This is a genomic window from Moraxella catarrhalis, assembly GCF_001632285.1.
Taxonomy (GTDB): Bacteria; Pseudomonadota; Gammaproteobacteria; order Pseudomonadales; family Moraxellaceae; genus Moraxella; species Moraxella catarrhalis.
The window spans coordinates 1-57,671 of the sequence record NZ_LWAH01000001.1 but is presented as its reverse complement, the minus strand read 5'-3'; the positions used below and the strand labels follow the sequence as shown (position 1 = coordinate 57,671).

Below are 57,671 nucleotides of genomic sequence, written 5' to 3'. Positions count from 1 at the left end.
CATCCACACCCATCGCACAAGCGGTACGCAAGCAGGCACCTAGATTATGAGCATCTGTAATCTGATCGAGTACCAAAAACAGCACATCATCTTGCATAAGCAAATTATCCAGAATCGTCTCATCTGCCATCGGTGCGGTGCGTGCCAGAGCAACCACGCCTTGATGTTGCTGACTGCCACAAAGCTCGGTCAATCGCTCACGGTGAGCATTTTGGATACTGATACCAAAATGCTTGGCAGACTGAACAATCAGCTGATGCTCTGAACTCATCTGCCCATCGTCACGCAACTGAATAAATAAACCAAGCACCTCTTCAGGACGGCGTTTAATCAACATACTAACAGCATGAATGCCATAAAAGTACGGATTTTTGGGCTTGGCTGGCTTGGCTTGGTGATGTGGTTTGTTCAGTTTTTCTTTAGAAGAAGATTTAAAGCTTTGATTATTTGTTTTTTGACTGCGTTTTTTCATGATATTATCTTTGAGTGATTAAAATTGATCATCATACCAGTAGGCTTAGCATGGCTTAGTTTATTTTAGAGTCAGAAATTTTGGTGAATTACTTGGTAAATTTCAGTAGGCTCAAGCGTCACAAGCTCATCAACCATCACATCAGGCTCATAAGCATGGATGATATTCTTAAGCCGCTCACCCAGTGCCAAATAGTGATACTGTCTATGATGCGGCAACCTCCGCCATGCTTGATAGGCCATTTCGCTACTAATAATGACAAAGACATCAGCTTTTTCGTTGATTATTTTTAAATTTTTCTGAAAATTATCCATCAAATCCATGGGAATAAATCGCTCATACCAACGAATGACATCAATCTGAACGCCTCGTGCTTTTAATGTCTCATGTAACAGCTTACGCCCACCAGCACCCCGCCAAATCAAAACCCGACTGCCTGATATCAGCGACCGAATCTCAGTCATTGCCAGCATACCCTCGTTATTAGTAACCCTAGGTAAAACAACAGGCAGCCCACGATCAGTCAATACTTTGGCAGTTGCCAAACCAACAGCAACAATGGGTGCATTAGGCAACTTGGATTGCCAATGATGGCCACCATGCAACTTATCTAAATATTCAAGTGCTCGCCGTGCTGACTCAACGCTGGTCACCACAAGCACATCATAGTCATGATCAAGCCATGCACGCATCATCGATGCTTTGGTCTCTGTCATGGGCAGCGTCTGGATGTCTAACAGCGGCAGATCAATGACTGGCATACCCGTCATTTGACGAATGGCTTGCCCACGGTGCTTGGGTCGGGTGTTAATGAGTAAAGTTGACATCATGAATTAAGGGCATTTTGATAAACTTGTTTTAAAATATCATCCGCACCTTGCATGAGTAACTCATGTGCGACATCTATCCCAAGTTGTTCGGCTGCTTGTTCATCCAGTTGGATTTCACCCATAAGCTTGTGTGACTGTTGTGCTTTTAATAAGGTCTTACCGTCCACTGAGCCGACTCGTCCACGCAGAGTCAACATACCATCTTCAATCACAGCAAAGCCTGCAATCGGTACTTGGCAACCGCCTTCAAGGGCACGATTCATAGCACGCTCAGCCAACACACACAGGCGTGTCTTGGGGTGATTAAGTGGAGATAACAACAGCTTAATTGCTTCATCATCGCTGCGGCACTCGATGGCAAGTGCCCCTTGACCCACCGCAGGTAAAGACAGTTCATCATCAAGCTCATGACGAATCCGCTTATGTAAACCCAACCGCTCAAGACCACTTGTCGCCAAGATAATGGCGTCATATTCTCCTGCATCAAGCTTACCCAACCGAGTGCCGACATTGCCACGCAAACTTTTGATGTCCAAATCAGGTCGTGCCTGACGCAGCTGACACTCACGGCGTAGACTGGATGTGCCAAGAATTGCCCCTGTCGGCAAATCATCCAAATGCTCAAAATGATTAGACACAAAAGCATCTGTCGGTGCATGACGCTCACAATAAGCCCCAAGCATCAGCCCCTCAGGTAGTACCATCGGTACATCTTTGAGTGAATGCACTGCAATATCAGCACGCTTATCATACAAAGCCTGTTCAAGCTCCTTGACAAACAGCCCCTTACCACCAATTTTGGCAAGTGGTGTATCCAAAATCTTATCACCTTTTGTCACCATCTCAAGCAGCTCAACTGACAAAGATGGGTAAAGCTGTTCAAGTTTTGCTTTGATAAAATTCGCCTGCCACAGTGCCAATGGGCTTTGGCGTGTGGCAATGGTTAGGGTGCGTATGGTCATATGTGATCCAAATTTTTGATAAATTTAATCTATTATAAGAAATTTGGCGATCAAATACCAACATCTACCATGGATTTGTTCATCATCTTTATACCAATTATTATTAATTAGTTATTTTTATTAATTATGTTATAAAATTTAGATAAAGTACCATCATATACCGCCTAAAATTATGCTATACTTTGGAGACATTTTATCATTTAAAGTCATACAAGGAATTAGCATGAGCGAACAAACTTCAAGCATGTGGGGCGGTCGTTTTTCAGAGGCGACGGACAGTTTTGTCGCAGAATTTACCGCATCGGTCAATTTTGATAAGCGGATGGCACGCCAAGATATTCAAGGCTCTATCGCCCACGCCACCATGCTGGGTATGTGTGGCATCATCACCCAAGATGAATCTTGTCAAATCATTAACGGTCTTACCCAAATTCAAGCCGAGATTGATGACGGTAAGTTTCAGTGGTTGGTAGTGCTTGAGGATGTGCATATGAATATCGAAAGCCGCTTGACGACACTTATCGGTGATGTCGGTAAAAAATTGCACACTGGTCGCAGCCGCAATGACCAAGTTGCTACAGACATTCGCCTATGGCTGCGTGATGAGACGGATAATATTCTGGTGCTGCTTGCCAAACTACAAAGTGGACTTTTGGATTTGGCAGCCAACCACACTAAGACCATCATGCCCGGCTTTACCCATCTTCAGACCGCTCAGCCTGTCAGCTTTGGGCATCATGTCATGGCATGGTTTGAAATGCTTGTGCGTGACAGCGAACGCTTTGTAGATACACGCCACCGAATTAATCAAATGCCGCTAGGTTCGGCTGCTTTGGCAGGTACTACCTATCCAATTGATCGCACCATCACCGCACGCCTGCTCGGCTTTGAGGGCATTTGCCAAAACTCACTAGATGCGGTGTCTGACCGTGATTTTGCCATTGAATTTACTGCCAATGCGTCTATCTTAATGATGCATTTATCACGCATGAGCGAAGAGCTGATCTTGTGGATGAGTGCACAGTTTGGCTTTATTCATATTCCTGATCGATTTTGCACAGGTTCATCCATCATGCCCCAAAAGAAAAACCCTGATGTACCAGAATTGGTGCGTGGCAAGGCAGCGCGTGTCTTTGGGCAGCTCACCACTTTGCTGACACTCATGAAAAATCAGCCACTGGCTTATAACAAAGATAACCAAGAGGATAAAGAGCCACTGTTTGACTGCGTGGACACCTTAACTGGTAGCCTGCTTGCCTTTGCTGATATGTTGCCAAATATCATCCCAAATGTGGACAATATGCGTGCAGCGACCATGAAAGGATATGCCACAGCAACTGATCTAGCAGACTATTTGGTCAAAAAAGGCTTACCATTTCGTGATGCACATGAGGTGGTGGGTAAAGCGGTTGGGCTTGGTGTCTCAAAAGGCGTGGATCTTAGTGAGCTTTCATTAGATGAACTTCAAAGTTTTAGCCCACTGATAGAATGTGATGTCTTTGATTGCCTAACTTTAGAAGGTTCACTAACTGCACGCAATCACATTGGCGGTACTGCACCAAATCAAGTATTATCAGCAATTAAACGGGGTCATGAACGAATTATCAATCCCAAAACCGCCTAAACCAATCCACGGTCTACGAATGATAAATGACAAGAATTTATTAATATCAATAAATTTGATCAAATATCATTTACAACATATTTGGACAAATTAAGTATCCTGCCTTATCCTTTAAAAATAAGCCGCTAAAATGCCCAAAAACATAACTCAGTCATGTTTTTGGGCATTTTACTAGGATAATTTAATGGTCGGCCAAAAACCCACCACTTTGGCGTGCCCAAAGCGATGCATACACGCCATTTTTGGCAATCAGCTCATCATGACTGCCCATTTCTACGATATGACCCCGATCCATCACCACAAGCTTATCCATCGAGGCGATCGTTGATAACCGATGGGCGATGGCGATGACAGTTTTGCCTGCCATCATATCATCAAGGCTTTGGGTGATGGCATGTTCAACTTCACTATCTAACGCACTGGTCGCTTCATCAAGCAATAAAATTGGTGCATTTTTAAGCATCACACGAGCGATAGCGATACGCTGGCGTTGACCACCTGATAGTTTGACACCACGCTCGCCAACCTGTGTATCAAGCCCTGTATTGCCAAATTTATCTTTTAAAGTCTGGATAAAATCCCATGCGTGAGCTGCTTTAGCAGCTGCGATAATCTCATCATCGGTGGCATCAGGACGACCATAAGCGATATTTTCACGCACTGTACGATGTAGTAGCGAAGTATCTTGGGTAACCATGCCGATATTTTGACGCAAAGATTCTTGGGTGATGGTCTTAATATCTTGCTGGTCAATGTAAATTTGACCGCCATCAATATCATAAAATCGCAAAAGCAAATTAACCAGCGTGGACTTACCTGCCCCTGAGCGACCTACCAATCCGACTTTTTCGCCTGCCTTGATGGATAAACTAAAATCATCAAGCAATGGTTGGCTTTGGTCTTTTTTACCATAGTTAAATGAAACTTGCTTAAAATCAATCTGTCCTTGTTTCACATGAAACACTTGGGCATTAGGGTCATCTACCACATGATGTGGCGTGGTCAAAGTCTTCATACCGTCTTGAACCGTGCCTAGATATTCAAATAATCCCGCCGTCTCCCAAAGTACCCAATGGGTCAGACCCTGCAAACGAATAGCAAGTGCCCCTGAAACCGCAACTGCACCTGCGCCCACCACGCCAGACATCCACAAATACACGCTCATCGCAACCGATCCTGAGACCGTCAAGACAGCAATCACAGAAACCAAAATTTCAAGCAGTGAGACAAGTCGCATCTGGTCATGCACTGTGCCCAAAAAATGTTTCATGGCTTCTTTGGCATAGCCAGATTCTCGGTGTGAATGGCTAAATAGCTTCACTGTGTTGATATTAGCATAAGCATCGGTAATTCGACCTGTCATCAAAGCACGAGCATCCGCCTGTATCCGACTGGTACGCTGAAGGCGTGGCAATACAAATACCAATAAAGCCGAAACCGCTAAAATCCAAAATACAAATGGCACTGTCAGTAGTGGGTGAATCCCAGTCAAAACAGCCCCTGCTCCCACCAAAAATGTGAGAATAAAGACAAACACACCAATCAGCGTCATGACCACATCACGCACCGCTAAAGCAGTTTGCATCACCTTGGCTGACACACGGCCAGAGAATTCATCTTGATAAAATTGCATCGACTGGCCCAGCATTTGCTGATGAAAAATCCAGCGTAAACGCATTGGCACTACCCCTTGTAGTACCTGATGGTGAATGGTTGTCTCAAACAAAAGCACCAGCGGAATGAATGCACTGATTGCCAGCATGATCAATAGATCTGATTTTTTTTGTGCCCAAAATTCACTGGGAGAATACACACTAAGCCAGTCAACAATTTGCCCAATCCACGCATACACATATGCCCAATAGATGCCTGAAATTGCTGTTAATACTGTAAATAACAAAAGCCAACCACGATATCCCAAAGTACAGGCATAAATAAATGAAGCCAGCGAATGGGTATGAGTGGGCAGGCTAATATCAGGAAAAGACTCTAAACGTTTTTCAAAATATGAAAAGAACGACATAAGTTACCAATTTTATGAATACAATTATCCATTATAACAGAATTTAATGGCTTGCCGAACATCCATCCAACAAGCCATCTTGAAAAATATCCCAAAATATAAATTAAGTAAAATCATACTTCGTGATACAGCTTACTGCCTTCTTCTTTATATTTTTCTTTCATTTGTTGTAGTCCTCTTTCCACATCCAATCCCTTGGCATAGTCACGGACATTTTGGGTAATCTTCATGGAGCAAAATTTAGGGCCACACATAGAACAAAAATGTGCCGATTTATGGGCTTCTTTAGGCATGGTCTCATCATGCATAGAGCGAGCCGTATCTGGATCAAGCGATAAGTTAAACTGATCCTCCCAGCGAAACTCAAAGCGAGCCTTAGACAGGGCATTGTCACGCACTTGGGCGCCAGGGTGTCCTTTTGCCAAATCAGCAGCGTGGGCGGCGATTTTGTAAGTAATGATACCATCTTTAACATCTTTTTTATTAGGCAGACCCAAATGCTCTTTTGGCGTAACATAGCACAGCATTGCTGTACCATACCAACCAATCATCGCCGCCCCTATCGCACTGGTGATGTGGTCATAGCCAGGTGCGATATCAGTTGTTAGAGGTCCCAGCGTATAAAATGGCGCTTCTTTACACACATCCAATTGCAAATCCATGTTTTGTTTAATCATATGCATGGGTACATGCCCAGGCCCTTCAATCATGACCTGAACATCATGCGCCCATGCTCTTTGGGTAAGCTCGCCCAGTGTGTGCAGCTCACCAAATTGTGCTTCATCATTAGCATCTTGGATACAGCCAGGTCTTAGCCCATCACCCAAACTAAATGACACATCATAAGCTTTCATAATCTCACAAATCTCATCAAAATGTGTGTATAAAAAGTTTTCTTGATGGTGAGCTAAGCACCATTGTGCCATGATAGAGCCGCCACGGCTGACAATGCCTGTCAAACGATTGGCAGTCAGAGGTACATAACGAAGTAGCACGCCTGCATGAATGGTAAAATAATCCACGCCCTGTTCAGCTTGCTCGATGAGTGTGTCTTTAAAAATCTCCCAAGTTAAATCTTCTGCTACGCCACCGACTTTTTCTAACGCCTGATAAATCGGCACTGTGCCAATCGGCACAGGTGAATTACGGATAATCCATTCTCGTGTCTCGTGGATATTTTTACCCGTCGACAAGTCCATGATGGTATCTGCCCCCCAGCGGGTCGCCCATGTCATCTTAGCAACCTCTTCTTCGATGCTAGAACCTAAAGCAGAATTGCCAATATTGGCATTGATTTTTACCAAAAAATTACGCCCAATAATCATTGGCTCACATTCTGGATGGTTAATATTGGCAGGGATAATCGCACGCCCTGCAGCAACCTCAGAGCGGACAAATTCTGGGGTAATCTGTATTAAATTATTTGCCCCAAAGTTTTGTCCTTGGTGCTGACGCATATCAATGCCTTCACGCTGACGCTGATTTTCACGAATGGCGATGTATTCCATTTCAGGGGTAATGATACCTTGCTTGGCATAGTGCATTTGAGTGATATTTTTACCCAATTTAGCTCGGCGTGGTTTTGATATATGGGCAAAACGAATGTTTTGGGTGCGAATATCTTTAAGACGCTCACGCCCAAATTGGGAGGTTAATCCACTAAGCTCTTCACTATCATCACGCTCAAGAATCCAGTTTTGACGTACATGAGGCAGACCTTTATTTAGGTCAATTTGTACATTAGGGTCGGTATAAACACCTGAGGTATCATAAACCAAAATTGGCTCATTTTTCTCAAGGCCACCTTGGGCAAGCCCTGTTGGTGTATCTGTTAAGCTAATTTCACGAAATGGTACGGCAATATCAGGGCGAGACCCTTGGATATACACCTTTTTAGAAGCAGGCAAGACTCGGGTTAAATCTTTGGCATCTTCATCATGTTGGGCAATGATTTGGTTTAAAGCTGGGTTGGTCGGTTGGCTCATGGCATGTCCTTAAATTGGCTTTATCAATCAAGCCATTTAAAGAACTTGTCAATGAAACGGGCTAATTTCATGACACATCTTTAATTCACTTGATTCCTACACAGGTCTTAACCTTCAGGTTCAACGGTATTTGTTTATAACTTTATGATAATACATTCAATAATATCACAGTAAAACAATCTCAACAGCTGCTTGGCTGTACTCCGTCAAGTTACAAAGATTAGTATAGCATAATTTTAAGAGGATAAATATTTTTAATGATATGCGTTTTTGGCTTGTCAGTCATCGCATCTGCCTGTTATCATATACGCATAATTATTTTTGTCTCTTAGGAATATCGCATGAAAGTTTTGGTTTTGGGTGGCGGCGTCATCGGCACCACAACGGCGTATTATCTTGCCAAAAAAGGCGTTCAAGTGACCGTCATTGAGCGTCAACACACGGTTGCCCAGGAGACAAGTTTTGGTAATGCTGGGCAAATCTCACCAGGCTACTCAACACCATGGGCTGCCCCTCAAATTCCCACAAAAGCGATTAAATGGCTATTTCAAAAACATGCGCCATTAGCGATTCGCCCTGATGGGTCAAGCTTTCAAATGTCGTGGCTGACCCAAATGCTCAAAAACTGTACCCATAAACGCTATACCATCAATAAATCACGCATGATGCGGGTGGCTGAGTACAGCCGAGACTGTTTTCGTCAGTTGCGTCTTGATACTGGTATTGATTATGAACATCGCACCCAAGGCACACTTCAGCTATTTCGCACCCAAGCACAGCTTGATCAGGTCGGCAAAGACATTGAAGTATTAAAAGAATGCGGCGTGGATTATGAGCTACTAGATAAAAACAGTCTCAGCCAAGCTGAACCTGCTTTGGCTCATGCGGCCGCACAGCTGACGGGCGGTCTAAGATTGCCGCACGACGAAACTGGCGACTGTAATTTATTCACCAAAGCACTGGCTGAGATCTGCAAAGATATGGGCGTTGAATTTCGTTTTAATACCACAATTGACAAAATCACTCATAATAACCAAACCATTACTGGCGTCATCGCTGACGGTGAGCTCATCACTGCAGACAGTTATGTGCTTGCATTGGGCAGTTATTCACGGGCGATGGCAAAGTCGCTGGGGCTTGATTTACCCGTATATCCAGTTAAAGGATATTCATTGACTGTGCCTATTATTGATGAAAGCCGTGCACCCATTTCCACCGTCATTGATGAAACCTATAAAATTGCCATCACACGATTTAATCAACGCATTCGTGTGGGCGGTATGGCGGAGTTAAGTGGCTTTGATTTGAATTTACGACAAAAACGCCGTGAGACACTTGAGATGGTTACCAAAAGCTTGTTTGATGGCGGAGATTTAAAAAACGCAACCTTTTGGACGGGTCTTCGACCCATGACACCAGACGGTACGCCCATCATTGGCCAAACTGATCTAAAAAATTTGTATCTCAATACTGGGCATGGTACCTTAGGTTGGACCATGTCTTGTGGTTCAGGCAGCCTAATCAGTGATATCATTACCCATCAGACACCCAGCATCAGCCTTGATGGCCTATCATTAACCCGTTATCAATCAGCATAAGGAAAATTATGAGTATCATCCAAAAATTTGACAGCAATGACACCTTAAGCGAAGTGGCGGTTCATGGCAGTGTGGTTTATTTGGCAGGTCAAGTACCTGACGATGATAGCCTTGACATCGCTGGGCAGTCACGCCAAGTCTTTGCTAATATCGATAAGGCATTGGCTTTGGCAGGCACCGACAAAAATCACTTGCTATCTGCTCAAGTGTTCATCAAAAATTTGGAGGATTTTGAAGGCTTTAATAACGCTTGGAAAGAATGGATGGCAGGCTCAACGCCGCCAGTACGCGCAACCATCCAAGCCAACTTGGTCAATCCAAACTGGCTCGTTGAGATCATGGTAACAGCCGCCCAATCATAACCCAAACAAGACCGCAGCCGATGAGCTGCGGTATTTTTTAATTGTGATACAACCGCCTAACCACTTCACCAATCGTTTTGATGCCTTGGTCAAGTGTGTGATCGTCTTGGGCAATCGACAAGCGGATACACTCTTTGGCGTGTGGATAATCCGCCGTCTGCATTCCCACAAAAAAATGCTCACTTGGGATAATCAGCGTGCCTTGTTGCTTTAAAATCTGATACAGCTTGGTCGTAGAAATCGGTAAGCCCTCAAACCACACCCACAGAAAAATCGCGCCTTCAGGCTGATGGATATAAACAGGATAATCTGCAAATTCTTCTTGGAGGCGACGGATAGCAAATATTGACTGTTTTTTATAAAATGGGGAGATGAGCTCATCAGACAGGCAAATAATCTCATCATTTTCAAATAATGGTGTGGCAATCGCCGCCCCAAAGCGTACCGGCGATAGATTCACAATGGCGTTCATGTTACTGACAGCCTTAGTAACCTTTGGATGCGCAATGATGATACCCGTGCGCACGCCTAGCAGACCGATCTTTGATAGGCCAAAGCATAAGATGGCCTCATCATCCCACTCAAGGGTTGTGCTGGTGTGGATAATATTTGGAAACGGCGCACCGTAGGCATTATCAATAATTAAAGGTATGCCGTGCATTTTGGCAAGCTGTTTTAGGTGTGCCATCTCACCGTCTGTCAGTACATTGCCCGTTGGATTGGTTGGGCGTGAACAGCAAATTGCACCAATTTTATTATTATTTAATTCTTCTAAATTTTCAAGAGCATCAAAATCCACTTTATATTTAAAAAATCCTTCACGACCTTCATGTGTGGTTTTTTCGATGATTGGGGGCAGCGACACAAAATAAGAACCCTCAACTTGTACATCAGCATAGCCGACATATTCAGGCGACAAAGGCAGTAAAATGGATTTATGACTGCCATCACAAAATTGCCTGCAAACAAATTAAATAAATAAAAGAATGCGTTTTGAGAGCCATTCGTCAGCACAATATGATCAGCGGTCAATCCCCAACCATAGTGACGATTAAAAAATTCAACAAGCACCTTGATAAATTTACTATCACCTTGCGGCGAAGCGTAATTACTCATACTTTCTATTGCCGTACCGTTGGTAGCGATTTGTTGATACGCTGCATGATATGCTGCTGATACTTCTGGAATATTCGCAGGATTGCCACCACCAAGCATATTGATCGGTGTATCGCTATTTAAGGCATTACCCAAATCATCCATCAGTTGCAAGATGGGGCTATTTTGAATAAATTTTTCGCCAAATTTTGAAAATTACATCTCAAACCTTGTTATTTATTTTTGTTTCATGTGAAACATTATTCAATATATTTGACCTTCAAGGGTGGAAAGCCATTAAATTCAACCGATGAATAAGAGTTGGTATAGGCACCTGTCGTCAGCCAGTATAACTTATCGCCAATTTCAAGATTTTGAGGCAATTTATAGGCTGCATCTTCATACATAATATCTGTACTATCGCAGGTTGGGCCTGCCAAAATTACCGTACCTTTTTCAGTGGCGGTTTCCATTTTTGGCGTATAGACGGGATATTTGATCGCCTCACCCAAAGTTTCGATCAAGCCTTGGAATAAGCCTACATCTGTATACACCCATCGGGTCAAATCAGTGCGTGATTTACGACTGATCAAGACAACTTCTGAGACCAAAACGCCACTGTCGCCCACCATAGAGCGCCCTGGCTCTAAGATAATCTCAGGCATCTCATCTTCATCAAAATCTTCGGACAAATAGCGGTGAATCTCTTCGGCATAGACTGAAATTGGGTTGACTTCACTGATGTAATTGGTTGGAAAACCACCGCCCAAATTGATCATCTGAAGCTTAATCCCTTCTTCATATTTCATCCAGTCAAACATATATTTAACCTTAGCAAGCGCATCATCCCACGCTGCCACATCTTTTTGCTGACTGCCCACATGAAATGAGATCCCATAAGGGACAAGGCCCAGATTTTTTGCTTGCACAAGTAAATCGATCGCCATGTCAGGATGGCAGCCAAATTTGCGTGATAACGGCCATTCGGCCGTGTCAGCACCATGCACTAAAATACGGACAAATACCTTTGAGCCAGGGGCATTATTAGCGATATTAATTAGATCAGCTTTAGAATCAGTTGCGTATAAATCAATACCCTTATTATAGGCATACTTAATATGCACTGCTTTTTTGATGGTATTACCATAGGAGATACGGTCAGCTGTAACACCACAATCTAAGACACGGTCAAGTTCATAAATCGATGCACAATCAAAATTTGAGCCCAAATCAGCCAAATATTTGACCACTTCGGTGGCGGGACTTGCTTTCATGGCATAATGGATTTTTGCCTTAGGAAATAGCGTGACCATCTCTTCGTATTTGGTCTTAATTCGGCTCAAATCAACCACCAACAAAGGTGTCTCTTGACCTTCTGCCGCTTGGGTAAATTTCTGCCACTGGGCTTGGCTAAAATACTGATCAATCTTAATCACTAAGGCTTGCTCCTATCAAGTTTTTTAAAGCTGTGTTGATGTGTCTGGTTAAGTACATAATGAAACGCATCAAAAAAGCTTGCTTAAGTTTATTATAGCAAGCTTTTGGCGGTCGGGCTATGCTTTTGAGCATCGATCTCATCAATCGTCACGAGTACGCACTTCTAATAGCTCAATCTCAAAACGTAGCGGTGAGTTGGGTGGAATTTTACCAACTGCACGATCACCATACGCCAAATGTGCAGGCACGATTAATTCTCGCCTGCCGCCAACTTGCATGGGCACCACACCAACCCCCGAGTCATCAAAGCCTAGCACGCCCAAATCCCAACCTTTGATCACGCGACCTGTGCCGATCACGCACTCAAATGGACGACCACGGTGCACAGAAGCATCAAACACCGTGCCATCCATCAGATAGCCTGTGTATTCAGTGATAATCAAAGCACCTTTAACGGCAGTTTTGCCTGTGCCAACCACAATATCTGTCGCTTTTATCATAAGCTTTTACATCTTATTCAGTCACTGAAGTATTGCTTGCCAAAGTGATGCGAGTGGTGTGTTCGGTTGATACTTTTTCAACTTGTGATAACGCTTCAGCCACTTTTTGTGCGCTTAGGCTGTCTTGTGCCAGTGTGCTACTTTCGATACCTTGGGTGTCTTGGGCAATTAAATCATCAACCTTTTCAATGATTACCCGTGCACGACCTTGAGAAAGTGGTGCAATTTTAGCAAATGCACCTTTTGACAAATCTAAAGTCACGCCATATTTACCAAAGCCGCCACGGTCATTCACTCGGCAAATCACTGATTTATCATTGGCGGTGTTGGTAACTTTTAAATGCGTGCCAAATTTATGGCTATTACTGGCACAGGTCATTGCATTTTGGTTAAATCTCTCGCCACTTGCTGTCTTTTTGCCATGAAACTTATCACCATAGTAGGTGACGGTTGCCGCTTGAGCAGACAAGGCAGACAGCGCCAAAGCAGCTACAAAAATCTTTTTCATCATCTGATCCTTAGGCTTTTAGCCTTTGGTGGATTTATGTTGATTTCAGTGCAGTTTCACTAAAATCTCAAAAATAATGGCGTATCATAGCCAACACCCATGATAATTACAAGGATTTACATATTCTTTGACAAATTTTTAACAATTGATATTTAATGTTACTAAAGTATTGCTGAGTCTGTCTTGTTTTTTTGATTGCCTTTAATAAAAAGCTCAATATCTACATTGAGCTTTTTTAGCAGGTGAGTTGCTATCAAGCGGTCCAATCAGCGCAGGGGCTGATGTAAATTTAGACGAATGATTTCATTATCATCCGCCAAATTTGCATTACGCCCTGACGAGCCTGGAAAATTATTATCATTAAACACTGTGATAGTGCGATCATCTTCAATGATAATATCTTCGATGGTAAAAAATGGAAAAGTGAATCTTTGACCCACACCCATATCGCCTGCTCGAACAGGACCGTACAAATGATCGGGATTATCAATGTTCATCAGATCAACAAGATCCGTGCGATCAACTGCTTGACCTGACCGACCAAGCGTAATGCGGATCAATTTTTTATAGCCATTCCAGTCGTTTTCGGTATCATCTCGCTCAATTACAATCCCTGATCGGTTATCAATCATCTGAAAATCACCAATCGCTGTCGCTCTTTCATCCAGCACAAACCAGTAATGGTTGCCTGTATAAGCTTTTTTCTGGACATCAAATTCAGAAATTAGCAACTGCTTAGTGCCTGTATCAGTTAATGGCTTTTCTAGCATGGGATATAAAAATTTGCCATCACTCGACAGCGCCATCCCTTCAAAGCCGCCACTGCGCTGCACGGTAGTAGGTGATGAGTAATTGGTATTCAAAGGGTTTTGAGGTGAACGCAGCTGCTGATTTTTCTGATTCGGATGCGGTAATGCGATCGGTGCATCAATCAACACGCCTTCTTTATTAAAATGCAGCAAAAAGGGTCCAAACTCTTCACCAATCCAATAACTGCCGTCAGAGGTTCGCTGAATAGATTCAGGGTCAAAGTCTGCACCTGTTAAGAGTCTGTCAGCTGAGTTTTCATTAACGATTTCAAAAGGGATGAGCTTGTTAGGATCACGAAGCTGAATAAAATCCAGCACTTTCACCTCACCACCACCCCCTTCTTTGGAGCGAAAATCAACATCAAGATGATAAATCCGCAATAAAAAATCTGCTGAATTATCCTTGGTGCCATAACCATTATCTGCCAACACAGTATAGCTGCTATCATGGTTTTTTAGGGCACCAGAAAACCCCTGAACCGGCTGAGCTTTAAAGGGTACAACGATGCCATTGGCTGTCTTGGCTGCCCTACCTGAGATTGGACCTGCGGCATAAGTTTCGACATCCAGTTTGGCAAATCCTGTCAAAGTTGCCGCAGGATTTGCCCATGCCATAGATGACAAACCCACCATGAGGGCTAAGAAAATGTGTGTTTTGGCGATATAAAATTTCATCACAACTCCATAAATAGTACTTTTGATGGCATTGTAATCAGTGATGATGACAATAAGACTTATTTTTTATGACAATTTAAAGATCATAAAGTAAGGATAAAAAAATCGCCCAACCAAGCTTGGTTGAGCGATAAGCTAACTTAATCCACCAATCATTCCCATTCAATCGTTGCAGGTGGCTTGCTTGAGACATCATACACCACACGAGAAACCTCTTTGATTTCATTCATGATGCGTGTTGAAATTTTATCAATCAGCTCATAAGGCAAATGTGCAAAACGAGCCGTCATAAAATCTACCGTCTCAACGGCACGCAGTGCGATCACCCATGCATAGCGTCTGCCATCACCAACAACGCCCACTGATTTGACAGGCTCAAATACTGCAAAAGCTTGGGCAGTTTTATCATACCAGCCAGACGCTCTAAGCTCTTGCATAAAAATATCATCTGCAAGACGCAAGATATCGGCATATTCTTTTTTAACTTCACCCAAAATACGCACGCCCAATCCAGGACCTGGAAAAGGATGGCGATAAATCATATGATGCGGGATGCCAAGTGCAACGCCAAGCTTACGCACCTCATCTTTAAATAAGTCACGCAAAGGCTCAACCAATTCAAATGCCAAATCATCAGGCAAACCACCCACATTGTGATGTGATTTGATGACATGTGCTTTGCCTTGCTTGCTGGCTGCTGACTCGATGACATCAGGATAAATTGTGCCCTGAGCCAAGAACTTAACGCCATCAAGCTTACGCGCCTCTTCCGAGAACACTTCGATAAACTCACGGCCAATGATTTTACGCTTCGCTTCAGGATCACTCACACCTGCAAGTGCATTTAAAAAACGCGCCTCACTATCAGCACGAATCACACGAATGCCCATGTTTTCAGCAAACATTTGCATCACCTGATCGCCTTCATTTAATCGTAATAATCCATTATCCACAAACACACAAGTCAGCTGATCACCGATGGCACGATGAAGCAGTGCTGCAACCACAGAACTATCAACGCCACCTGATAGACCAAGCAATACTTTTTGATTGCCAATTTGGTTTTTGAGTTGCTCAATACGCATCTCAATGATATTTTCAGAATTCCACGCATTACCACAACCACAAATGATATGCACAAAATTAGAAATCAGCTGTTCTCCTTTTTCGGTATGTGTCACCTCAGGATGAAATTGCACACCGTACAACTGACGATCTTCATCAGAAGCAGACGCATAAGGGCAATTTGGTGTAGAAGATGTTACAGTGAAACCTGTTGGTAGGCTTGCCACCTTATCGCCATGGCTCATCCAAACTTGAGATTGATTTTTTTCATCATTGATTTTGCTAAGCAGTTTATCTTGATGCGTGATATCAATCTTGGCATAGCCAAATTCATGCACCAATCCAGCTTCTACCTTGCCACCTAATTGTTCGGACATGGTCTGAAAACCATAACAGATACCCAAAACAGGCACCCCAAGCTCAAAGACAGCCTTTGGTGCTCGAGGCGAACCTTCTTGATGAACACTTTCAGGGCCGCCAGATAAAATAATGCCCCTAGGATTAAATGCACGAATATCTTCATCAGACATATCAAACGCATGAATCTCAGAATACACACCAGCCTCACGCACACGGCGAGCAATAAGCTGGCTATATTGTGAGCCAAAATCAAGAATAAGGATGCGGTCTTGGGTAATGTTGGTCATTAAAATACCTTCGGTTAATCAAATCAATAGCAGTTAAAGTGATCGTATTTTAGCATTTTTTGAATATAAAAATAAGTAGCTAATACGCATGAGTATTTAAATTATCATACATCACACAATTTTTCGTATGGTCTGAGTCAAACACCGATACTGTTTGAGTATCGGTGTTTGATTTAGGTATCAATATCGGCATTTAGTGCATTTTCTTCAATAAAGATACGACGCGGTTCAACCTCATCACCCATTAAGCAACTAAATAAATGATCAGCCTTGATCGCATCTTCAATGGTGATTTTAAGCATACGACGATTTTCAGGATCCATGGTCGTTTCCCAAAGCTGCTCTTTATTCATCTCACCTAGACCTTTATAACGCTGCACATCCACACCACGGCGAGCAGCAAGCATCAACTGTTGCCATAAATACTCAAAATCTTTAATGATGAAATCCTTGTCACCACGACGCAAAAAAGCACTGTTAGATAAAACGGTATTCCAATTGGCACTGAGTTTTAATAAACGCATATAGTCAGCAGAACCCAAAAAATTCGTATCCAATAAATACTGATGTGGCAGGCGATGAATATGAAGCGTAACACGAGGTAGCCAATGTCCATTGCCATCATCCCCGCCCAATACTTGTACCGCTTCAACTTTGGCATCAAGCTTTGGTTCTAAGTCGTTAAGCTGATTTTCAAGTGCCAAAGCCCACTCATCAACTGCCTGTTTATCGCCAATGGCAGAGACATCAAGCTTTGGTATCAAAGTAAGTGCATCTAGTAGATGCGATGGATATTTTGATTGCAAATGTGCTTTAATTACTTGGCTTTGACTGTAATCTTTTAAGAGTTTTTCAAGTGCCACGCCAGTCACAGGCGGTGTATCTTTACTCAAAAATAGCTGATGGTCATCAATGGTTGATGATAACAAATATGCATCCAAGGCTTCGGTATCTTTTAGATAAACCTCTTGCTTGCCGCGTTTGACCTTATATAACGGTGGCTGAGCAATATAAATATGACCACGCTCAATCAGCTCTGGCATTTGACGGAAAAAGAAAGTCAGGAGCAAAGTGCGAATATGGCTACCATCCACATCCGCATCGGTCATGATGACAATTTTATGGTAGCGAATTTTGTCAGGATTGTATTCGTCAGGTCCAATACCTGTACCCAAAGCGGTAATCAGCGTCCCCACCTCAGCACTTGAGAGCATTTTATCAAATCGTGCACGCTCAACATTTAAAATTTTACCTTTCAAAGGTAAAATTGCCTGCATTTTACGATTACGACCCTGTTTGGCAGAACCACCCGCAGAGTCGCCCTCAACGATAAACAATTCAGATAAAGCGGGGTCTTTTTCTTGGCAATCAGCCAATTTGCCCGGCAAACCTGCAATATCTAAAGTACTTTTGCGGCGTGTCATTTCTCGGGCTTTGCGAGCTGCATCACGCGCCCGTGCTGCATCAATGATTTTGCTTGCAATCATCTTAGCGGCAGTCGGATTTTCAAGTAAATACTCAGATAATCGTTCATGCATGGCGGTCTCAACCACGGATTTAACTTCACTTGAAACCAGCTTGTCTTTGGTTTGTGAGCTAAATTTAGGATCAGGCACTTTAACAGAAATGATGGCGGTTAAGCCCTCACGCGCATCATCACCTGTGATTTGAACCTTTTCTTTTTTGGTGATATTTTCAGAGTCTAAATAATGATTTAGACAGCGTGTCAACGCTGAACGAAACCCAGATAAGTGCGTCCCACCATCTTTTTGAGGAATATTATTGGTAAAACAAAGTACCTTCTCATTGTAGCTGTCCGACCATTGCAGCGCAACCTCAACACCGATGCCATCTGCACCATCTGCAGTAAAATGAAAAATATCGTTTAAGGTGTGTTTGCCGCCATTAATATAACTGACAAATTCAGACAAACCGCCTTTATGCTCAAACACCTGAGTAGTACTTGTACGCTCATCCGTTAAAACAATCCGAACCCCTGAATTTAAAAATGATAACTCACGCAAACGCTTGGCAAGAATATCGTAATCAAAGTGTTGCACGCCCTTAAAAATCTCAAAGCTTGGATAAAAACGCACCTGAGTACCTGTCTGAGTAGACGGCTCAAGCTTAGCCAGTGGCGCATCTGGCACGCCGTCAGTATAGTTTTGGGTATGAGCATAACCATCACGCCAAATCGTTAAGATCAGCTTTTTGGACAGTGCATTGACCACCGAGACGCCAACACCATGTAGGCCACCAGATACTTTGTATGAATTATCATCAAATTTACCGCCTGCATGAAGCACCGTCATAATAACCTCGGCAGCTGATACACCTTCTTCAGGGTGGATATCCACAGGAATACCACGCCCATTGTCCATCACCGAAACAGATTCATCGTCATGGACGATAATATTAATCTCATCACAGTGACCTGCCAATGCCTCATCAATGGCATTATCCACCACCTCAAACACCATATGGTGCAAGCCTGTACCATCATCGGTATCACCGATATACATACCTGGGCGGACACGCACCGCCTCAAGCCCACGCAGAACTCGGACATTTTTAGCGGTGTATTCAATTTCTTGTGCATCGACCTGTGGATGATTGTTGGTATTATCGGTCATGAAACTTCCTTAAGTGGGGCGGTTAATTTTTAAGCAAATTACCCACAATTATTCATAAAAAAACAGGGTATATTATAGCATTTTTTTTATAAAAAGTCATTGTCACGCCTAGCTTTTGGCAGTTATTTTATCGACTTTATGAAATGTTGCACTCTTGGAATTTACCCTGTTCCACATGAAACATCTTATAAGATAAGTCTTCGGCGGTACGCTGATTTGGTGCAGAAGTCGCCATAAAGCCATCAGACTTAAGTGCTAAGATTTTTTGGTGCGTCTGTACATTAAGGCTGGTGATAATCGCTTGGCAAGGCAACGAAAATACCGTTTTGAGCAAAATTTCAATGGCATCTTCATCAAGTTCAGCATCAAGATCATCAATCAATACAACTGGCGGATGTGCTGTCTGCATAGGTATCTTATCGATGGCATGACACATCAGCTTTAGCTGAGACAGTTTTAGGGCAGTAATGAGGAGTTTTTTTTCGCCACGAGATAGGATATGCGTGGCTTGTTCGTGGATTGTTTGCCCTTGATTGTTTTGAGAATGAATTTTGACATTGATGTCTGCACGATGTGCACCTATGCGTGTATAACCTAAGCTCATGTCTTGATTAAGACGCATTTTTAGGGTTTGACTCAAGGGTTTGGTATAGTCAAAACCTGCCAGATATTGTAGGCTAAGCGATGAGTGATACTCAGGCAAAAGCTGCTTTATCATCTCATCAAAATATCTGGTCCATTGATCAAAAACTGCCAAGCGATGCTCGTGTAAAGCATGCGCATAAAATCCAAGCTGTTCATCCCAAGCAAACAGCTCAGGAAGCTTATGATGAACGCTAGGATGTTTGAGTAGAGCGTTTCTTTGTTTGAGTAGGCGTTGGTATTGTAGCCACTGATGATAAAACTTAGGCTGAATATGAAAAGTCAGCCAATCAAGCATCTGACGCCGAGAGATACTGCCTTCATCCAGCAAGCTCATACTAACAGGGTCGATGAGCAAGGTTGGCAAATGAAAGCTTAGCGTACTTTGGGTTGAAACGGTGTGTTCATTAAATCTTAAAATAGAGTCAGACTTGCCTGTCTCATCGAGCTTTTTTTGGATAGCAAGCGTACAGGACTCTTCAAATTTTGTGCGTGCCCATACGGTACAAGCACTTTGATGGTGACGGATATATCGTTTAGGCTCATGATGACGAAAGCTTTTGCCTCGTGACAACAAAAACACCGCCTCCAACAGCGATGTTTTACCACTTCCGTTAGCTCCGACAATCAGATTACACGCTGCAAGCGTTAAATTTACCTGCTTAAGGTTGCGCAGCTCATGTATTTGCAACTGCTTAATCATAACTTACCGACGCATTGGCATGATGACATAGCGATGCAAATCATCGCCCACTTGATAAATCAGTGCAGGCGAACTTGGCTGATTTAGCTCAAGACAAACCTCTCCTTCTAAAACATTAAGTACTGCACGCAGATACGCCTCATTAAAGGTCAGCTCAATGGCATCGCCGCTATAATTCACCCCAAGCATTTCTTCAGCCTCACCAAGGTTTCTGTTGGTAACACCCACTTTACAAAAATCCATGGTATCAAAATTCATCAGCACGCCCGGTTCTTCTTTGGTATTTAGTACCGAGATTCGGCGTAACACATCCACCGCCTCATCTTTATTAAATAAAACAATTTTATCATTATTGGCAGGAATCACACGGCGATAGTCGGGAAATTTACCCTCAATTAAGCGTGCAGACAGTTTCACTGTAATCTCATTGTCAATGTCTTCATCTTTAAGCACCAAGCCCACTTGCAAAAACTCTGCATCAAAACCAAGCTCAACAATATTAGAATCATCAACCGTTTTGGCAAGCTCAATCAACAAGCGTTCTAATTCAGCCACTGCTTTACCAGGAATGATGACTTGATTGGGCGCATAAGTTTCATTCAGCAATCGATGTGCCACCGCCAAGCGATGTCCATCTGTTGCAACTGCAGTTAGTGTATTTTCACCAATATCGAACAGCATGCCCGTCAAATAATAACGCACATCCTGGGTCGCCATCGCAAATCGGGTATGATGAATCAAACTGCTTAGGTTGCCTTGACTGATTTTTATCACACTCAAAGGTGTCGCTGTGCCGATAGTTGGAAAATCATCTGCAGGCAAACAGCTTAATGTATACCTGCCTGTACCACTGGTAATAATGCAGTGCGTGGTATCTTCGGGGGCGTCAATCACCACCACCTCTTCTGGCAGTGATTTACACACACTAAAAAACATCTCAGCTGGCAAGGTTGTGCTACCTGCCTGAATACAGCCATCTTTGGGTAAAGCAAATCGTGTCGTCAGCTCAAGCTCCAAATCCGATGCTGTCAATGTCAAAAAACCTTCTTCAAGCACCAATTTAATATTCGCTAAAATGGCAAAACGATGGCGTTTATCTGCTGCCTTTACCACCAAATTGATGGCTTTGAGTAATAAGTCACGATTGATAGATAATTTCATAAAAGCTCACTAAATTTGTTGGTTGCTGGGGCAATACTAGACATATTCTAACATCATCTTTAAAGAATGATAATCCTTTTGAATTTTGGCATCTTGGGTACGCAGCTCTTCGATCTTTTCACACGCATGCATAACTGTGGTGTGATCACGACCACCAAAAACTTGCCCAATTTCAGGAAAACTATCACGCGTCAGTTCACGAATGAGTGCCATTGCCATTTGTCTGGGTCTGGCGATGTAGCGTGCACGCTTTTTACTCATCAAATCCTTTGGGGAAATTTCATAATATTCAGCCACCAAATCACGAATATTTTCGGCGTTCAATGCCCGAGCGCGTGCTTGAACCTGATCTTTAATGGCGTCTTTGACAAGTGGTAAGCTCACCGGCTCATTACGCAAAATGGTGGCGGACAGCTGTACGCGTTTTAACGCCCCTTCTAAACCACGCACATCAGGCGGTAGATTTTGTGCCATATATAACGCACATTCTCTGGGTAGTAACAGATTGAGCATCTGCGCTTTTTTTTCTAAAATTTGGATACGCATTTCCATATCTGGCGGCTCAATCGACAACTGCAAACAGCTTGATAAACGAGAAATGTAACGCTCACCAAAACTGGTCATCTGTGAAGGGGGACGGTCTGAGGCAAGCACCACCTGCTTTTGGGTGTTGCCTGCTGAGAATGTATCAAAAAGCTTCATCAAGATTTCAGTTACTTTGGGTGCTTTTGAGCCACTGACCATATGCACATCATCAATAATCAACAAATCCGCTTGGCAAATTTCTTTTTCCATCTGTACAATGTCATTGGTACGAAATGCCTCTAGCGTGATTTTATAAAAATGATCTTTGGTAAAATAAAAAAATTGCTTACCGTATTTTTGATAGCGATGCGCCATGGCATGCATCAAATGCGTCTTGCCCAAACCTGATGAGCCGTATATAAATATAGGGCCATAGTTATGCTTACTTTCTTTTCTAGAAAGCTCATTGCAAGCATTATAAGCAGAAGCATTGGACTTACCTTTGATAAATACATCAAAGGTAAACCCAGGATCAATGGGCAACCCTTCAACGACACCCGTTTTTTTGCTGGTCTTTTTATTAGTTTTGGCTTTTTTGGTCGCAGGGTCATTTGGGATGGTACTCGCCACCATCTCAATACGAACCGACTTGATCACTCCTTTACCATGCTGATAGGCAAGATCGGTGATTTGGCTTAGATAATTGTCTTTAACATGCCTAACCCACATCATATTAGGTGCAAGCAACAAAAGCTCGGTATCGTTCACTTCAGCTTTAAGGGGTGCGATCCATTGGCGATAGTCTTTATCCGCCATAGCAAATTGTAAATCAGGTAGGCACAATTGCCACACACGCTCACCAAGATGATTGGGTGAGATGCTATCTTGCACGGGCAAATCTTCAAACAGGCTCATGACTTATCCCAATTAAAAAACGGTTCAAAGTGATTTTATACTATGCATGACTAAATCATGCTCAATCGGTGGGGTGAAATAGTACCATAATTTTATTAAATTACAAGCTTTATTTTGTGGATAACTTGATGAATAATATTGTGGATAACTCAAAATTCTAAGTTTTCCACAATTTATGCACATTTTATAAACATTGATTTCCACAAGATAACTTTATGAAAAATATAATAATATTACGGTTATCCACAAGATTTTTTTGCTTTATTATTATTATATTTAAGTTTAAGATTAAATAATAAGGCGGCTTAAATTCTGTGGATAACTTTTAACAATGGCCTTAAAAACCAGCCAAATGTCATCACTTATTAGCCAAAAAACTTTATTTTTATAAAATATAAAAAATGAGCGTTTATGACAAAAATTTAAATTTAACTTGGTAATTAATTGACAAATCAAAAAATATTTGATAGTATTATCAAGATTTTCACTCGTCTAAAGTGAGAAACATTAACTAGTTAACTGTAATTTGAGTTGTTCATCAGTTTCACTTTTGACAACTTTTGGTACCGTTAGGTGCTGACATCTTTAAAGGTGATTTATGAAGCGTACATTTCAACCAAGCGTTTTAAAGCGTAAACGCACTCATGGTTTCCGTGCTCGCATGGCAACCAAAAAAGGCCGTCAAGTTTTGGCACGTCGCCGTGCTAAAGGTCGTCATCGTTTGACTGTGTAATATCTGGTCAAATTAAAAGCACCGATCACACGGTGCTTTTTTATGCCATAAATTATGATGCTGTGACCTAATTATGTTAAAATCATACCTCTTTGTACAAAACCTGCCATTATGACATCTGTTCTGATTGACACATCTCAAAATTTAGCGACTTCTTTGCCAAAAGCTAAAAACTTCCAAAAATACCATCGCCTACTCATACCTGCCGACTTTAAGGCGGTATTTGATTCACCCGTTAAAAAGGTTCATACCCTGCATTTGTTGGCATTTATTGGACAGGGTCAGGGTTTGTCGGCACGATTGGGTTTGGCAATCACTAAAAAAAAGCTAAAAAAAGCGGTGGATCGTAATCGACTTAAACGACTGTGCCGTGAAAATTTTCGCCATCGCCAAGCTTCTTGGGTGGCGATTGATGTGGTTGTTATTGTCAAGGCAGGCTATCCTAGAGAATTTGACATCGCGACCGAAGTAACAGAATTATTTAATAAAATTAATAAATTATATTCTGATGAACTGAGTGTTTAATTTTTAAATATTTAGTTATGTTAAAAAATATTCTACTAATCTTGATTGAGATTTATCGCCGCTGGATCAGTCCGATGATGACGCCAAGATGTCGTTATTACCCAACTTGCTCAGCTTATGGCCGCCAAGCGATTATTTGGCATGGAGCTATCAAAGGACTTAGGCTCAGTATTTGGCGAATCGGCCGCTGTCACCCTTGGGGCGGCTGTGGTATTGATTTTGTTCCACTGCCTTTGGCTCGCTATCACTATCAACCAAGCCATCTTTATTTTTCTTATGGATTCAAAGACACATTAAGTTATGCAGCACGGCTAAATCATTTAATCAAAACAACTTAGCATTATGATTTGTTTGGTAAAACCTTAAAAATCACTGGCCAACCATGATTTATTGGTAACTTAAGCAATATTTTCTAGGATTTTATGGGTATTTTTAGTACAATAAAAGATTTAAAATTTGATTTAGGCTAATAGCCTGTGTTGTTTATTGATAATGGATTTGAATCTATGCAAAAAATTCTAAGAATTTTAATCATTATAGCGATGCTAATTACAGCATATTTGCTGATTTTGGCATGGCGTGATGACTATGCAAGAAAACCTGTAGTTACGCAGCCTGTGGCAACCCAAACCACTCATGCTGATGTGCCAACAACACAGGTTGTGGGTGATATTCCAAGCTTGACAGCAGGATCGGTAGCTGATTTGGCTGATACCGATTTGATCACTGTCAGCACTGACCGTTATGAAATTAAGATCAATCCTGTTGGTGGCGATATTGTTTATGCTGCTTTAAAACAGCACAATGCCACCAAAGATAGTACTGAGCCATTTGTACTTTTAGAAACCGATTTACGCACCTATGTTGCACAATCTGGATTGATTGGACGAGATGGCATTGACACAGCTGAAGGCCGTGCGGTTTACCACAGCCCGCGTAGCAGCTATGTGCTTAATCCAAGTGCAGGGTCGCTACAAGTCCCTTTGACATATCACAAAGATGGCTTGACGATCACCAAGACCTATACCTTTAATGCAGGCAAATACCCAATTAATCTGAGTTATAATATTAATAATAATTCCAATCAACCATGGCAAGGGCAAATGTATGCTCAGCTTAAGCGTGATAGCAGTAAGGATCCTGGCCTAGAGGATAAAGGCATGCTTGGCATGTCAACTTACTTAGGTGGCGCTTGGGGTGTGCCAAGTGATCCTTATAATAAACTGAAATTTTCTAATTTTGACGATAATATCAATATTAGCAGTAAAGACGGCTGGGTGGCAATTGTCCAGCATTATTTTGTATCGGCTTGGACGCCATCAAACAGTTTTGAAGCTGACTTTTTTGCTCGTACGACAGGCAAGGATTTTTATATTGGTTATAATAGCCCCGTGATTAATGTGGCGTCAGGCAAGCAAATCACCCTTAACAGTACGCTGTATGCAGGTCCAAAAGTTCAGTCAGAAATGGCATCGGTGGCTGAAGGCTTAAATCAAACGGTGGATTATGGATTGTTATGGCCAATCTCAAAAGTGCTGTTCGCTATTTTAGATAACATTAATAAAGTGATTGGCAATTGGGGCTGGTCAATCATTGTACTGACTTTAATTATCAAAGTCGCTTTATTTTGGCTATCAAATAAAAGCTATATGTCTATGGCAAAAATGCGTGCCATCGCCCCAAAATTGCAAGCGCTCAAAGATAAGCACGGTGATGATCGCATGGCGATGAGTCAAGAGATGATGCAGTTATACCGTGATGAAAAAGTCAATCCAATGGCGGGTTGTTTGCCGATTTTGATTCAGATGCCGATTTTTTTGGGGTTGTACTGGATGCTGGTTGAGTCGGTGGAACTGCGTCATGCACCATGGATTGGTTGGATTACCGATTTATCAGCAATGGATCCTTGGTTTATTTTACCGATTTTTATGGGTATAACCATGTTTGTCCAGCAAATGCTCAATCCACAGCCTACCGACCCAATGCAAGCAAAAATGATGAAAATTTTGCCCATGATTTTTGTGGTGTTCATGCTATGGTTCCCAGCAGGTCTGGTATTGTACTGGACAGTGAATAACTTATTTAGTATGACTCATCAACATCTTGTTAATAAGCGTGTGGAACGCCAAATGAAAGCAAAGCAAGCTTAATGCAATCCTCAAAAATCCCACAAATACTCAATTTGTGGGATTTTTTTATGGCTGGATTGATACGCCTTTGGCTTGATATGTTTGTCAGTCAATAACCAATGCTAGCAATTTTTTATGTAATAATGATAGAATAAAAGGTTAACTTAGCAGAAAACCTTATCAATTTATGACAACCAGTATCCAACAATTACCGACCATCGCCGCCATCGCCAGCCCCATCGGTCAAGGCGGTGTCGGTATCATCCGATTATCAGGTAAAGACGCTTATCGCATCGGTTGCCTAATGACGAGGCGGTCAAATTTAATACCCAGAATGGCATATTTTGGTGGTTTTTATGGTCAAGAGGGTGTGATTGATGAGGGTGTGATAATTTATTTTAAGGCACCACATTCATTCACTGGAGAAGATGTGGTGGAGCTACAAGGTCATGGCGGCATGGTACTACAAAACATGCTGTTGGCTCGGGTGTTTGAGCTTGGTGCACGCCAAGCAGCAGCAGGGGAATTTAGCTACCGAGCTTTTGAAAATGATAAAATTGACTTGGTGCAGGCTGAAGCCATCAGTGATGCCATTTCAGCCACTTCTGTCGCTCAGGCTACCAGCGCTATTCGTTCTTTGACTGGTGAATTTTCCCAAAAAATCAATGAGTTATTAGATAAGCTTGTTCATCTTCGCTTGTATGTGGAAGCTTCGATCGATTTTCCTGAGGAAGAAGATGTTGATTTTTTGTCTGATGGTATCATTGAAAATAAATTAACTGAGATTTTGTCAGGTATTGATCGTATCTTAGCGACAGCAAAACAAGGTCAGCTGTTGCGTGATGGTGTGCATGTGGTGCTGGCAGGTAAGCCCAATGCAGGTAAATCCAGTCTGCTTAATCGCCTATCGGGTACTGAGCGTGCCATTGTAACAGAGATTGCAGGCACCACGCGTGACACTTTGGAAGAAACTTTGATTTTAAATGGGTTGACTGTACATTTAACTGATACAGCAGGTCTTAGAAAAACTGATGATCATGTCGAAAAAATTGGTATCAAGCGAGCATTTGATGCGATCCGTCAAGCAGATGTGTTGATGATGGTTTATGATGTTACAACAGAAACTGATCCGTTAGCATTAGCCGATCAGCTGTTTTGTGAGGGTGTGACTGAGGATGTTGGTGATATTATTCGCCAAAAATTGATTTTGGTTGCAAACAAAAGTGATTTATTGATCTCAAAACCAGTTTTACAGGTTTCATGTGAAACCAAATCAGCACCCAAACTTGTTTATGTTTCATGTGAAACAGGTGAAGGGCTTGATGAATTGATTGAAATATTAACCCAAAAGGTGGGTTTTCATCCTCCTGAAAATAGTTTGATTGCACGCACTCGCCATCTTGATGCCTTAAATCGTGCCAAAGGGTACGCCATCGAAGCGTACGAGCAGCTTACCATTTATCATGCTGGTGAATTGGTAGCAGAAAGTCTAAGACAGTCTCAGCAAGCATTGGGCGAGATTACAGGTCAGATGAGTGCAGATGAGCTGCTGGGTAAGATTTTTTCAAGTTTTTGTATTGGTAAATAGCACTTTATTACCAAAAAAATCTTAACAATTTCATTGGTTAATATTTTTATAAAAAATTAAATTTAATTATTTTTAATTAATAATAAAAAATTTAGGAGTGGTGATGCATTGCCCATTTTGCAATAAAGCAGATACCAAGGTGACCGATTCTAGGTTGGCTGCCGAAGGTGCACAAGTACGCCGACGCCGACAATGTTTAGCGTGCGGAGAGCGGTTTACAACTTTTGAAATTTGTGAAATTTTGATGCCACGAATCATCAAAACCAATAGCCGTATTGAGCCTTATGATCAATCAAAACTCAGACGCTCAATTTCACTACCTCTACAAAAGCGTCCCATCAGTGTTGATGAAATCGAAGCATGTATCAGCCGCATAGAGCATGAACTTAGAAAAACAGGTGAGCGAGAAGTATCAAGTAAGATTTTAGGCGAAATTGTGATGAATGAATTAAAGATACTTGATGATGTTGCTTATGTACGCTTTGCCAGTGTTTACCGTGATTTTCAGGACATTGGTCAGTTTCAAGCTGAGCTTGACAAGATCAATTTACCCAAGCGTGGTGAATCTTCATGAATGACAAACGATTGATACAGCAAGATATTTATTATATGCAGCTTGCCATAGCAGAGGCAAAAAAAGGCATTTATACCACAAGACCCAACCCTGCTGTTGGCTGTGTATTGGTCAAAGATAGTCTGGTCATCGGTCAGGGTTATCATCCTAAGGCTGGGCAGCCACATGCTGAGATTTTTGCCTTGGCTGATGCCAAAGCACAGGGTTTTGATACCAAAGGTGCAACCGCTTATGTGACACTTGAGCCATGTAGCCATACGGGCCGTACACCGCCTTGTGCTGATGCGCTCATTGCTGCAGATCTTAAGCGAGTTGTTATTGCAAGCTTAGACCCTAATCCCAAAGTTGCTGGTAATGGTATCAAAAAACTTCAAAATGCAGGAATTGAGGTCTTGGTGGGGGTGTGCGATCAGCAGGCAGCTGCGTTAAATTTGGGTTTTTTGAAGGCGATGAGAATGGGCTTGCCTTATGTTAGGTTAAAAACTGCCAGCAGTTTGGATGGGCGTACAGCGATGGCATCGGGCGAATCCAAATGGATCACAGGTATAGAGGCACGAGAAGATGTGCAGCGACTGCGTGCCCAAAGTGCTGCGATTATCACAGGGTCAGGCACTATCATAGCGGATAATCCTGCGTTGACAGTGCGTAGCAAACAGCTTGGTGTGGATCTACATATGCTGCCTAAGCCCAAGGTAGTCATTGTCGATCGTAGAAATAGATTATCAGATTCAGATAATTACCAAGTGTTAAATCGTGATGACACCTTGATTTGGCGTAATGATTTAATGAGTCTACTAAAAACTTTGGTATCACAATATGCCTGCTATGATGTATTGATAGAAGCAGGTAGTGAGCTGTCTGGCGCCTTTATTACAGAAGGCTTGGTTGATGAGCTGATTGTATACCAAGCGCCGTGTATTTTGGGTCAAGATGCCCGTCCGATGTTTGCATGTCAGCTTGATCAATTGGTGCAGCAGTATCGATTTGGGCTACATTCTGCTGATATCATCGGCAATGATATTCGGCTAATTTATCGCAGTTTAACTTAATTTATTTTAGCAAATTTCTTAATTAAATTTGCTTAGCCACAGCCTAGTTTAATGATTATTTTATGATTTTTTATTAAGAAAATTGATGTTATAAGCCTGTGGATAAATAAGATGGTTAATCACTAACTATAATCTAAATTTTTATTAACTATTTGATTTTTAAAAGTATTAATATCTAATCTAATGATGAATATTAGTCTGTGGAAAACTTAATAGTGTGATTGTACTTTTGTTTTTAATGTCATTATAAAAAAGTTTTCCATAATTTGATGAGAAAATATTATGTTTACAGGAATTATTGAAACCACAGGCAGACTCAAATCCATCAATCAGATTGGCGGCGATGTTCAGTTGGTAATCCATGCGCCAGACATGGATTTTAATGATGTGCATCTTGGTGATTCGATTGCATCAAATGGCATTTGTCTGACCGTGGTGGATATTGGTGATAAAACTTATGCGGTGGATGTATCACGTGAAACACTGAGCAAGACGGCTTTAAAGAATTGGCGTACTGGCGATACAGTCAATCTTGAAAAAGCCATGCGACCAACTACGCGTTTTGGGGGGCATATTGTCGCAGGACATGTGGATGGTGTGGGCGTGATTCGTCATATCTCAAAAGACGCCCGTTCGATTTATATTGAAATTGAAATTCCAAGTGAGCTTATGCGTTACGCTGCCGATAAAGGGTCGATCACTGTTGATGGCATTAGTCTGACAACCAATGCCATTAAGCCTGAACAAAACATTGTATGCCTTAATATCATCCCACATACGGCCAAATGTACTAATATCGATCGGCATTGGTCGGTGGGTGGGCTTGTCAATATTGAGGTAGATTTGATTTCTCGATATCTTGAAAGATTGTTATTTGCTTCAAATCAAGTACAAAAGCCTACCAGTAGCATTTCTGAAGAGTTGCTCAATCAGGCAGGATTTTACCTTTAATAATTAAATTTTTATTAATTAAAAATATTTATATTATTTAATATTATTAATATCATAATTTTATTAATATAAAATATTAATTATAGATAATAGACTTAAATTAATTAATAAATATTAAGAAATGAATTTTATGAACCACCTTACTCAATCAAAAATGCGTATCATATTTGCAGGGACGCCCGAATTTGCTGCAGTCAGCCTAAAGCATCTTATTGATCTGCAAGATGTTTTAAACATACAAATTGTCGCAGTTTATACGCAGCCAGATCGTAAATCTGGGCGGGGTCAAAAATTAACCGCTTCAGCCATTAAGCAAGTGGCGCAGGCGTACAATATACCTGTTGAGCAGCCGATAAGTTTTAGCCTAAAGTACCAACCTGAGCAGGGTGTCAGTGGTGCTGTTTCACGTGAAACTTTGGCGAATTATCAGCCTGATATAATGATTGTCGCAGCCTATGGACTGATTTTACCCTTGGGCGTCTTAAAAATACCAAAATTTGGGTGCTTAAATATTCATGCATCACTATTACCAAGATGGCGTGGTGCTGCACCCATTCAGCGTGCCATTATGGCAGGTGATCAAGAAACTGGCATTACAATTATGCAAATGGCAACAGGCTTGGATACGGGCGACATGCTATATCGGGTATCATGTCCTATTTTGGATACTGATACCACGCAGACGCTACATGATAAGCTGGCAGTGATTGGGGCTCATGCGATCACCACGGTGCTACAAAATTTATTGCATTTTCAATCATTGGCCAAGGTTCAAGATGATAGCTTGGCAAATTATGCCGAAAAAATCCATACTCAAGAAGGGTTGATAGATTGGAATCAAGATGCTTTGACAATCCAGCGTCAAATCCGTGCATTGAATGCCCACACTTATCATAAATCGGAGCGTATCAAGGTTTTAAGTGCATTGCCGATCAAATTCGATCAAACCACATCAATTCCAGCTGGTCAGATCGTTAGTGTGGGTAAAAATGCCATTTTGGTCTCATGTGGGGCTGATACAAATGGTATACAGCACTTGATTAATATTACAAGTATACAATGGCCAGGCGGTAAGCCACTGACTGCTGAACAGATTTGCCAAACCAATAAACTTTGTGATAGTGACTATTTTGAGATAAAAACTCATGAAAAATAATATAAAAAAACTACACAATCATCAGCTTTCATCTCGTGCAAAAGTTATCTTAGTTATTGAAGAAATTTTAAATGGTAAATCGCTGTCAGAGCTACTTGATCCTTTATTAGAATCAACGGAGATGAGTAGCCGAGGGTTTGTACATGAACTACTGCTGGGTACTTTGCGGCAGTGGTGGGCATTATCTCGAATTTCTGAGAGCTTGATTGAAAATCCTGTGACAGATCAAGGGGTGCAGGCCGCTATTAATATCGGCTTGTATCAACTTATCTATATGAATATACCAGAGTATGCTGCGATTAATGACACGGTGGAAGCCTTAAAACAGCTTGGTAAAGAATATGGCACAGGGCTTGTGAATGCAATTCTTCGAAAAACTCAAAAGTCAAAAACAAAATTTACCAAGAAAGTCAATAAAAACCACAGCTTACCAAATTGGCTGGCTAAGCAGCTCAAACAAGATTGGGGTGAGTATTATGATGAGCTGGGTCGTACACTAAGATTTGCTGCACCGATTTTTTTGAGAGTTAATACGAAGTTTTCAGACAACGCATCTTATTGCCAGATTTTAGATGAGCATCATATACAGCACAGTTTGGTATCGCTTGGATATAATCAGGCACAAGCCGTCAGGCTAGATGGTGGTGTACGAATTGGTGAATTGCCTTATTTTGATGAAGGATGGGTGTCCGTCCAAGATGCACATGCACAGTTGGCAGGGTTTTTATTGGCACCTACTTTGCAATCACAAGGCAGTCATCAATCGGTGCTAGATATGTGTTGTGCCCCAGGCGGTAAAACCACGCATTTACTTGAGATGTTTCACATGAAACATTTGACTGCTATTGATGGTAATCGTATTCGATTAAAACGGGTACACGAAAACATCAGTCGCCTTAAGCTTGATACGAAAGATATTTCTGTGGTTCATGCTGATGGCACATCTTGGCGATCGGATCAATGCTTTGATGTGATTTTGCTTGATGCACCTTGTACTGCCACAGGTGTTTTGCGTCGCCATCCAGATATTGGGCTGCTTAGACAAGAACAGGATATTGCAACTACCGTTAATTTGCAAAGAAGCATACTGGACAATCTATGGTCACGGTTAAAAGTTGGTGGCGTGCTTTTGTATGTGACTTGCTCTATCTTGAAGGCTGAAAATGAGCGACAAATCATTGATTTTTTGAGAGCTAATGACGATGCAAACGCCATACCTTTTGATTTAAGCTTACCACATCAAATCAAGCAGCAGGTAGGTTATCAATGCTTACCTTTAGATACCAAGGGTGGCGACGGTTTTTATTATGCTTTGCTGACAAAAACAGCAAAATAACAATCGTTTAATCAATGGTGATTTTGATGTTTTTGGTGAATATGACGATAAAGGATTTTGATGATTGATTGAGTTTGGGTGCTAAAATGACACCATGTATCTTAAAATAACCCAGTAACTTCCTAAGATAACTCTTAGGCCAATCAAATTAAAATATGGCGATATTGATAGTGTATAAATTTAGCGGTAATGGATTGGTATTATCGATGGGTGAAACAGGTATAATCATCGACCGATTGATAGTTCGCCAATCGCTGAAAATTTATGCTAAAATTAGCTCAATTCATAGTTAAGATATTAAGACAGTTGGAGTTTTTATGCAATATATCAGTACCCGTGGCAAGACTCAGCCGATGCAGTTTAGTGATGTGCTTTTGATGGGGCTTGCGCCTGATGGTGGTCTGATGCTGCCTGAAACTTATCCAAGTATTGATGAAGCAACTTTACAAAAATGGCGTAATCTTAGTTATAGCGAGCTTGCATTTGAGATTATGTCGCTGTTTGTGACAGATATTCCTGCAGATGATTTAAAAAATATCATCAATAAAACTTATACAAAAGCAGCTTTTGGTAGTGAGGATATTACGCCTGTGACTCGTCTTTATGATCGGTTGGCACTGCTTGAGCTATCAAATGGTCCAACGCTTGCTTTTAAAGACATTGCCATGCAGTTTTTGGGTAATGCGTTTGAATATGTACTAAAACAAAAAAACGAGCGTTTAACTGTCATTGGTGCGACATCTGGCGATACGGGCAGTGCGGCTGAATATGCACTGCGTGGTAAAGATAATATTGAGGTTTTCATGATGTCACCTGAAGGTAAGATGAGTGCTTTTCAGCGGGCACAGATGTATAGCTTGGATGATGCCAATATTCATAATATCGCCGTGGAGGGAATGTTTGATGATTGTCAAGATATCGTTAAAGCCCTCCAAGAAGATGCAAAATTTAAGGCAAAATATAGCTTAGGTACGGTTAATTCAATCAATTGGGGCCGTATTTTGGCACAAATTGTATACTATTTTAAAGGTTATTTTGGTGCAACCACCGATAACGCCCAAAAAATCAGTTTTTGTGTGCCTTCTGGGAATTTTGGCAATATTTGTGCTGGTCACATCGCACGCCAGATGGGCTTACCGATTGATCGATTGATCGTTGCAACGAATGAAAATGATGTTTTAAATGAGTTTTTTAATACAGGCAAATACACGCCACGCACTTCGGTCGAAACTTATGTAACTTCCAGCCCATCAATGGATATTTCAAAGGCTTCAAACTTTGAGCGTTTTGTGTTTTTATTGCTTGATAAGGACAGTGTGCAAGTCGCTAAGCTGTTTGGAGATGTCAAAAGTGGTAAGGGTTTTGATTTGTCGGATAATTTAAAACTGGTGAGTGAAAAATTTGGATTTATAGCTGGTAAATCTACGCATCAAGACCGCTTGGCAACCATCAAAAAAGTTTATGATGATACGCAGCGATTGATCGATCCACACACTGCTGATGGTGTAAAAGTTGCGATTGAGCTACAAAAAGCAGATGAGATGATTTTGGTTGCCGAAACAGCATTACCAGCCAAATTCCAAGAAACCATCGTAGAGGCGGTAGGTGAGATGACTTTACCACGACCTGAGCATACCCAAGGCTTAGAAGATAAGCCTCAATATGTTACTGTGGTGCCTAATGATACTAAGGCGGTAGCAGCATTGATTGAGCAATATATTACTGCGTGCTGATTAATGAGCTATTCATCGCTAACACCTGAGCAATCAATGCTTGCACTTTGGTACATAACCAATACTTCATTGATTTCATATTATAAGCTCGTCAATCATTGTGGCGATGCAGCATCTGCATTAAGCCAAAATCAGTCTATTTGGAAATTGCTTGGCATCCATGCGGCACACATTAAGCGTTGGCAGGATGTCAACGATGTTTTGGCTTTTCTTGATAAGGTTCGCCATGATGTAGAGCTTAAGATGTATGGCATTGTATATGTCAGTGATGAAGATTATCCAGAAACACTAAAAAGTATTTATGACCCACCGCCAGTACTATTTTATCGTGGTAATTTGATACGCCTTAAAGACCGTCAGATTGCCATTGTTGGTAGTCGATCGCCGACTGAGATTGCCCAAAAAATCACTTTTGATTTGGCACAATATCTTGTCCAATCAGGATATACCGTCACCAGTGGTCTGGCGCAAGGTGTGGATAAACAAGCGCATCTGGGTGCTCTTTCTCAATTATCTGTTTTATCTGGGCGTACTGTTGGCGTTATGGGAACGGGCATCAATGTGTGCTATCCGCGTAATCATAATGCACTTTTTGCTCAAATCATCAAAGATGGTGGCTGTTTGATTAGTGAGCTATTGCCTGCTACACCAGCCAGTAAGCATACTTTTCCCCGCCGTAATCGTTTGGTGGCAGGGCTGTCACTTGCCACGGTTGTTACGGAAGCGGCACTTCAAAGTGGCTCTTTGATTACAGCTCGTCTCTCAGCAGAGCAAGGCAAACAGGTTTTTGCCATACCAAGCCATATTCACAATCCTAACGCTGAAGGTTGTCTGCACCTGATTCGTGAAGGGGCAACGCTCATATATCATCCTGATCAAATTTTGGAAGACTTAAGTCAGCATGACCAAGAGTTTTTTAACGCATTACCAAAAAGCTTTAGTCAAGGTATGTCAATATTTAGTGAAGAATCAAGTAAGTTGAACACTCACCCATCTCAAGCACCTGACACAAATACCTTGGTAAGTCCAAACCCTAAGACAGCCGCTCATCACTTACAACCTGCAAGCCGCAGTACTTGTGTGCCAGAGCATTTGGCGGATTTGTACGCTTTGATGAATGAGCCTTGTGATTTGGATCAGCTTGTTTTTAGTAGTCAAAAAGATACCGGCAGCCTCTTAGCAGAACTGATGGAGCTTGAGATATTGGGTTTGATTGAGCAGGTGGGGGGACGCTATGGCAGGCTCTAAACAAATTTTTGGAGCTGATGAGCTGGACTTGGTTGCTAATTATTTGCAGGCAGGTGGTGTATTGGCATACCCTAGCGAAAGCGTTTGGGGGCTTGGTTGTGATGCATTTAACACTGATGCTATTAATCAAATTATCAATCTTAAACATCGTGATATTGGTAAGGGTTTGATTGTACTGACAGATGCAGCTAAACGCTTAAAATCGTTAATTGATGTTTCACATGAAACATCTTTACTTGATTACATGCAAAATTTTTCGGATGAGTTTACGCATGAGCATTCACGCGCCTTAACATGGCTGATACCTATTCAGTCATCGGCATTGCCATCGGTGCTGATCGGTTCATACGATACCTTGGCGGTGCGTATCACCATACATCCTGTGTTAAAGGATTTGTGTCACGCCTTAATCTCACCGACCAACCCTTATGGATTTTTGGTATCGACCAGTTGCAATCCATCAAAGAGTACACCTGCTAAAAATTTAACACAAGCAATGGGATATTTTGGTAATCAAATTGCTTACTTAGATACCGATGGTTTGGGCTTTGCGCAACCAAGCTGTATCAAGGATTTATTGGCGGGTCATATCTTACGATAAACACATTATTAGATGGTTTAAAAATAAAAAAGCACTAATAAGATACTTTTTAACCAAACAGTTAGGGTTATTTTAAATGGCGTTTACCTGCCAAAATTTCATAAATAAACAATAAAATGATTGCACCAATCACAGAAAAAATTAAATAACTAAAACCTGATTGGGCGTTGACGCCAACAAAGTCGGCAATAAATGCACCCACATAAGCACCAGCAATACCCAAAATCATGGTCAGTATCCAGCCCATGCCATCCACACCAGGCTTAAGTGCTCGTGCCAATAACCCGACAACAAAACCTACAATTAATGCCCAAATCATTGAAAACATTGCCATTTCCTTATTTGTAATAATAACTTATCTGATAATTATTATAGCGACTGCGACTACCAAGATGGTTTATAATCCTGTAAATGAGGTATAGCATGTGTGAATATTCTTACTCAAGCTTATCAAAAAACAGCCCTGTATCTTAGGGCTGTTTGATAAAGGCAGATTATTTATCTATCGTTTCGACCACATTCAAATCAAAACCTGATAGGGCGTTGAATTTGATAGGGCTTGATAATAAACGCATGTCCTTAACGCCTAAGTGTTTAAGAATCTGTGCACCAACGCCAATGGTCTGATAAGGTGCACGGCGATTCACCGAGGTTACCGACTGCTTATCCTTTAGTGCCTCAAAACCATCACCAAGATTAAGTGTATCATCATGACCAATCCACACCAGCACACCATGCTCAGCGGTGGCGATTTTTGCCAGTGCATTTTGGATATTCCAGCGGCTACCGCTGGTATGAATCCCAAATAAGTCTTTCATGGGCGAAAAACTATGTACACGCACTGTGCTGACGCCACCAGTTGGCTTACCTTTGACAAATGCCAAATGCGTATCATCTGAGCCAAACTCACTAAAACGATATGCGGTAAAATCCCCATGCTCAGTTTGGATAGCAAAATGCTCAACTTCGCTGACGGTTTGTTCGGTTGCCATACGATATTGAATCAAATCAGCGATGGTACCAATTTTTAGCCCATGTTCTTTGGCAAATACTTCCAAATCATCACGGCGTGCCATTTCGCCATCAGGTTTGATGATTTCAACAATCACCGAGGCAGGCTCAAGTCCTGCTAAGCGTGCCAAATCACAGCCTGCTTCGGTATGACCTGCACGGTGCAGCACACCACCTTTTTTTGCCATGATGGGGAAAATATGACCTGGTTGGACGATGTCGATTGGCTTGGCGTTAGCTGCGATGGCAGCTTGGACAGTACGCGCACGATCAGATGCCGAGATACCTGTCGTAACCCCTTCGGCAGCTTCGATGGATAGGGTAAAATTGGTGCTGAATTTTGCGCCATTTTTATCACTCATCAAAGGCAAATCAAGCTGCTGACAGCGTGCTTCGGTTAAGGTTAGGCACACCAAACCTCGTGCGTGCGTGATCATAAAGTTGATCGCCTCAGGCGTGATATGATTTGCCGCCATGATAAGATCACCTTCATTTTCACGGTCTTCGTCATCCATTAAGATGACCATTTTTCCTGCTTTGATGTCTTCGATGATTTCAGGAATAGTATTTAAAGCCATAATGTTCTCTTATTGGGATTTGGGTTATCTTAGCATATTTGCCATCAACATGGGGACGGATTTAATTTTATAAAGGTATTCAGTGTTTCAGATAGTATGGATGGTATTTGGTTTTTAGGTTTTTAGCCAATTGATAAAGGCAAAATTGGCTTGCTCTTTTTGGTTATCAGCAAATTCATAAAACCGTGTACCTATCAGTGCATCAGGTAGGTACTGCTGTGGGTGATAATGATTGGGATAATCGTGCGGATAGATATAGCCCATGCCATAGCCTTCTGCTTGCATAAGCTTGGTGATACCGTTGCGTAAATGTAGCGGTACGGGCGATTGATCGGTTTCGGCAAGCTTTAAGGCACGATTGATGGCGTTGTAGCTTGAATTTGATTTAGGACTATTTGCCAAATAAATAATCACTTGCCCCAAAATAATGCGTGCCTCGGGCATGCCAATGGACTGAACTGAGCGTAGTCCAGCATCTGCCAGTAGTAGGGCATTGGGGTTGGCAAGCCCGATATCCTCGCTGGCTAAAATGACCAGCCGCCTTGCGACAAATGCAGGATCCTCACCTGCCGCCAATATCCGAGCCATCCAGTATATCGCCGCATCTGCATCCGAGCCACGCACGGATTTGATCATAGCGGAGATAAGGTCATAATGCCCATCACCTGATTTATCATAGCGTACCAAGGGCTGACCTGCCACAGCAACAACAGAAGCATTATCGATGATAATTGGCTCAGGTGCTGCTGCCACAAGTTCAAGTAAATTCAGTGCACGCCTGCCGTCGCCTTGAGATAGATCAATGAGTGCCGCTAAGTTATTAATTTGAATGTCTTTGGTTTTTAGTAAGGTGTCTTGTCGTATTGCACGCACAATGAGTGCATAAATCTCATCATCACTTAAGGGTTCAAGTTTATATACCTGACAGCGTGACAGTAGAGCATTATTGACGCTAAAAGAAGGGTTTTCGGTGGTCGCACCAATCAAAGTAATTTCACCTGTCTCAACCGCTTGTAACAAAGCATCTTGCTGAGCTTTATTAAATCGATGAATCTCATCGACAAAGACGACAGGTGGCTCATGAAATAGCCCATCGTCAGATCTGAGCACTTCTCTGAGTTCTTTGACGCCACTACTGACTGCTGATAAGGGGCGAAACGGACGACCAACAGCATCAGCCAGTAGCATGGCAAGTGTCGTTTTACCAATCCCTGCCGATCCATGCAAAATCAAAGACGGCAAAAACCCTTGGCGTACGATATTAAAAATCGGCGCTCCCTCACTAAGTAAGTGGGTTTGACCAATGACAGCATCAAGCGTGGTTGGACGCATGCGTTCGGCAAGAGGTTTCATAAAAGTATCTTTATTGGGCTGGGTTTGTTGGATTTGGATTGGTTTTATGCTATTTTAGCACAAAACCAATCCCATTTTGATGGTCATTTATGAAGATGAGCTGCCCTTATTGTTATTCTGCCAAATCTCGCCCTCTGAGTTTCGGCGAGCGGCAAATGGCGATCAGCGTATTTGGCGATGCACTTAAATTAGGCGATATTCGTCTAAAGACTGCATGGTGGGTTATCCAAGGCTATGCCGTCTCACCCAATGGTCATGTGTATTTTCATCCCAAAGATTTTTGTGAGGATTTTTCATCTCAACACTTGATGAAGCGTGCTTGGCTGATTCATGAGCTGGTGCATGTGTGGCAGGTACAACAAGATATTCGGGTGTTTTGGCGTGCGATTTTGAGCCGCCGCTATCGGTATCGGTGGATACAGGGGAAAGCATTTTTAAGATATGGTATTGAGCAGCAGGCACGCATGGTTGAGGATTTTTATATACGCCGTGAATGTGGCAAAAACTGCGATAAATGGTATGAATGTGTACCCTTTTTAAGCCGTGAGATTAAATCCACACAGTGCTTTAAAAATTGACAAATTAAGATTACCGAACCCATTTGCCAACAGTAACCGATACCAAACCTGACTGTATTCGCCTTAATGTTAGCGGTTGACATGGTCAACTGTCATGATTCTTTGATTGCCATGGTCACAGTGTAGGTTTTGCCTTGCTTGATTTTATCGGCATTGCCAAAAACCTCGGTAAAAGAACGCTTCATAAAATCACGCAGTCCATTGATGGTTACAACATAAAATCTACCACCACTTGTCATGGCATTATAAGCATCAAGTAAGTATAAATAGTGCTGTTCTTTGCTGGCTTTGGCTGGCAAATTACTCATGACTAGACTAAATTGGCGAGATTTATCCACATGATAAAAACCATTAGAAAGCATCACCTCGGCATTGCCAAGCCCATTATTTTTACAATTAAGTTTGGCGTATTCTATGGCAACAAAATCTTTATCAATCAATAAATGATGACCCTTTGGGCATTCACGCGCCGCCGTCATGCCAAGTACGCCATAGCCACAGCCAAGGTCAATGGAGTTATCTTGTGTTTGAAAATCAATATAATCTAATAACATCAAGCTGCCATCATCTAATTTTTCAGGGCTAAAAATCCCCCAAGTACTGGTAAAGTTAAAGGGTTTGCCCAGCACCTCTTGAGAAAATTGAATATCATGCCGCCACTGTTTGGATTTGGTCAGCAGTTCAGGGTTAATTTGGTGCATGGTGTACTCGTGAGTTGATGGATAAAATGGCATTCACAAATAAGGTAGATTGTAGCATATTTTAATCATAAAACGCTACTGGTGTTATCCGCCGCTTATGCGATTGATGGTTTGGGGTGATTGTTTCACCGAATTTTTAGCCATGCTTGATTATAATGGTTTATAATAGTAAGTAATACTCATGACTTATACCAACTTATCTTAGCATATCTTTAAAATCAGATTTTTTATCATGACAACACCAAAGCCCACTGTATCACCGCATGTTAACATTGATTTGTCGTTATTGATTTTTTATCAGCCACCAATCGAAAAACTCACCAATCATCTGCTAACTCAGCCTGCCATGTACGCCCAGCTTCTGGCAAAAAAGCAGGTACAAGAGCAACAAAAACAGTCCAATAATATAGCCAAGGACAACGATGATGACGATATTATACTCACCGAAGAAGATATTGAAAATTTGATTGAGCAAGGATTTAGTGAAGAAACCATTGAGAGCGTCTCAAAGGCAGTCAATAAACAGTTAAGCAAGAACGCTAATGATGATGCCAAGCAAGATGATAATACTGATGATAATCTGCCCAAAGGTGATGATGCCAATCAGACACACTCAAAAATAAACCCAATCACCAAAAAGATTAGCCCTAATGATTTTGCCCATACCTCACGCCCAAATCAAAGCAAAGTTCACAAGTTGGCTCAAAACCCGTCGCATCCTGCCAAAACCGATGATACGAAATCTCATGTTGCTCAAGCTTTAGCACAGTCAGCCGATGCATCTGCAGCTAAGATTGCAGAAAGTTTGGATAATGATATTCATGAGGCAGTAGAAAAACAGCTAAAAGAACAACAAGAACAGCAAGAGCAACAATACGAAGCATTTAAACAATATCTTGCCAAGAAAAACAGCGAAACAGCCATCGACTATCGCCAAATTCGGATTGATATTGAATCTGGAGCACTGCCGACACGCCATTTTTATTTGATGAATAGTTTATCGGCTGTGATTGCAGGGTTTGGGCTGTTAGCAAATTCACCTGCAGTGGTGATTGGTGCGATGTTAATTGCGATGCTGATAGGCCCGATCAGCGGCATTGCTTTGGCGATTATTGATGCTCGCTTGGCTTTACTTAAAAAATCACTGTTAACCTTATTGTCTGGCGGTGCGTTGATTTATGCTATTGGTGTGCTGCTTGGCTTTTTATATCCTGATCAAGCTGCAAGCCAAGAGATTATTGCCCGAACTGCCCCTAATACGATGGATGTTTTTGTGGCATTGGCAGGTGGCGTGGCAGGGGCGTATGCGTTGATTTCTCGTAATTTATCGGTTGCCGTGGTTGGCGTGGCAGTCGCAACAGCACTTGTCCCTCCGCTGACTGCCAGCGGAATATTGCTTGCCACGGGACATTATCAATTGGCATTAGGGGCATTGATACTAACTTTGACCAATATTTTGGCGATTCAGTTTACCAATGCTTTAGTGCTTTGGGCGGTGGGGTTTCGCCGATTGGATATTGATGAAAGTGAAGATGAAACCGTAAAAGATTCACGATGGCAACAAAACTGGTTATTTATTCGCCGTAATATGGTTACTTTGATTTTATTGATTGGGCTAAGTGTGTATTTGACGCTTGATTTTCAGCAACGCATTCGTCAAAAAAGCTACGAAAAGGCAGTCATTGAGGTTGTTCAGCAGCAAATCCAATACCAGCCTAGCTATGTTGTTAGTAGTGATTTTGGTGTGGTGGAAAAAGGTCAAAACAATAAAGCTTCTGCTGATAGCTATATGATTCGAGTATTATTGCAAGGGCTGATTGCACCGAGTCATCAGGATATTTGGCAGATGGAACAAAAAATTCAAACCATAACAACCAAGCGTTATCCCAAACGCTCGCCAATTAAATTGCAAGTGCGATTTGTACCAGAGCAAGTGATTGAAACCACCCCAGTCAGTAAAGCAGATGTGAAGCTTGATGATGCCTCAATCAGTCAATTAGAAGAAAATAAGAATTAGGGTGAATAAAACTTCATTTAAGTATTTTAAAGATCACTGGCACAAATAAAGATGGTGGGCATGCCTGCGTTAATCAAGGTCACTTCAAATTCATCCACATTTGGCACTGTCAATATGTCTATCAACTTGCCTGTTGGGAACATATCGCCATCACTGTTCACAGGGTTGATAAAATCAATCCAAACTTCCGTCGTTGGAAAAGTTACGCCATCACGCTCAAAATCCCCCGTTTCTTGTACTTGCCCATCTGTGATAAGCACATGGGCGATGATGGTTTTGCAATGTTTATTGCCAAATTCGCACCTTACAAATGCCATCTCAGGCATACGACTGGCGTCAGCCAACTGTATATAAATGGCATGGATGGGGATTTGCATAAAAACGCCTTTGCTGGCGACAATGAATGATTTTGCCTATTTTAAAAATCGTATTATAACCAAACTATACTCTCATCCAAACCACCCAGAATAACAACTAAACCAAATTAGTACCCATTGCCCTAAATACCAATCTACTCATCTTGTCAAAGTAGGATTTGCTTATGGTAAAAGACATAGATGTAAAGGTTGTTATCATCTAAAGATAATGTCCTTGGCTTTTTATTGCCTGATAAAACTTAGATAATTGTATGAATTTTGGTGTCCAGATTTGGACATATGATCATGTATTGATTGCATTGAAAAAAGCTGGTACATCTCATATCATCAGATTTTTTTTGTGGATTTTCTGCTTGTAGTGTGGTATTTTCTTTAGGTTGTAGTCATAATTAAGTTTTGATATTTGTATTACCATTTGCCATGGGTCATATCAGCTTTGGTATGCCTAAACTTAGCAAGATGGGCATTTTATCATTATCTATTTACTTTATATTATCAATTATTATTTATGATATTTTTTAGGTTAACCGAATAATATCAATAAAAAACAGACAATCAAGGACACATGACACATGACAAACAAACCTACCGTTGCGTTAATAGGTGCCCCAACCGATGTGGGTGCAGGTGTGCGAGGCGTGAACTTAGGGCCTGATGCCTTACGCATTGCTGACATTGATAAAGCCATTGAACAATATGGTTTTACTGTCATTGACCGTGGTAATTTGCAAGGCCCAGCCAACCCCAATCAGCCCCCTGTGAACGGCTACCGTCATTTTGATGAAGTGGTTGCATGGAACAAAATGGCACACGATGCTGTGTATGATGAGCTGAAAAATGGCAACTTTCCCATTTTGATGGGGGGCGACCATTGTTTAGGTTTGGCATCATTGACCGCTGTGGCACGCCATTGCCGTGAGCAAGGCAAAAAGTTGCGTATCCTTTGGCTTGATGCTCATGCTGATTTTAATACCAGCGAAATGACCCCATCAGGCAACATTCATGGCATGCCTGTGGCTTGTGCTTGTGGTTTTGGTCCTGATGAGTTAACCACCATTGGCGGTGTCAGAGGAGCGATTAGCCCAAAAGATGTGTATCAAATCGGTATCCGCAGTGTGGACGCTAAAGAAAAATACTTCATCAACGAAAAAGGCGTCACTGTCTTTGACATGCGTTATATTGATGAAAATGGCATGCGTCATACCATGGAACAAGCGTTAAAAGGCTTGGATAATGACACGCACTTACACATCAGTTTTGATGTGGATTTTCTTGACCCAAGCATCGCCCCAGCGGTTGGCACAACGGTGATGGGCGGGCCTACCTATCGTGAAGCGTCATTGTGTATGGAGATGATTGCCGATACTGGTTTGATGGCATCTTTGGACATCATGGAGCTAAACCCAACCCTTGATGAACGCAACCGCACAGCGGTCATCATGGTGGATTTTATTGAATCCTTGTTTGGTAAATCCACCCTAGTCAGACCTGACACAACCCAATAATTCAAACCATTCATGGACATATTTTTTTTAAGGACTTCACTATGAACACCACCAACCAACCATCAAACAGCCAAGCTTATATTGACCGTGAAGAGCAATACGGCGCTCACAACTATCACCCTTTGCCTGTGGTATTAAGCCGTGGCGAGGGGGTGCATGTTTGGGATGTTGAGGGCAAACAGTATTATGATTTTTTATCTGCCTATTCAGCGGTCAATCAAGGGCATTGCCACCCCAAAATCATCGCCACTTTAACCGAACAAGCCAAAACGCTGACCTTAACATCAAGGGCATTTCACAGTGATAAGCTTGGTGAGTTTGAAGCCTTTGCCTGTGACTATTTTGGCTATGATAAACTTTTGCCGATGAACACGGGCGCAGAAGCGGTAGAAACCGCCATTAAGATTTGTCGAAAATGGGCATACGAGAAAAAAGGCATTGATGAAAACCAAGCCAAAATCATTGTCTGTGAGAATAATTTTCACGGTCGTACCACCACCATCATCTCATTTTCTAATGATGAAAATGCTCGTAAAAACTTCGGCCCTTATACCCAAGGTTTTATTAAAGTTGAATACGACAATCTTCAAGCCTTAGAACAAGCGTTAACTGATAATAAAGATGTGGCAGGGTTTTTGGTTGAGCCAATCCAAGGTGAGGCGGGTGTGTATGTGCCATCTGAAGGTTATCTTGCCAAAGCCAAAGCTCTTTGTGATAAGCATAATGTGCTGTTTTTAGGCGATGAAATCCAAACGGGCATTGCTCGCACAGGCAAATTACTTGCCCTTGATCATGAAAATGTGCGTCCTGACATCTTAATTTTGGGCAAAGCTGTCTCTGGTGGCGTTTATCCTGTATCAGTGGTCATGGCAGATGATGACATCATGAATGTCATTCGCCCAGGACAGCATGGCTCAACTTATGGTGGCAATCCGCTGGGGGCAGCGGTTGCCAAAACCGCTTTAGAGGTGGTGCGTGATGACAATTTAGCGGATAATGCTGATAAGCTTGGTCATATCTTTCGAGAAGAGATGCAAAAGTTGGTGGATAAGCATGAGCTTTTAACCTTGGTGCGTGGTAAGGGATTGCTCAATGCGGTGGTCATCAATGACACCGAAGACAGCAGTACGGCTTGGGACTTATGTTTGGCACTCAAAGAAAATGGACTGCTTGCCAAACCCACACACGGCAACATCATTCGATTTGCCCCACCGCTTGTGATGACTGAAACCCAACTGCGTGAGTGTGTGGACATCATCGCCAAAACGGTTGCCAAGTTTGAAGCAGACAGATGACATGATGGCTTTAATGGGTCAGTTTGTCATTTAAGCCCATTTATCATTTAAGATTTTTTTATGGTTTAAAACTTAAGCCGTGTTATGCCTTTTGCTAACACGGCTTATTTTTTGACCAGCCTTTAATGGGCTAAATTGACAGGGTATTTAAAGGGTTAAATTTAAAAGTCTAATCAGTTTGGCTTAATTTGGTCGGGTTATTTGGTCGGGTTATGTTGAAGCGTTTGCTGATATGCCGTATCCAACTGCTTAGTTGTCAACAGCTCTTGTATGACTGGAAAAACCTCTCGCTCTTCAAAGCGGATATGGTCGTATAACGCTTGTGCCAAGGCATGTAAATCATCAATGGTTGGGTGACTGGCAGACTCAGTCAGCTGACTTAATGTGCGTAACTGCTCATGTTCGGCAAGCAGCTGCTTACCAAGCACCATCACTTTGGGGTGGTTGCCATGATTTGCCAATAAAGGGGCAACCAAATACCTCTCTTCAATCGCAAAATGTGCGATTCGGTCATCATGAACATATGCCACCAATGCTTGCCAATGCCTAAAAATATCATCAGTCGTGCTGTCTTTGGGACATTGCATGGCTTGACGAGATAGGCTTAAGCCAAGCTGATGCTGTCGAGATAAGGGGCGAAGCTGTTCTATGCGGTACATAAACGGATGTCCTAGGTTAAAAATAGCATGACACAATCACCACTTTGGATGTGCCAGATGAGCCATTACCCAAGCCATCAATCTGTTTGCCATAAGGGCAAGACTGCAACGACACACAATAAAAATTGGTCTCGTGCTTGCCCTGCCACTTAGCAACGCTCGGGTAAGTCACTAAGTTTAAAAAATAAATGTCCCTTTGGAAGTACTGCCACGTATGTAGGTGGCTTTGACCGATATTTGCATAAAAACTCCTTTGCTGGTGATATGAATTATTTTGCCAATTTTAAAATATTTCTGGCACCAAATAGTACAATGACAAAGACAATCATACCAATGATTAAATCAGGATAGCTAGAATGAGTCAATAACGTCAATGCTCCCGCCGCTATCACACCGATATTGATGATAATGTCATTGGATGTAAAAATCATGCTGGCTTTGATATGGGCTTCTTTATTTTGATTTTTGCTCAGTAGATATAAGCACAGCCAGTTTGCAATCAATGCCAAAAATGCCGTGCCAATCATCAGTTGATAATTGGGCAGCTGCTCAGTACCGATAAAACGCCTAATCACTTCTATCACCCCAAATAACGCCAATATTATCTGCGTTATCCCCGCCAAAAATGCCACACGTTTTTTATACGCCAGCGTCATACCAATGGCTGATAGCGCCAATATATAGACAAAGCTGTCCGCCAGCATATCTAGACTATCAGCAATCAGCCCCATAGAATTAGCAAAAATACCAACCGAACACTCTATGATAAAAAACACAAAGTTAATCATGAGTACTTGATATAATAATCTTTTTTCTAAGCGCTCATCAGGCTTGTTAAACACTATCTTATCAAAAATCACTTCGGTGGAAATGATATGACTATCAAAATTAAGCGGTTCAAGTACTTGTAAAATCGTTGTATCTTGATTATCGTGATAGACAGTTAAGCACCGTCCAGCAATATCAAACTGTAATTCATAAATATCAGATACATCTTTTAAACGCATGCGAATGAGCTGCTCTTCGGACGGGCAGTCCATTTTTGCAATGTTAAAAATGGTCTTTTTCATCTATTTAGTTCCTTGTTTTGATCAGGTTGGCTCAAATAAATCTGTGTTTATATTGCTGCTTGGTAATTTTTGGATGGTTTGAGTAAATTGATTAGGTTAAAATTTACCTTTGGAAGTACCGCCACGCATGTCGGTGGCACGGGTAGGGGTTTGTATGATTTGCTCCTTTTTTACAAATTATTGATAAAATTCTCATAACTGCCAAATTCTGCCTTGTCAATTTTATATTGATTATCAGTAATTTTGGTGATAATCACACCATCACAATCTATCAACTGCAATCTTTCGCTGGTTGCCAGCTCGCCTTTTTTAAGTTTAATAATTGTCGCAATAACCAATCAGCCAACGCAGAATTTGGGTTGGTCATTAAGGCTTTTGAATTCTCTTGGCAGACTTTGGCATTTAAAATTTGCCCATCTGGCGTGATTAAATCAAAAGGTTCATCACGACTTGGGAAAATTTTTATGAATTTTCACATTTATCCCCATTAACAACAATAATTTTCAATAATATTATGAACACCGTCTTGATATTCATTCATAATAATTTTTGAAACAAGCATATTTGTAAAATTCTTAATCTCAATTTCTGAACTAAATCTATTCAAAAAACCTAAATCATTTTCCAAAAAATCAAAATAAAATAAAATTTCTTTACGAATATCATCACTATAAGAATTATTTTTCTCATTTAAACAATTAAAAAATAATTCCTGTTTTTGTTGAAAATTTAGCATATATCACGCTCCAAATGATACTCTTTTACAGGCTTTGACTGAAAAATTACTTCTTTAAAATTTAATTCATTAACTGGATTTTCTATAACTAAAAATCTTGGCACTTCATTTAAATTTAAAACCAATGTTAAAATATAATCATGCTTATATTCACAGGCTTTTATATACTCATTTTCTGTTAAACGGATTTTTCCCTTATTTTGGCGAATGCCTTTTACTTCTGCCAAATAATTGTTTGAATTGGTTGCAATTTGAAAATCATAACCATCGCTAAATAATCTTGCATCTTGTAAAACCCCATTACCAAATAATTCAATATTCTGATAATTATTCATAAAATACAATTCAGCCTCTAAACCAGTTTCTTGCATTTTTTTAAATTTTGATTGTGTGATTGGTTCAATGCTGATTTTTTCAACAATAAAATCAGAGGTTTTATAATTATCTTTTAAAATCAATTTAACAATATTGGCATAATTAACCACATTTTCAGTACCAAACAAACCATCAATCAGTAATTTTCGGTGTTCATAAACTTCCTTTTTCTGCCACCAGCCCAATCTACCATTATCAAAATAAGGGTCAAATAAATCTTGGCGATTTTTGACCACACTCTTGGTTTTTGCAATGCCAAAATCAACAAAATACTGATAAAATTGCTCTTTTGTACGGCAATTAAATTGCTTTATGAAATCATTATTGAATTTCGCTAAACCATAGCCTAATAAATTTAATAATTCATAATGCTCATGTTTATTACTAAGGTCATTCAATGTTAATATCTCATATTTTTATTTATTTTTAACCATATTAAATAATATTCGCTTTAAAGAATATTCATTATTTGATAATAGACACAACACTGGCAAAATAATTTTTTTTGAGCATTTAAATCCCACTCACTGGCAAAAATGGGGGCTAATTTCGCCTTTTACGCCATAAATTTCCGTGTCGTCCAATCAATGCACTGACCTGCTGCTTAAATTCATTTCGGATATGTTTTTGGTTTTATCAAGATAAAATCAAAAACATACTTGCCCCAATACAACCGTTTTGTTTGCACCAGTGACGGCAGGAACATTACCATGACGCCCTAAGATATTTTGGCGTGCAAGCCAAGCAAATGCGACACTCTCAATCCAAGTAACCTCAATGCCCCAATCATTGGTTGGCTTGATGGATAAATTGGGCAGATGTGCTTGCAGGCGTGCCATCAGATGGGTATTTTTTGCACCACCACCACAGACAAGCACAGTGCCTGATTTAATAAAATGGCGGATTTGTTTGGCGGCACTGACAGCGGTCAGCTCGCACAAAGTAGCCTGTATATCGGCAGGGGTATGGCACAAATTTGGGTGACTGCTGTTTAATTGATCGATCATTGCATCAAGCCATGACAAATTAAAGTCTTCACGCCCTGTGCTTTTTGGTGGTGATTGGCTAAAAAAAGGATGGCCAAGCAAAATATCAAGTAATGGCTGAATGACTTGCCCGCTGGCAGCCCAAGTACCATCTTGGTCATAACAGGTATTTGTATGGCGAAAGTTCCATGCATCCATCAGCAGATTGGCAACCCCAGTATCAAAACCAATCGGTGTACTTTTGTCATGATTTAATACAGTAATATTGGCAATTCCGCCCAAATTCAGTACACCCTTAACCTGCTTATCATGACCAAATATGGCTTGGTGAAAAGCTGGCACAAGTGGTGCACCTTGCCCACCGACTGCCATATCACGGCGACGAAAGTCGCTGACCACAGCAATGCCTGTATACTCAGCTAAAATATTTGGGTCTAATAACTGCAAGCTAAATGACCAATTGGGGCGATGGCGAACAGTTTGCCCATGACAACCAATGGCACAAACCAAATCATGGCTGATATTTGCCTTATCAAGCAGCTCAAGGGCGACTTGAGCGGCGAAGGTTGCATAATACACGCTCGCCCAGCCATAGACATCCAGCTCGCTTTGAAAGTCAAACTCACAAGTTTGGATAAATGTAGCGACACCATTAGGCGTCGTTAAAGATAATAACGCTTGCCGTAAGTCCTCGGTAAATGGCACGCTGTGGCTTGCGATAATCTCAACCGAGCATGTTTCATCATCCGTTTCAAAAAACCGACACAATACCGCATCCATGCCATCTAAGCTTGTGCCACTCATCATACCAATAAAATAAGGTGCTTCGTCCATAATGGTCAGGTCTGCTAAGTTTTCGCCAAAAATTTCTTCTAAAAAATCTGCTGATATCGTCATAATTTGCCAACATTTACATCATACAAAACTTAAGCATAACAAATTTTTTTTGTATAGGATATGAATTTTTGATAAATCCGACTTTGTAAGATGACTTTTTGGTGATTTTTGTTATAATCAAGACAATTTTTGATCTTAGAAGTTAAATAAAGGCGATGACCATGAGTGATTTTTTACCCATCAAAGACCAATTGACGCTTATCATGCGAGGGGTGCAAGAGATTTATTCCAAAGAAGATTTGATAAAAAAATTAGAAAAAAACCGCCCGCTACGCATTAAGCTTGGCATGGACCCGACAGCTGCTGATTTACACCTTGGACATACTGTGGTACTAAATAAATTGCGTCATTTTCAGGATTTGGGGCATGAGGTGCTGTTTTTGATTGGTGATTACACGGCACGCATTGGCGACCCATCAGGCAGAAATGCCACCCGTCCGCCATTGACAGAAGCCGAGGTGAAAGCCAATGCCCAAACCTATGCCAAACAGGTTTTTAAAATTTTGGATAAAGACAAAACCAAAATTGTCTTTAATTCCGACTGGTTTGGCAAAATGAGTGCAGGGGATATGATACAACTGGCAAGCCAAATTACTGTTTCACGGATGCTTGAGCGTGATGATTTTTCAAAACGCTATAACAGCCAGACCCCCATCGCCATTCATGAATTTTTATACCCCTTGGTGCAAGGCTATGACAGCATTGCTTTAGATGCCGATGTGGAGCTTGGCGGAACTGACCAAACTTTTAATTTATTGATGGGGCGAACGCTACAAGGTCGCTATGATAAAGAGCCGCAAGTGTGTATTACTATGCCAATCTTAGAAGGCTTGGATGGTGTACAAAAAATGAGCAAATCTTTGGGGAATTATATTGGGATTAATGACCCTGCTGGTGTCATGTATCAAAAAATTCTATCCATGCCTGATACGCTCATCGCTCGCTACTTTGAGCTTTTAAGCTTTAAGCCAATGAGCGAAGTCAACGCCTTGCTTGATGACATGAAAAATGGCCGTAATCCCCAAGAAATCAAACGCATTTTAGCTCTAGAGCTGATTGAGCGTTTTCATGACAAAGAATCTGCTGATAATGCCCACAAATCAGCTGGCAACCGCTTGGCAGACGGTGAGTTGCCTGTGGATTTGCCAGAGGTAAGCTTATCTTTAAATGGTCAAGATAAATTATTTATCACCCAAGTCTTAAACCAAGCGGGTCTTGCTAAAAACTCTGCTCAGGCCAAAGACATGCTATCTCGTGGGGCGGTTAAAGTGGACGGTCAAGTGGTCGATGGCAGTTTTGCCTTAGAACAAGGGCAAACGGTGGTGATTCAAGCAGGTAAAAAAGCGTATGCCAGAGTCTGGATTCAATCAGCCCAAATATAATAAGGGGGGGGGCTAAAAAGCATTTTTTATAAAATCCGCTCTTTGTTCTAGCCTAGTCCAAGAAGTAGCTTGATAAACTCATATGTTTTTACCCACCGCTGTATGGAGGCGTACATTTTTTGGACAACCAAAGCCAAACCCTTTGCCATGCGATAGGTATATTGCTTGGTTTATTTGGGTTTGGCGAAGCGTTATTGTAAAAATTACAACAGGACTTGGGTCTTGAACGGTGTTTGTTTAGGAGCGTCAGTACAGAGGGGGTAAAATATTGGGCATTTACTTTTCTTATCAGCTGTGGCGTATTGGCACTATTGATACCGCTTAAACAAAGATTTGGTTTAGGTATGATTTGAATTCTGTATGATCCCTCAGTTTGGGGTATGTTTGATATTTGGCGACCCATGGCAAATCGTGCTGATGGTACTGGGTATGCCAACATTGCTACTTAGCTTTGGCGTAGTACAAATATTGCTTGATATGATATTTAAAATATATTAAAAATATAATTAATAAAAGTTTAAAAGCCATAAGCAAATTTTGTCATAAATCATTGCACCCAAAAATACCAAAGCTTGCATCAGTACAATCGTCGCACCTGTCGCAGAATCTAGATGATAACTGATAATTACCCCGAATACACTTGTAAAACATGAGCTAATGATGGCAGTCAGCAACATTGTATCAAAGCGTTTGCATAAAATAAAAGCAGTCATGCCAGGTGAAATGAGCATAGCAATCACCAAAATCACCCCAACCGCTTGCATAGCAACCACAATGGTTGCTGACAATATAATCAATAAGCCATAGTGTAGTTTTTGTATCGATAAACCTGCAACTTGGGCATGATGGCTGTCAAAACAATACAACAAAAGGTCGCGTCTTTTTAAAATGAGTATCAAAAAGATGATTGCTGAAACACCTAAAGTTTGGTACATCAGGGTGCGACTGATGCCCAAAAGGTTGCCAAATAAAAGATGTGTCAAGTGTTGACCACTGTCAATCTTATGAAATATCACAAGCCCTAATGCAAACATACCTGAAAATACCACGCCCATCAGCGTATCTTCTTTAAGTCGGGTGTGAGTTTGTAAATAGCCTACGGCACCAGCACAACATACTCCGGCAATAAATGCTCCAAAAGTCATCGGAATGCCCAGCCAAAAAGCGACCACCACCCCTGGAAAAATTGCATGCGAGATGGCATCTCCCATCAAAGACCATCCCTTTAACACAATGTAGCAGGATAAAAGTGCACAAATAACCGCCACCGCCACCGCTGAGATGAGGGCATGTTGCATAAAGGTATGACTAAAAGGCTCGGTGAACCAGTATAAAATAGAATTTGACATAAGTAATAAACTAAAAAGGTTTGGCACACCTAGGACTTAGGGAGACTGAAATTTTGGCTGTTTTAACTTACCGTACTTAGGTGAAAACAAAAAAGCGATGATAAATAGTGCTGTTTGTAGGCAGACAATAATCCCTCCAGTTGCACCATCTAAAAAATAACTTAAGTATACGCCAAATCCGCCAGTGATGACGCCAATAGCGCCAGCAATTAAAATCAGTGTACGAAATTTATCAGTGAGCTGATAAGCAGTTGCTCCAGGTGTGATCACCATAGCAATGACCAAGATTGCACCAACGGTTTGTAGTGCAGAGACGACACAGGCACTAAGTAGGCTAAAAAATAATAATTTATAATATTTGCTTGATAAACCCACCGCTTTGGCTTGTATTTCATCAAAAAAAACCAACAGCAAATCTTTCCAAAATATTAATAAAATCAACAAAGTAATGACCATAACAACAGTCACTTGATACATATCTGTATCGGCAATGCCCAATATGTTGCCAAAAATAATTTCTTGAACATTGATAGCGGTGGGGTTTAAAGAAATGATAAATAAGCCTAAGGCAAAAAAAGTCGTAAAAATAAATCCAATGACAGCATCTTCACGCAGTTTGGTCACAGACTTAATCCATAAAATAGATAAGGCCGCTAAAATGCCAGAAAAAAACGCACCCAACGCATAAGGTGCACCCAGTGCATAGGCAATTGCAACACCAGGCACCACAGCATGTGATAAGGCATCACCGATTAAAGACCAGCCTTTTAGCATCAGATAGGCTGATAAAAAGGCACAAACACCGCCTACTAATGAGCTTAAAAAAATTGCCTTGAGCATATATTCATAAGCAAAAGGCTCAAGTAGTAATGCAATCATGACTTATCCTCTTGCTCAGCTTGGGGATTTTCGCTGGATTTGACATTTTTGCGATGATAAGAGCTGCGGTTTTGATGATGACCATAAAAGACAGCAGGAATTTCATCGTCTGCCAAAATCGTCAAAGTGCGTTTATCATCATCATCGTGCAAGTCTTCACCCACCAAGTGCAGCTGCCTTAGAACACCACCAAAAACTTTTTCAAGATTGGCTTGGGTGAATGTACTTTTGGTGCTTCCCATTGCTAAAATGGTACGATTTATCATGATAACTTGGTCACAAAATTCAGGTACTGTCCCTAAATTATGTGTTGAGATTAAAATGAGATGACCTTCTTGACGCAATTCATCTAAAAGATTCATAATGGCTTTTTCGGTTTTTACATCAACGCCTGTGAAAGGTTCATCTAATAAAAGGATTTTACTTTCTTGAGCCAAAGCCCTTGCCAAAAATACCCGTTTTTTTTGCCCGCCTGATAATTCGCTAATTTGTCGATTGGCAAGGTGGTTAATTTGGACGCGTGACATGGCTTCATCAATCTTTTGGTAATCCTTTGGTTTTGGTCGGCGTAAAAAATTCATATGTCCATATCGCCCCATCATGACGACATCTAAAACTGATACAGGAAATTGCCAATCAACTTCTTCGCTTTGTGGCACATAGGCAACCAAATTTTTCTTAAGTGCTTGAGCGATGGTCAAATCACAAAGCTTGACATAACCTGTTTGGGGTTTAATTAGTCCCATCAGCACCTTAAATAAGGTGGATTTGCCACTACCATTGATGCCGACCAAGGCACAGGTTGTACCGCCTTGTAGATGTAGCGAAACATCATACAAAGCGGTATGTCCGTTATTGTATCGAACCGAAATATCGTCAAGGCTGATGGTGATTTTATCCATCACTTTTCAAAACCGCTGGCGATGGTTGAGACGGTGGTTTGTAATAAGTCAAGATAAGTTGGTACAGGACCGCCAGCTTCAGACAGTGAATCAACATAAAGTACACCGCCATATTTGGCACCTGTTTCTTTGGCAACTTGTTTTGCTGGTTTGTCTGAAATTGTACTTTCACTAAATACCACAGGAATGTTATTGCTGCGTACCGTATCAATCAATGATTTGACTTGTTGAGGCGAGCCTTGCTGTTCGGCATTAATTGGCCACAAATAAGCTTCTTTAAGACCGTAATCGTTGGCCAAGTAGCTAAACGCACCTTCACTGGTTACCAACCAACGCTGATTTTCAGGGATTTGTGATAATTTGGCACGCAGTGGAGCGTCCATAGCTTTAATTTTTGCACTGTACTGCTCAGCATTTTTGGTATAAACTTCCTGATTGGCTGGGTCTTGCTTAATGAGTGCATTTTTGATATTCTCAACATAAATCAAGGCATTACTTGGCGACATCCAAGCATGTGGGTTTGGCATGTCTTTATAAGCACCTTCAGTGATGTTAATCGGTGTGATACCCTGTGTCACAACAACGGCAGGCACATTGCTGGTATCATGATAAAATTTTTCAAACCAAAGCTCTAGATTAAGTCCATTCCATAAAATCAAATCTGCTTTTTGGGCTTTAACCACATCTTGAGGCGTGGGTTCATATTCATGAATTTCAGCACCTGCCTTGGTAATGGATTGAACATCGGCAGCCTCTCCAGCAACATTTTGGGCAATGTCAGCAATGACAGTAAAAGTTGTGACAACAGACAGTTTTTTTGGAGAATGAGTATCCTGTGCGTTGATGTCTTCTTTGGTCTGCTGACCGCACCCAACCAAGGCTAAGCACATCGTAAGACAGGCGGTAAAAGTTTTGATTGATTTCATAAATTAACCTAATTGCTTGACTGGCATTAAAATAAATATATCAAAATACTAAGTTGTTATCTTCAAATGATTTAACCATTTATGATAATGATAATCATTATCATAAAAAATGTCAAGTTAAAAAGAGATATCCTAATATAATAACACAAATAAAAACGATACAATAAAAATAATATCAAATTCTAAACTCTAATCTCTAATAAAATCAGTTACTTATTAACTAAAATTCCATCAACCTTAAAACCTGCTTTATTAAGTTATGATGTCATGCCATGGCATGCACCACTTAATCATGAATTGCTTTTTTATCAAATATCATTAATATCATAGAAATTGTAAATAATTGTAATCAACACACCAATCTGTAACAAAAATTTTCTAACAATCGTATTTGCCATAAAATCTCATTATTGTAGCAACAAATCTTTACCATAACATTATATTATTTGCTATTGAAGTGCTATAATTTTTAAGCATTAATCATCAGTGTTCATAATTTTTACTTTTTAGATTGAAATAGGAAAAATAAACAAATGAAAGCACTAAAAATCATCGCACCTGTGTTGGCACTAGGTCTATCTTTTACAGCTATTGCAAATGCCCTAGATGCACATCGAGCCATCCAACTCACCAATAAGGTTCGCCAAGTGACTTATATAGTTGCCCCACCGTCGGCACTGTTCAAGTGAATTATGGCTTCAATGATCAAGGACTACCGACCTATGCCGAAGCCAATTTGGGCGGTAAAACTCGTTTCTTGCTAATTAATTTGGTAGAATCAATTGGCGAATTAATGATTTTTGGTGATGATAATGATTGGCAAATCTTTGGCCTCTATTTACAACTTGACAACGATCATCATTCATATGTGCACATTATTGACCCAGATGCAGAAGCCAGCTATCGTTGCGATGTGGTAGGTACAAAGTGTATTAAAGACTAATTTGCATCAGCCATAAAAAGCCACATCATCAGCGTATGGCTTTTTATTTAAAAATTTCACCAAACCCCCAACAAAATCAATCACTTACCAACTTTCTACCATCAATCCTAAAAAACTGCTTTACAAGTCATGATATCATGCCTATAATACGCACCACTTAAGCAGTACAGCACAGTAAAAAACATTGCTAAATCAATCACTTAGTATTTAGTATACCGTTTACTGGAGCACCAAAAACTTAAAAAATAAATTTTAAATTTTTGAAAAAAGTGCTTGACTTAATAAAATTTTGGCATATAATACGCCACGCATTGAGCAACTGGATGACAGTGTTCAAAACTATTTAAAATCCAAACTA

General features: G+C 41.2%; 52 protein-coding genes and 1 pseudogene (1 of these 53 running past the window's edge). 23 read left to right on the top strand and 30 right to left on the bottom strand.

Annotated elements, in window-relative coordinates; translation table 11 throughout:
• The 3 genes from rlmB to hemC form a co-directional block, all read right to left on the bottom strand.
• Positions 1-472 carry the 5' portion of a 23S rRNA (guanosine(2251)-2'-O)-methyltransferase RlmB gene (gene rlmB / locus A4U55_RS00260; protein WP_063453869.1) on the bottom strand. Its footprint begins 401 nt before the window's first position, so 472 of the gene's 873 nt are visible here — the first part of the coding sequence; the start codon lies at positions 470-472; its stop codon lies off the left edge, out of view.
• Between the two features lie 71 nt (positions 473-543).
• Entirely contained in the window at positions 544-1,302 is a 759-nt protein-coding gene (locus A4U55_RS00255; RefSeq protein ID WP_003666713.1) for a uroporphyrinogen-III synthase, read from the bottom strand.
• Positions 1,299-2,264 (bottom strand): hydroxymethylbilane synthase, encoded by a 966-nt coding sequence (gene hemC, locus A4U55_RS00250; protein ID WP_003662203.1) that lies wholly within the window; start codon positions 2,262-2,264, stop codon positions 1,299-1,301. The genes A4U55_RS00255 and hemC overlap by 4 nt, the downstream gene beginning before the upstream one ends.
• A 223-nt stretch (positions 2,265-2,487) precedes the next feature.
• On the opposite strand from hemC, the gene argH reads away from it, so the two are divergent.
• Positions 2,488-3,888, top strand: a complete 1,401-nt coding sequence (gene argH / locus A4U55_RS00245) for an argininosuccinate lyase (protein ID WP_063453868.1) — start codon at positions 2,488-2,490, stop codon at positions 3,886-3,888.
• A gap of 181 nt (positions 3,889-4,069) precedes the next feature.
• Here the strand turns inward: argH and A4U55_RS00240 are convergent, their stop codons facing one another.
• Positions 4,070-5,911 (bottom strand): ABC transporter ATP-binding protein, encoded by a 1,842-nt coding sequence (locus A4U55_RS00240; protein ID WP_063453867.1) that lies wholly within the window; start codon positions 5,909-5,911, stop codon positions 4,070-4,072.
• A 113-nt stretch (positions 5,912-6,024) separates the two neighbouring features.
• Positions 6,025-7,896: a phosphomethylpyrimidine synthase ThiC gene (thiC, locus tag A4U55_RS00235; protein ID WP_003664145.1), complete on the bottom strand. Its 1,872-nt coding sequence runs from the start codon at positions 7,894-7,896 to the stop codon at positions 6,025-6,027.
• 341 nt (positions 7,897-8,237) lie between these two features.
• Here thiC and A4U55_RS00230 point away from each other — a divergent pair, with 341 nt between their 5' ends.
• Both A4U55_RS00230 and A4U55_RS00225 read left to right on the top strand, forming a co-directional pair.
• Positions 8,238-9,494 (top strand): D-amino acid dehydrogenase, encoded by a 1,257-nt coding sequence (locus tag A4U55_RS00230; protein ID WP_063453866.1) that lies wholly within the window; start codon positions 8,238-8,240, stop codon positions 9,492-9,494.
• Between the two features lie 8 nt (positions 9,495-9,502).
• Complete coding sequence (locus A4U55_RS00225) at positions 9,503-9,856, top strand: RidA family protein (RefSeq protein WP_003662212.1); 354 nt, start codon at positions 9,503-9,505, stop codon at positions 9,854-9,856.
• 37 nt (positions 9,857-9,893) lie between these two features.
• On the opposite strand, the pseudogene A4U55_RS00220 reads toward A4U55_RS00225, so the two are convergent.
• The 10 genes and pseudogenes from A4U55_RS00220 to dnaA form a co-directional block, all read right to left on the bottom strand.
• Positions 9,894-11,116, bottom strand: a pseudogene (locus tag A4U55_RS00220) (valine--pyruvate transaminase).
• 95 nt (positions 11,117-11,211) lie between these two features.
• On the bottom strand, positions 11,212-12,387 hold the full coding sequence (locus A4U55_RS00215; RefSeq protein WP_003664140.1) for a type III PLP-dependent enzyme: 1,176 nt from the start codon (positions 12,385-12,387) through the stop codon (positions 11,212-11,214).
• Positions 12,388-12,528: 141 nt separating this feature from the next.
• Positions 12,529-12,888 (bottom strand): FKBP-type peptidyl-prolyl cis-trans isomerase, encoded by a 360-nt coding sequence (locus A4U55_RS00210; RefSeq protein WP_003662217.1) that lies wholly within the window; start codon positions 12,886-12,888, stop codon positions 12,529-12,531.
• A gap of 13 nt (positions 12,889-12,901) precedes the next feature.
• Positions 12,902-13,396, bottom strand: a complete 495-nt coding sequence (locus tag A4U55_RS00205) for a septal ring lytic transglycosylase RlpA family protein (RefSeq protein ID WP_003664138.1) — start codon at positions 13,394-13,396, stop codon at positions 12,902-12,904.
• A gap of 266 nt (positions 13,397-13,662) precedes the next feature.
• Positions 13,663-14,880, bottom strand: coding sequence for an esterase-like activity of phytase family protein (locus A4U55_RS00200; protein WP_003664136.1), 1,218 nt, complete (start codon positions 14,878-14,880; stop codon positions 13,663-13,665).
• Between the two features lie 152 nt (positions 14,881-15,032).
• Complete coding sequence (gene guaA / locus A4U55_RS00195; RefSeq protein ID WP_003672771.1) at positions 15,033-16,592, bottom strand: glutamine-hydrolyzing GMP synthase; 1,560 nt, start codon at positions 16,590-16,592, stop codon at positions 15,033-15,035.
• Between the two features lie 173 nt (positions 16,593-16,765).
• Positions 16,766-19,225, bottom strand: coding sequence for a DNA topoisomerase (ATP-hydrolyzing) subunit B (gene gyrB / locus A4U55_RS00190; protein ID WP_063453865.1), 2,460 nt, complete (start codon positions 19,223-19,225; stop codon positions 16,766-16,768).
• Positions 19,226-19,361: 136 nt separating this feature from the next.
• On the bottom strand, positions 19,362-20,570 hold the full coding sequence (gene recF, locus A4U55_RS00185) for a DNA replication/repair protein RecF (protein WP_003666728.1): 1,209 nt from the start codon (positions 20,568-20,570) through the stop codon (positions 19,362-19,364).
• 3 nt (positions 20,571-20,573) lie between these two features.
• Positions 20,574-21,731: a DNA polymerase III subunit beta gene (gene dnaN, locus A4U55_RS00180; RefSeq protein ID WP_063453864.1), complete on the bottom strand. Its 1,158-nt coding sequence runs from the start codon at positions 21,729-21,731 to the stop codon at positions 20,574-20,576.
• A gap of 36 nt (positions 21,732-21,767) precedes the next feature.
• Positions 21,768-23,171 carry a chromosomal replication initiator protein DnaA gene (gene dnaA / locus A4U55_RS00175; RefSeq protein WP_003662231.1) on the bottom strand — a complete coding sequence of 468 codons (1,404 nt, stop codon included), beginning with the start codon at positions 23,169-23,171 and terminating at the stop codon, positions 21,768-21,770.
• A gap of 598 nt (positions 23,172-23,769) precedes the next feature.
• On the opposite strand from dnaA, the gene rpmH reads away from it, so the two are divergent.
• The 13 genes from rpmH to A4U55_RS00110 all read left to right on the top strand — a co-directional run bounded on the left by rpmH (position 23,770) and on the right by A4U55_RS00110 (position 36,794).
• The gene (gene rpmH, locus A4U55_RS00170) at positions 23,770-23,904 is read left to right on the top strand and encodes a 50S ribosomal protein L34 (protein ID WP_003662232.1); all 135 of its coding nucleotides are present in this window, start codon (positions 23,770-23,772) and stop codon (positions 23,902-23,904) included.
• A gap of 111 nt (positions 23,905-24,015) precedes the next feature.
• Positions 24,016-24,429, top strand: a complete 414-nt coding sequence (rnpA, locus tag A4U55_RS00165; protein ID WP_042510129.1) for a ribonuclease P protein component — start codon at positions 24,016-24,018, stop codon at positions 24,427-24,429.
• A gap of 17 nt (positions 24,430-24,446) precedes the next feature.
• Positions 24,447-24,767 carry a membrane protein insertion efficiency factor YidD gene (gene yidD, locus A4U55_RS00160; RefSeq protein ID WP_042510128.1) on the top strand — a complete coding sequence of 107 codons (321 nt, stop codon included), beginning with the start codon at positions 24,447-24,449 and terminating at the stop codon, positions 24,765-24,767.
• Between the two features lie 168 nt (positions 24,768-24,935).
• A complete protein-coding gene (yidC, locus tag A4U55_RS00155) occupies positions 24,936-26,579 on the top strand; it encodes a membrane protein insertase YidC (RefSeq protein WP_003670813.1) in 1,644 nt (547 codons plus the stop codon).
• A gap of 166 nt (positions 26,580-26,745) precedes the next feature.
• Positions 26,746-28,146 carry a tRNA uridine-5-carboxymethylaminomethyl(34) synthesis GTPase MnmE gene (mnmE, locus tag A4U55_RS00150; RefSeq protein WP_003670814.1) on the top strand — a complete coding sequence of 467 codons (1,401 nt, stop codon included), beginning with the start codon at positions 26,746-26,748 and terminating at the stop codon, positions 28,144-28,146.
• A gap of 103 nt (positions 28,147-28,249) precedes the next feature.
• A complete protein-coding gene (gene nrdR, locus A4U55_RS00145) occupies positions 28,250-28,720 on the top strand; it encodes a transcriptional regulator NrdR (protein WP_003664117.1) in 471 nt (156 codons plus the stop codon).
• Positions 28,717-29,769, top strand: coding sequence for a bifunctional diaminohydroxyphosphoribosylaminopyrimidine deaminase/5-amino-6-(5-phosphoribosylamino)uracil reductase RibD (ribD, locus tag A4U55_RS00140; RefSeq protein WP_063453863.1), 1,053 nt, complete (start codon positions 28,717-28,719; stop codon positions 29,767-29,769). The genes nrdR and ribD overlap by 4 nt, the downstream gene beginning before the upstream one ends.
• Positions 29,770-30,051: 282 nt before the next feature.
• Positions 30,052-30,720 (top strand): riboflavin synthase, encoded by a 669-nt coding sequence (locus A4U55_RS00135; protein ID WP_003666743.1) that lies wholly within the window; start codon positions 30,052-30,054, stop codon positions 30,718-30,720.
• 130 nt (positions 30,721-30,850) lie between these two features.
• The gene (gene fmt, locus A4U55_RS00130; RefSeq protein ID WP_063453862.1) at positions 30,851-31,876 is read left to right on the top strand and encodes a methionyl-tRNA formyltransferase; all 1,026 of its coding nucleotides are present in this window, start codon (positions 30,851-30,853) and stop codon (positions 31,874-31,876) included.
• Positions 31,866-33,212 (top strand): 16S rRNA (cytosine(967)-C(5))-methyltransferase RsmB, encoded by a 1,347-nt coding sequence (gene rsmB / locus A4U55_RS00125; RefSeq protein ID WP_063453861.1) that lies wholly within the window; start codon positions 31,866-31,868, stop codon positions 33,210-33,212. Before fmt ends, rsmB begins: the two co-directional genes overlap by 11 nt.
• Positions 33,213-33,529: 317 nt before the next feature.
• A complete protein-coding gene (gene thrC, locus A4U55_RS00120) occupies positions 33,530-34,945 on the top strand; it encodes a threonine synthase (RefSeq protein WP_003662253.1) in 1,416 nt (471 codons plus the stop codon).
• Between the two features lie 3 nt (positions 34,946-34,948).
• Positions 34,949-36,193, top strand: coding sequence for a DNA-processing protein DprA (gene dprA / locus A4U55_RS00115; protein WP_003667399.1), 1,245 nt, complete (start codon positions 34,949-34,951; stop codon positions 36,191-36,193).
• Positions 36,180-36,794 (top strand): L-threonylcarbamoyladenylate synthase, encoded by a 615-nt coding sequence (locus tag A4U55_RS00110; protein WP_003670819.1) that lies wholly within the window; start codon positions 36,180-36,182, stop codon positions 36,792-36,794. Before dprA ends, A4U55_RS00110 begins: the two co-directional genes overlap by 14 nt.
• Positions 36,795-36,861: 67 nt before the next feature.
• Here the strand turns inward: A4U55_RS00110 and A4U55_RS00105 are convergent, their stop codons facing one another.
• The 3 genes from A4U55_RS00105 to A4U55_RS00095 all read right to left on the bottom strand — a co-directional run bounded on the left by A4U55_RS00105 (position 36,862) and on the right by A4U55_RS00095 (position 39,736).
• Positions 36,862-37,122: a GlsB/YeaQ/YmgE family stress response membrane protein gene (locus A4U55_RS00105; protein ID WP_003662260.1), complete on the bottom strand. Its 261-nt coding sequence runs from the start codon at positions 37,120-37,122 to the stop codon at positions 36,862-36,864.
• A gap of 166 nt (positions 37,123-37,288) precedes the next feature.
• Positions 37,289-38,383 (bottom strand): bifunctional 3,4-dihydroxy-2-butanone-4-phosphate synthase/GTP cyclohydrolase II, encoded by a 1,095-nt coding sequence (gene ribBA / locus A4U55_RS00100; protein ID WP_003666749.1) that lies wholly within the window; start codon positions 38,381-38,383, stop codon positions 37,289-37,291.
• A gap of 114 nt (positions 38,384-38,497) precedes the next feature.
• Positions 38,498-39,736 carry a replication-associated recombination protein A gene (locus A4U55_RS00095; protein WP_063453860.1) on the bottom strand — a complete coding sequence of 413 codons (1,239 nt, stop codon included), beginning with the start codon at positions 39,734-39,736 and terminating at the stop codon, positions 38,498-38,500.
• A gap of 89 nt (positions 39,737-39,825) precedes the next feature.
• Between A4U55_RS00095 and A4U55_RS00090 the strand changes: the two genes are divergently transcribed.
• Positions 39,826-40,314, top strand: coding sequence for a type IV secretion protein Rhs (locus tag A4U55_RS00090; RefSeq protein WP_197711691.1), 489 nt, complete (start codon positions 39,826-39,828; stop codon positions 40,312-40,314).
• 92 nt (positions 40,315-40,406) lie between these two features.
• On the opposite strand, the gene A4U55_RS00085 is transcribed toward A4U55_RS00090, so the two are convergent.
• Positions 40,407-41,015 carry a class I SAM-dependent methyltransferase gene (locus A4U55_RS00085; protein WP_003662267.1) on the bottom strand — a complete coding sequence of 203 codons (609 nt, stop codon included), beginning with the start codon at positions 41,013-41,015 and terminating at the stop codon, positions 40,407-40,409.
• Positions 41,016-41,247: 232 nt separating this feature from the next.
• On the opposite strand from A4U55_RS00085, the gene A4U55_RS00080 reads away from it, so the two are divergent.
• Complete coding sequence (locus A4U55_RS00080; protein WP_003670826.1) at positions 41,248-43,032, top strand: DUF389 domain-containing protein; 1,785 nt, start codon at positions 41,248-41,250, stop codon at positions 43,030-43,032.
• A gap of 26 nt (positions 43,033-43,058) precedes the next feature.
• Here the strand turns inward: A4U55_RS00080 and A4U55_RS00075 are convergent, their stop codons facing one another.
• Positions 43,059-43,409, bottom strand: a complete 351-nt coding sequence (locus A4U55_RS00075) for a PrpF domain-containing protein (protein ID WP_003662272.1) — start codon at positions 43,407-43,409, stop codon at positions 43,059-43,061.
• A 572-nt stretch (positions 43,410-43,981) separates the two neighbouring features.
• Here A4U55_RS00075 and rocF point away from each other — a divergent pair.
• Both rocF and rocD read left to right on the top strand, forming a co-directional pair.
• A complete protein-coding gene (gene rocF / locus A4U55_RS00070; RefSeq protein WP_003662279.1) occupies positions 43,982-44,914 on the top strand; it encodes an arginase in 933 nt (310 codons plus the stop codon).
• Between the two features lie 41 nt (positions 44,915-44,955).
• On the top strand, positions 44,956-46,209 hold the full coding sequence (gene rocD, locus A4U55_RS00065; protein ID WP_003662281.1) for an ornithine--oxo-acid transaminase: 1,254 nt from the start codon (positions 44,956-44,958) through the stop codon (positions 46,207-46,209).
• A gap of 197 nt (positions 46,210-46,406) precedes the next feature.
• Here rocD and A4U55_RS00060 read toward each other — a convergent pair whose 3' ends face one another.
• The 6 genes from A4U55_RS00060 to A4U55_RS00035 form a co-directional block, all read right to left on the bottom strand.
• Positions 46,407-46,868 (bottom strand): hemerythrin domain-containing protein, encoded by a 462-nt coding sequence (locus A4U55_RS00060; RefSeq protein ID WP_063453859.1) that lies wholly within the window; start codon positions 46,866-46,868, stop codon positions 46,407-46,409.
• 269 nt (positions 46,869-47,137) lie between these two features.
• Positions 47,138-47,938 (bottom strand): cation transporter, encoded by an 801-nt coding sequence (locus tag A4U55_RS00055; protein WP_003662287.1) that lies wholly within the window; start codon positions 47,936-47,938, stop codon positions 47,138-47,140.
• 271 nt (positions 47,939-48,209) lie between these two features.
• Positions 48,210-48,347, bottom strand: a complete 138-nt coding sequence (locus A4U55_RS09370) for a hypothetical protein (protein WP_323052594.1) — start codon at positions 48,345-48,347, stop codon at positions 48,210-48,212.
• A 78-nt stretch (positions 48,348-48,425) separates the two neighbouring features.
• A complete protein-coding gene (locus A4U55_RS00045; protein WP_003658722.1) occupies positions 48,426-48,674 on the bottom strand; it encodes a hypothetical protein in 249 nt (82 codons plus the stop codon).
• Positions 48,668-49,447: a DUF3883 domain-containing protein gene (locus tag A4U55_RS00040; protein ID WP_003658720.1), complete on the bottom strand. Its 780-nt coding sequence runs from the start codon at positions 49,445-49,447 to the stop codon at positions 48,668-48,670. Before A4U55_RS00040 ends, A4U55_RS00045 begins: the two co-directional genes overlap by 7 nt.
• A 249-nt stretch (positions 49,448-49,696) precedes the next feature.
• Complete coding sequence (locus A4U55_RS00035; RefSeq protein ID WP_003664068.1) at positions 49,697-50,932, bottom strand: anhydro-N-acetylmuramic acid kinase; 1,236 nt, start codon at positions 50,930-50,932, stop codon at positions 49,697-49,699.
• A 161-nt stretch (positions 50,933-51,093) separates the two neighbouring features.
• On the opposite strand from A4U55_RS00035, the gene tyrS reads away from it, so the two are divergent.
• Positions 51,094-52,314 carry a tyrosine--tRNA ligase gene (gene tyrS / locus A4U55_RS00030; RefSeq protein WP_003662295.1) on the top strand — a complete coding sequence of 407 codons (1,221 nt, stop codon included), beginning with the start codon at positions 51,094-51,096 and terminating at the stop codon, positions 52,312-52,314.
• A gap of 506 nt (positions 52,315-52,820) precedes the next feature.
• Here tyrS and A4U55_RS00025 read toward each other — a convergent pair.
• From A4U55_RS00025 to A4U55_RS00010, 4 genes are read right to left on the bottom strand one after another with little or no spacing between them, the layout of a single operon-like run.
• A complete protein-coding gene (locus A4U55_RS00025) occupies positions 52,821-53,663 on the bottom strand; it encodes a metal ABC transporter permease (RefSeq protein ID WP_003673441.1) in 843 nt (280 codons plus the stop codon).
• A gap of 36 nt (positions 53,664-53,699) precedes the next feature.
• A complete protein-coding gene (locus tag A4U55_RS00020; RefSeq protein ID WP_003658715.1) occupies positions 53,700-54,542 on the bottom strand; it encodes a metal ABC transporter permease in 843 nt (280 codons plus the stop codon).
• Complete coding sequence (locus tag A4U55_RS00015) at positions 54,539-55,444, bottom strand: metal ABC transporter ATP-binding protein (protein WP_003664066.1); 906 nt, start codon at positions 55,442-55,444, stop codon at positions 54,539-54,541. The genes A4U55_RS00020 and A4U55_RS00015 overlap by 4 nt, the downstream gene beginning before the upstream one ends.
• The gene (locus A4U55_RS00010; RefSeq protein WP_003658713.1) at positions 55,444-56,370 is read right to left on the bottom strand and encodes a metal ABC transporter substrate-binding protein; all 927 of its coding nucleotides are present in this window, start codon (positions 56,368-56,370) and stop codon (positions 55,444-55,446) included. The genes A4U55_RS00015 and A4U55_RS00010 overlap by 1 nt, the downstream gene beginning before the upstream one ends.
• 533 nt (positions 56,371-56,903) lie before the next feature.
• On the opposite strand from A4U55_RS00010, the gene A4U55_RS09025 reads away from it, so the two are divergent.
• Both A4U55_RS09025 and A4U55_RS00005 read left to right on the top strand, forming a co-directional pair.
• Positions 56,904-57,059 carry a hypothetical protein gene (locus tag A4U55_RS09025; protein ID WP_003658712.1) on the top strand — a complete coding sequence of 52 codons (156 nt, stop codon included), beginning with the start codon at positions 56,904-56,906 and terminating at the stop codon, positions 57,057-57,059.
• Positions 57,056-57,313: an ACP-like domain-containing protein gene (locus tag A4U55_RS00005; protein ID WP_063453858.1), complete on the top strand. Its 258-nt coding sequence runs from the start codon at positions 57,056-57,058 to the stop codon at positions 57,311-57,313. The genes A4U55_RS09025 and A4U55_RS00005 overlap by 4 nt, the downstream gene beginning before the upstream one ends.
• Positions 57,314-57,671: the final 358 nt, after the last annotated feature.

Coding starts and splice junctions, on each gene's coding strand:
- A4U55_RS00255 (WP_003666713.1), bottom strand. CDS start 1,302: ATGATGTCAACTTTACTCATTAACACCCGACCCAAGCACCGTGGGCAA.
- hemC (WP_003662203.1), bottom strand. CDS start 2,264: ATGACCATACGCACCCTAACCATTGCCACACGCCAAAGCCCATTGGCA.
- argH (WP_063453868.1), top strand. CDS start 2,488: ATGAGCGAACAAACTTCAAGCATGTGGGGCGGTCGTTTTTCAGAGGCG.
- A4U55_RS00240 (WP_063453867.1), bottom strand. CDS start 5,911: ATGTCGTTCTTTTCATATTTTGAAAAACGTTTAGAGTCTTTTCCTGAT.
- thiC (WP_003664145.1), bottom strand. CDS start 7,896: ATGAGCCAACCGACCAACCCAGCTTTAAACCAAATCATTGCCCAACAT.
- A4U55_RS00230 (WP_063453866.1), top strand. CDS start 8,238: ATGAAAGTTTTGGTTTTGGGTGGCGGCGTCATCGGCACCACAACGGCG.
- A4U55_RS00225 (WP_003662212.1), top strand. CDS start 9,503: ATGAGTATCATCCAAAAATTTGACAGCAATGACACCTTAAGCGAAGTG.
- A4U55_RS00210 (WP_003662217.1), bottom strand. CDS start 12,888: ATGATAAAAGCGACAGATATTGTGGTTGGCACAGGCAAAACTGCCGTT.
- A4U55_RS00205 (WP_003664138.1), bottom strand. CDS start 13,396: ATGAAAAAGATTTTTGTAGCTGCTTTGGCGCTGTCTGCCTTGTCTGCT.
- A4U55_RS00200 (WP_003664136.1), bottom strand. CDS start 14,880: ATGAAATTTTATATCGCCAAAACACACATTTTCTTAGCCCTCATGGTG.
- guaA (WP_003672771.1), bottom strand. CDS start 16,592: ATGACCAACATTACCCAAGACCGCATCCTTATTCTTGATTTTGGCTCA.
- gyrB (WP_063453865.1), bottom strand. CDS start 19,225: ATGACCGATAATACCAACAATCATCCACAGGTCGATGCACAAGAAATT.
- recF (WP_003666728.1), bottom strand. CDS start 20,570: ATGATTAAGCAGTTGCAAATACATGAGCTGCGCAACCTTAAGCAGGTA.
- dnaN (WP_063453864.1), bottom strand. CDS start 21,731: ATGAAATTATCTATCAATCGTGACTTATTACTCAAAGCCATCAATTTG.
- dnaA (WP_003662231.1), bottom strand. CDS start 23,171: ATGAGCCTGTTTGAAGATTTGCCCGTGCAAGATAGCATCTCACCCAAT.
- rpmH (WP_003662232.1), top strand. CDS start 23,770: ATGAAGCGTACATTTCAACCAAGCGTTTTAAAGCGTAAACGCACTCAT.
- rnpA (WP_042510129.1), top strand. CDS start 24,016: ATGACATCTGTTCTGATTGACACATCTCAAAATTTAGCGACTTCTTTG.
- yidD (WP_042510128.1), top strand. CDS start 24,447: ATGTTAAAAAATATTCTACTAATCTTGATTGAGATTTATCGCCGCTGG.
- yidC (WP_003670813.1), top strand. CDS start 24,936: ATGCAAAAAATTCTAAGAATTTTAATCATTATAGCGATGCTAATTACA.
- mnmE (WP_003670814.1), top strand. CDS start 26,746: ATGACAACCAGTATCCAACAATTACCGACCATCGCCGCCATCGCCAGC.
- nrdR (WP_003664117.1), top strand. CDS start 28,250: ATGCATTGCCCATTTTGCAATAAAGCAGATACCAAGGTGACCGATTCT.
- ribD (WP_063453863.1), top strand. CDS start 28,717: ATGAATGACAAACGATTGATACAGCAAGATATTTATTATATGCAGCTT.
- A4U55_RS00135 (WP_003666743.1), top strand. CDS start 30,052: ATGTTTACAGGAATTATTGAAACCACAGGCAGACTCAAATCCATCAAT.
- fmt (WP_063453862.1), top strand. CDS start 30,851: ATGAACCACCTTACTCAATCAAAAATGCGTATCATATTTGCAGGGACG.
- rsmB (WP_063453861.1), top strand. CDS start 31,866: ATGAAAAATAATATAAAAAAACTACACAATCATCAGCTTTCATCTCGT.
- thrC (WP_003662253.1), top strand. CDS start 33,530: ATGCAATATATCAGTACCCGTGGCAAGACTCAGCCGATGCAGTTTAGT.
- dprA (WP_003667399.1), top strand. CDS start 34,949: ATGAGCTATTCATCGCTAACACCTGAGCAATCAATGCTTGCACTTTGG.
- A4U55_RS00110 (WP_003670819.1), top strand. CDS start 36,180: ATGGCAGGCTCTAAACAAATTTTTGGAGCTGATGAGCTGGACTTGGTT.
- A4U55_RS00105 (WP_003662260.1), bottom strand. CDS start 37,122: ATGTTTTCAATGATTTGGGCATTAATTGTAGGTTTTGTTGTCGGGTTA.
- ribBA (WP_003666749.1), bottom strand. CDS start 38,383: ATGGCTTTAAATACTATTCCTGAAATCATCGAAGACATCAAAGCAGGA.
- A4U55_RS00095 (WP_063453860.1), bottom strand. CDS start 39,736: ATGAAACCTCTTGCCGAACGCATGCGTCCAACCACGCTTGATGCTGTC.
- A4U55_RS00090 (WP_197711691.1), top strand. CDS start 39,826: ATGAAGATGAGCTGCCCTTATTGTTATTCTGCCAAATCTCGCCCTCTG.
- A4U55_RS00085 (WP_003662267.1), bottom strand. CDS start 41,015: ATGCACCAAATTAACCCTGAACTGCTGACCAAATCCAAACAGTGGCGG.
- A4U55_RS00080 (WP_003670826.1), top strand. CDS start 41,248: ATGACAACACCAAAGCCCACTGTATCACCGCATGTTAACATTGATTTG.
- A4U55_RS00075 (WP_003662272.1), bottom strand. CDS start 43,409: ATGCAAATCCCCATCCATGCCATTTATATACAGTTGGCTGACGCCAGT.
- rocF (WP_003662279.1), top strand. CDS start 43,982: ATGACAAACAAACCTACCGTTGCGTTAATAGGTGCCCCAACCGATGTG.
- rocD (WP_003662281.1), top strand. CDS start 44,956: ATGAACACCACCAACCAACCATCAAACAGCCAAGCTTATATTGACCGT.
- A4U55_RS00060 (WP_063453859.1), bottom strand. CDS start 46,868: ATGTACCGCATAGAACAGCTTCGCCCCTTATCTCGACAGCATCAGCTT.
- A4U55_RS00055 (WP_003662287.1), bottom strand. CDS start 47,938: ATGAAAAAGACCATTTTTAACATTGCAAAAATGGACTGCCCGTCCGAA.
- A4U55_RS00045 (WP_003658722.1), bottom strand. CDS start 48,674: ATGCTAAATTTTCAACAAAAACAGGAATTATTTTTTAATTGTTTAAAT.
- A4U55_RS00035 (WP_003664068.1), bottom strand. CDS start 50,932: ATGACGATATCAGCAGATTTTTTAGAAGAAATTTTTGGCGAAAACTTA.
- tyrS (WP_003662295.1), top strand. CDS start 51,094: ATGAGTGATTTTTTACCCATCAAAGACCAATTGACGCTTATCATGCGA.
- A4U55_RS00025 (WP_003673441.1), bottom strand. CDS start 53,663: ATGTCAAATTCTATTTTATACTGGTTCACCGAGCCTTTTAGTCATACC.
- A4U55_RS00020 (WP_003658715.1), bottom strand. CDS start 54,542: ATGATTGCATTACTACTTGAGCCTTTTGCTTATGAATATATGCTCAAG.
- A4U55_RS00015 (WP_003664066.1), bottom strand. CDS start 55,444: ATGGATAAAATCACCATCAGCCTTGACGATATTTCGGTTCGATACAAT.
- A4U55_RS00010 (WP_003658713.1), bottom strand. CDS start 56,370: ATGAAATCAATCAAAACTTTTACCGCCTGTCTTACGATGTGCTTAGCC.
- A4U55_RS09025 (WP_003658712.1), top strand. CDS start 56,904: ATGAAAGCACTAAAAATCATCGCACCTGTGTTGGCACTAGGTCTATCT.